Genomic DNA, 57,228 nt, shown 5'->3' on the forward strand with positions numbered 1-57,228 from the left:
ACCGGCTGGCCGAGGTGTTGCGGGGCAAGGCGACGAAACCGAAGTCCGAGTTCGCCTCGTTCCTCAAGGGCCCCGAAGGCCCGGTCGTGCTGCAGGTTCTCGTCGACACCGGCGCCACGACCGCCCGCGCCATCGTCAGCTCCAACGAGGATGTTCTCAAGCGGTGCCCGGAGTTCGAGGCCAACGGCATGAAGATCTCGATGTCGCGGGCGAAGCTGTCCGCTCTCGGTGACGCCTCGGTCGGCATCGCGATGGACCTGACCCTGCCGAATCCGAGCGGCGGTTCGATGACCGTGCACGGCAAGCTGGCCGTCGTCGCGTACAAGAATGTTTCCATGACCGTGGGTCTGATGGGCTTCCAGGATGCGCCGGACGCCGAGTTCAAGAAGATCAGCAAGACGGCCGCGCACAAGTTGACGCAGACTCTCTGAGGTTCGTGGTGGCCGGTCCGGGGCTCAGGCGGTGAACCGCAGCTCCGGGTCGGCGACCGTGGCGGCGCGCAGCAGGCGCACGTCGTCGCGGTAGTTCATCGAGGTCAGCCAGGGCATCCGGTCGCCTTGGCGGGGCAGTTCGTCCACCGCCCGGCGGATGTATCCGGCGCCGAAGTCGAGGAACGGCCGGGTCGTCATGCCGGGTGCGGCGGGTTCCGGGCGGCAGACGCGGTGCCCGTGGGCGTCCATGTGGGCGAGCAGGCGGCAGAAGTGTTCGCAGAGCAGGCCGATCTTCAGGGTCCACGACGAGTTGGTGTAGCCGATGGCGTACGCGAAATTCGGCACCCCGGACAGCATCATGCCCTTGTACGCGATGGTGTCCGCCAGCGTGACCGGTGTCCCGTCGACGGTCAGCGCGGCCCCGCCGAACGCCTGGACGCGCAGGCCGGTGGCGGTGACGATGATGTCGGCGTCGAGGGTGCGGCCGGATTCCAGGAGCAGCCCGGTCTCGGTGAACGTGGTGATCCGGTCGGTGACGACCGAGGCCGTCCCGGAGCGGATGGCGGCGAACAGGTCGCCGTCGGGGGGAGATGCACAGCCGCTGGTCCCAGGGCGGGTAGGGCGGGTTGAAGTGTTCGTCGACCGGATATCCGGGTGGCAGCTGCCGGGCGGTGATCCGGCGCAGGATGCGGCGGGCCAGGCCGGGGTGGCGGCGGCAGAACTTCCAGACGGCCCGCTGCTGGGTGATGTTCTTGTACCGGGTGAGGGTGTGGCCGCGGTCCGGCCCGAAGATCCGGGTGAGTGCGGCGGCGATCGGATCGTGCGTTCCCATCGGGAGTACGTACGAGGGCGTGCGCTGGAGCATCGTGACGTGACTCGCGGTCGCCGCCATGGCCGGGACGACCGTGACCGCGGTGGCGCCGCTGCCGATCACGACGACCCGTCGGCCGGTGTGGTCCAGTCCGTCCGGCCACTGTTGGGTGTGCACGATCGGCCCGGGGAACCGGTCGCGTCCGGGGAATTCGGGGGTGTGCCCCTGGTCGTAGCGGTAGTACCCGCCGGCCGCGAAGATCCAGTTGGCGGTGACGGTCCGGCGCTGCCCGTCGTGGTCCACGTCGAGGGTCCAGCGGGCGTCGGTGCTTGACCAGGCGGCGCCGACGACGCGGTGCCGGTACCGGATGTGTTCGTCCAGGCCGTTCTCGGCGATCGTCTCGTGGAGGTATTCCAGGATCCGGGGTGCGGTGGCGATCGACTCGCGGTGGCGCCACGGTTTGAACGCGTACCCGAAGGTGTGCAGGTCGGAGTCGGAGCGCACGCCGGGGTAGCGGAAGAGGTCCCACGTTCCGCCGGAGGCGGACCGGGCCTCCAGGATGGCGAAGGTCTTCGCCGGGAGTTCGGTGCGCAGGTATCGTCCGGCGCCGATGCCGGAGATGCCGGCGCCGATGACGGCGACGTCCAGGTGTTCGGCCATGGCGTTCAGGATCGTGGTCGGAGCGCCTCCATGCCAGCGCGAAATGCCTCTTTATCGTGAAAAATCCCGTAACCCGGCTCGTTCCAGCCAACGGATCAGCTGTCGGTGCACCGCGTCGGCCCCGTACAACTCCCCGTCATCGAGGAGCTCCTCGTCGACGGTCCAGCCGGCAGGGTGTACCAGCACCGCCTGGTTCTGCCAGCCGCCCAGTCCACCGTGGCAGCCGACCAGCTCCTCGAACGCGTGCACCTCGTCGGTGCCGGTGTCGAGCGTGCTGTGCACGTACAGATCAGGATGGTTCGTCCCGGTCGCCACCCGCAGCAGATCGCGGGCCGCGCGGGGCCCGAAGGGACCCAGCGGATCCTCACCCTGGACGGTGTCCTCGGCCAGCAGGTGCACGCCGCGCGGCCCGATCGCCAGCGGTCCGCGGGCGCTGCCGGCCACCACGAACCCGATGCCCGGCTCACCGAGCAGCCCCGGGATCAGCGCCGGGAAGCGTTCCTGCAGGTCCTCCAGCGTGACGTGGTCACCGAGGCGCGGGAACCAGATCAGGCCCAGGTTGCCGGAGCCGACCACGACCAGGTCGGTGCGATCACCGCCCGGCCCGGCGTCCGGCGGTCCGACCAGCATGCCGGCGCTCTCCCCGGTGGATCGCCGGGCGGCCCATCGGCCCACCGGTCCGCCGGTGCCGAGAAGGTCGGCGAGCAGAGCGTTGACCGGCCCCCACCCCTCCACGTCGCTGGTCGCGGCGAGGGTGACCGGCGCGGGGAGAGCCAGGTGGGCACGGACGGCCTCTTCCAGGGTACGCCCGGAAAGCTGACGAAATGTCGGACCTTGACTCTGCCCGTGATCGGAGAGGACCACGAACCGGTAGTCCCGGGGTGCCGCCGCGGCGAGCTGTTCGAGCGTCCCGAGGACCCGGTCGACGCCCGCGAGCGCGTCCATCGACTCCGGCCGTGCCACCCCCGCATGGTGGGCGATCTCGTCGTAGTCGACGAAGTCCACGAAGATCACCGGTGCGCCACGCATCATGTGCTCGGCGACCAGCGCCACGTTGAGGTCCCGCAGCAGCACGTTGGTCAGGCCGCGCAGCAGCGGGTACGCCCCGTGCCGGTGGATCCGCGGCTCGACGCCCCGCATCCGCTGCTGGCGCCCCTGGTGCAGCTCCTTGACGATCTCGCCGGCGGTCAGCACCAGCGACCGGACCAGTATGAACGGGCGGGCGAAGAACCGCAGGTAGTCGCCGCCCGGCCCGAGACCGCCGCGCCGCCCGGCCCGGCTCATCACCATCAGGGCGGTGTCCGCGTCCCCGCTGAACATGTTGGCGATGCTCACCCCGCCGCCGGCGAGCAGACCCCGGCCGTCGGAGACCCGCTCCTCGATCAGGGCGGCGTCGGCCGGCCGGTTGGACACCACGAGGCGGCCGAGGGCCTGCTCGTACCAGCGGAACGCCGGGATCCCGTCGTTGGAGCCGTGCAGCAGGGCGGCCTGACTGGCCGGGGTGGTGGACGGGACGCGGGCCCACCAGCCGACGGCGTCGTGACTGCCGGACCGGACCCAGCGGGCGAGCGTGGGCAGCACCCCGCTGTGGATGCCGTGCCGCAGCAGCGGGAACGGCAGGCCGTCCACCTGCACGATCACCAGTCCCGCGGGTGCGCCGGCGGCCGGCGCGGCACGGACCCGGCGGGCCCGCCGGAGCAGGTCCGCGACCAGGTAGGAGCTGTCGTTCACCCCGAGCAGCCAGTGCACCACCACGGAGACCACACCGACCACGGCGAACGTGGTGAGCACGGTGACCCAGCTGTGCACGCGTACCCACGGCAGGCCGATCAGCACCAGACCGACGATCAGGACCTGGGTGACCACGCCCAGGATCAGCGCGGCGACCGCACCCCACCAGCGGGCCAGCACCCGCAGCACCGGACGGGACAGCCCGTCGGCCACCGCCACCACGGCGGCCACCGCCAGACCCACCCACCACTGGCCCAGGGACAGTCCGGTGAGCAGCCAGGACGCCGCGGTCAGGGCGCCCGCGGTGGGCAACAGGCCGAGCACCGCGTCCCGGACGTCGCGATGGGTCACCACGGCGCCACCTCGCATCACTCGATCATCCGGGTCCTTCGGCCCTGTCGTACGCGTATCGCCGCTGGTTGAGTGGTCCCCGGAGCCACCGACCGGTGGTTCCGCAGTGGGAAGCAAGATTCAGCAGGTGATCCCGCGTCGTGGCCGCCGCAGCGTTGCGGCCACGGCACTCTCCCGGCCCGGGGGCCGCGCTCCGGGCCGGGAACACCCGCAGCGGTGCGAAGCCCGCCCGTGTGGTGATTTCGGGCGCGTTGGACGCCCGAAGTCAACACGCCCGTGTGGGTGTGGTGATTACGGGCGCGTTGGACGCCCGAAGTCAACACGCCTGTGGTGGGTGTGGTGATTACGGGCGGGAGGGGCGGCTGAAGTCGCCATGCGGATCACGATGGCGAAACGTGTCTAATCGAGCTCCAGATGGAAGCCCTGGGCCGCCAGTGCGGTCAGGAAGGTGGCCGGGTCGACCAGCTGGTCGATGTGTGCCACGCCCGCGGGCATCGTGTCCAGCATCCGGATCGCCTGCGCGGCGAACAGCCCGGTGGCCCGGCTCTGCCGGTTGCCGGTGAACCCGGCCGTGACCGATCCGGCCCGCACCGACACCGCGAAACCGTCACCGCCGAGGTGCACCGCGTCCAGCAGGCCGGCCGCGAACCGGCGGGCGGCGGGGCGGCGCAGCAGCAGGGCGACCGCGGGCCGGTTGAGCGCGCCGAGCAGGGCCGTCATCGGCCGGGAGTCCAGGGCCAGACCGTGCCGGGTGCCGGCCGGCCCGGCGAACGGGAAGGCGTGCACGGTTCGCCTGCCGTACGGGGCGGGGAACACCGCGGGCCATGATCCGGCGATCTGGCCCAGGCCCTCCAGGGTCCAGTCGATCGCCGCGGCGCCGTGCCGTTCGCCGGAGCCGAGCAGCACGCCGATGTCGACCGGGGTGCCGGGAGCACGCGCGGCGGCGTACCCGGCAAGAAGTGTCGTCACGCCGGGCGCGAGACCGACGCTCAGGATCGCGGTGGCGCCGTGCCGGGCGGCGAGGGGGCCGAGGGGTTCGATCGCGGCCAGCACCGAGGGCGTCGCGGAGATGTCCAGGTAGTGGATGCCGCGTCCCAGAGCGGCTCGGGCCAGGTCGGCGTTGCCGGTCTCGGCGCACATCAGGACCACGTCCACGCCGTCGAGGGCGGCTTCGACCTGCGCCGGGTCGGCCAGGTCGAGGTGGACCGCGGTGGTGCCCGGGACCGGCCGGGCCTTCTCAGGGTGGCGGCCGGCGACCTGGACGGTGAAGTCGCCGGCCAGAGCGGTGGCGGCCTCCCGGCCGACCGCGCCGTAGCCGCCGATGATGAGGACGCGAATTTTTGTAGTCACACTCCAAGAATGTTTCTGTAGTGCCGCTATAGTCAACACGGTGAGTGATAGCGCACAGAAGCCCGACGGGCGAGCCGCCAGGTCACGGGCGACTCGAAACAAGATCGCCGAGGCGGCCATCCCCCTCTTCGTCACCAGTGGTTATCAGGCGACGAGCGTCGGCTCGATCGCAGCGGCCGCCGGGGTCGGCGAGCAGACGATCTACTACGCGTTCGGCACCAAGCGGGCGGTGCTGGTCGCCGCCCTGGACCGGGCCATCGCCGGTGACGACGAACCGATTCCCACCCTGGACCGGCCCTGGGTTCGTGCGGCGCTCGCCGACCCGGACCCGCACGGCCAGATCCAGCGCCAGGTGGCCGGCGTCGGCGAGGTGCTGCGCCGGGCCGCGCCGCTGCTGGACATCGTGCGCGGCGCGGCGTCCGATCCGGAGCTGGCCGAGGTCTGCGCCACCAGCATCGCCCACCACCGCGAGGTACAGGGCGTGTTCGCCGCGGCGCTGGCCACCAAGGCGACCCTGCGCGACATCGACGCGGCGGACACCGCGGTGGCGCTGCTGTCCCCGGAGACCTACCTGCTGATGGTCGACCACCTGGGCTGGAGCCACGAGAAGTGGCGGATCTGGGCGACCGACTGCCTGGCCCGGACACTGGTGGCGCCATGACGGAGATCGTCGGTCTGCTGGACCTGCTCGGCCTCGACGATCCGGAGTCGATCGACCCGGAGGTCGTCTGGCGTCCGCGGCGCTGGCCCGACCGGCTGCGGGTGCCGATCGGCCGGACGGCGTACGGTGCCGTCGTCGAGCTCGACCTCAAGGAGGCGGCTGAGGGCGGCATGGGCCCGCACGGCGTGATCGGCGGGGCGAGCGCGTCCGGCAAGACCGAGTTGATCCGGACGCTGCTGACCACGCTGGCGATCACCCATGCCCCGGCCGACGTCGGCTTCGCCGGTATCGAGGCGCGCGGTGGTGACACCTTCCACGGTCTGGCCCGGTTGCCGCACGCCTTCGTGACCATGGGCGACGTCGCCGCCGAGTGGCCGGGGTCGCCCCGCCTCGACCGGTTCGTGACGACCCTCACCGCCGAGATCGCCCGCCGTCAGGAGCTGCTGCGGTCCGAGGGGCACCGGTCGCACACGGCCTACACGAAGGCGGTCCGGGCCGGCGCGCCGCTGATGCCGCTCCCGCATCTCCTGATCGTGATCGACGAGTTGAGCCTGATCAAGGACTCCTCCCCGGGCCTGGTCCCGCTGCTCCGGCGGGTCGCCCGCCTCGGGCGGGCGCTCGGCCTGCACCTGCTGATCGCCGATCAGACGGTTGCGGACTGGATCGACGACTTCGACCGGCACCTCTCCTACCGGGTGGTCCTCCGGACGTTCACGCAGTCGGACAGCACCCGGCTCCTGGGCATCCCGTCGGCCTGGAACGAGCTGCCGCGGGAGCCCGGCAACGGGTTCCTCAAGCGGGACAGCGACCCGGTGACCCGGTTCCGGGCGGCCTACCTGCCCCTGCTGGACCGGGTCGTCGATCAGCTGGCGGGCTGGCCGGGTGTGGAGAAGGAACTGTGGGAACCATTGCGGGACTCCACCACTGGTATCTAACATTTCAGTTGTGGAGAGCATCGGGCGCAACCTGCTGCGGGACGCCGCCTACGGGCGGATCCGCAGCGCCATCATCGACGGCACACTGCCGCCCGGATCCGCGCTGCGCCCCGACGACCTTGCCGAACGCCTCGGTCTGTCCCGCGCGCCGATCCGGGAGGCGCTGGCCCGGCTGGCCGCCGACGGGCTCGTCGAGACCAAGCCGCAGAGCTGGACCCGGGTCACCGAGGTGGTCGCCAAGCAGGTCGAGGACGCCGCCGCGGTGCTCGGCGCCATGCACGACCTTGCCGTCCGCCACGTCGCTGGGAGCCTCGACGACCACCTGGTGACCGCGATGCGCGAGGCCAACACCCGGTTCGCCGCCGCCGTCGCGACCGGTGACGTCGAGGCCGCTCTCGACGCCGACGACGAGGTGCACGCGATCCCCCTGCTGGCCTACGGCAATGCCGCGGCCATCAGCACCGTCGATCGGCACACCCCGGTGGTACGCCGTGCCGAGCGCCTGTTGTTCACCTCGGCCCAGGCGTCCCGCTCCGTGCGGCTGCACGACGACCTCATCTCGGCCCTGGCCGCGCGCGACGAGGCGCGGGCCGTCCGGATCAACACGGAGATCTGGGGCCACCTGCACCACAGCGTCGACCTATAGGAGCCCCCGCATGCCGCTCGCCGATTTCCCCCGCCATCCGCTGCTGTTCGGCCCGTCCCCGGTGCACCGCCTCGACCGGCTCACCGCCCACCTGGGCGGCGCCGCGATCTGGGCGAAGCGCGAGGACGTCAACTCCGGCATCGCGTACGGCGGTAACAAGACCCGCAAGCTGGAATACCTGGTGGCCGACGCCATCGCCGCCGGCGCGGACACCCTGGTGTCGATCGGTGGCGTGCAGTCCAACCACACCCGCCAGGTCGCCGCGGTCGCGGCAGCCACCGGCCTCAAGTGTGTGCTGGTGCAGGAGAGCTGGGTGGACTGGCCGGATGCGGTCTACGACAAGGTCGGCAACATCCTGATCAGCCGGCTGGCCGGGGCGGACGTGCGGCTGGTCAAGGCCGGTTTCGGCATCGGTTTCAAGGAGAGCTGGGACGCGGCGATCGCCGAGGTCGAGGAGCGCGGGGGCACGCCCTACGCGATCCCGGCTGGTGCCAGCGACCACCGGCTCGGCGGCCTCGGCTTCGCGAACTGGGCGCACGAGGTGATCGCCCAGGAGCAGGAGCTGGGCGTCTTCTTCGACACGATCATCGTCTGCTCGGTCACCGGCAGCACCCAGGCCGGCATGATCGCCGGGTTCGCCGACGCCGGTGGCCGCCCGCGCCGGGTGATCGGGATCGACGGCTCCGCGAAGCCGGCCGAGACGCACGCCCAGGTGGCCCGGATCGCGCGTGCCACGGCGTCCCTGATCGGCGCCCGCGACCTGACCGACGACGAGATCATCCTCGACGACCGGTACCACGCCGGGATCTACGGCATCCCGGACGAGACCACTCTGGACGCGATGCGACTCGCCGCGCGGACCGAGGGCATGGTCACCGACCCGGTGTACGAGGGCAAGTCCATGGCCGGACTGATCGACCTGGTGCGGCGGGGTGAGATCGACAGCGGATCGACGGTTCTGTACGCCCATCTGGGTGGTCAGCCGGCGCTCAACGCGTACTCCGCGCTGTTCTGACATGAAACGATGCCGGATGTGACGATCCGGAGAGCGACCATCGCCGATGCCGCCGCGCTCGCGCACGTGCACGTGCGCGGCTGGCAGGCCGCCTATCACGGGCTGATGCCGCAGGACCATCTGGACGGACTCGACGTCGCCGAACGGGAGGTCCGCTGGCGGGGCTGGCTGGCCGGTGACCACCCGTCGATCGCCGTGCTGGTCTGGGAGGACGCCGACGGCGTGGTGGGCGGTTTCGTCAACGTCGCCGCCGGCCCGGACGCCACCGGCGAGGTGAACGCGCTCTACCTGCTCCCGGAGCACTGGGACCGCGGCGCGGGCCGGCGCCTGCTGGCGGACGGCCTGCGCGTGCTCGCCGCAGCGGGCTGCGACACGGCGACGCTGTGGGTGCTGGACACCAACCGGCGGGCGCGGCGTTTCTACGAGATCGGCGGCTGGCGCCCGGACGGCGCCACCCGCATCGACGACAGTCTGGGACTGTCGCTGCCGGAGACCCGCTATCGCCGGGAGCTCGACGGTCAGGGTTTGCGGCCGACCGCGGCGTAGATGCCGATCTGTTCGGGGGTCGGGCGCTCGTCGTCCGGCACCTCGGGGAACCAGTCGGCGACCGGGACGATGCCGGGTCCGATCAGGCCGAGGCCGGTGAAGAAGTCGCCGAACTCCTTCTTGGTGCGCGGGTGGGCGTCCGACCGGCCCTGCTCGATCATCTGCCGGGCGACGGCGGCGAGCCGTGGGCTGCTGTGGTCGAGGGTGAAGTTGGTGGCGGCGAGGTAACTGCCGGAGGGCAGGGCGTCGACGAGCTCACGGACGACCGCGGTGGCCTGCGCGTGGTCGGGCAGGAAGTGCAGCACGGCGACGAGCATCAGGCCGATCGGGCGGCCGAAGTCGAGGGTCTCCTTGAGCTGCGGGTTGCCCAGGATCGCGCCGGGTGACCGCAGGTCCTCCTGGAGATAGACGGTGCGGCCCTCGGGGTTGCTGGTGAGCAGGGCCCGGGCGTGCACGCCGACCATCGGGTCGTTGTCGACGTAGACCACCCGGGTGTGCGGGTGGATGCGCTGGGCGACCTCGTGGACGTTGTCGGCGGTGGGCAGGCCGGTGCCGATGTCGAGGAACTGGTCGATGCCGGCCTCGCTCGCCAGGAAGCGGACGGACCGTTGCAGGAACGCCCGGTTCTCCCGGACGGAGAGCCGGACCGTCGGGTGCACGCTCTCGATCAGGTCGCCGGAGGCCCGGTCGGCGGGGAAGTGGTCCTTGCCGCCGAGCCAGTAGTTGTAGCGGCGGGCCGGATGCGACGTGGAGGTGTCCAGCCCCGGCGGCGCGAATTCCTCAGCCACTGTTCGTCTCCCCGTGGTCAGGCCTGCGGATGGCACCGAGAGTAACGCATCCCCGCCGATCCGTGATCCATTGTGGACGACGGATCGAGAAACATTTCCGCAACGTGATCGTCACGCGGCTGTTAGGGTGCGAGTGTCAGGCATCGATCCCCGGCGATGTCCGGCCGCTGTCGAAGCGCTTCGACGAATCCCCGTAAGGAGCTACGCATGCGGAAACTACGTGTCCTGTTCTCCCTGGTCGTCGCGGCGGTGCTGATCGCCGTCGGCCAGGCGCCGGCCCGGGCCGCCACCTGGGGGTCCTCCGACCAGTGGGCCACCTGGACCAACGGTGGCTACACCCTCTACAACAACATCTGGGGCTCGGGCGCCGGGCCGCAGAGCATCTGGGCCAACTCGTACAGCAACTGGGGTGTCTGGGCCAACCACCCGAACACCGGCGGCGTGAAGTCGTACCCGAACGCCAGCAGGAGCGTGAACATCAAGCTCAGCTCGCTCAGGTCGGCGAGCAGCAGCTTCAACGTGACGGTGCCGTCCAGCGGGGCGTACGCCACCGCCTACGACATCTGGGCGAACGGCACCACGTACGAGATCATGCTGTGGATGAACAAGACCGGCGCGGTCGGCCCGCTCGGCAGTCTGCAGACCACCGCCACGGTCGGCGGGCACACCTGGAACGTCTACTCCGGGTCCAACGGCGCCAACCAGGTGTTCTCCTTCGTCCGGACCGGCAACACCAGTGCCGGCACGGTCGACATCAAGGCGGTCCTGGACTGGATCCGCACCCGCGGCTGGTACGGCGACGTCACGCTGAGCACGATCCAGTTCGGCTACGAGATCACCTCGTCGAGCGGCGGCCTGAACTTCGTCACCAACAGTTACTCGGCCTCGGCGTCCTGACGGTTCATGCCGGGTGCACAGCCCGGCACAGGGCATCCATAGCCTTCGGTGTTTGCATAGTGCCGTACCGCGGTTCAAACGCGGTCGAAGTTGGCAATCGGCACATTGCGAACCGGCGATACCGCACGGTATCGCCGATCGGAGGACACGTGGCATCACGACAGAACGAACCGACGTACCAGGGGCGGCGCCTTCCCAAACCGCACGAGGAGGTGTTCGATCAGGGTCTCGGGTTCGACCTGGGGACCCTGATGGGACGCCGTCAGGTCCTGCGGGCGTTCGGGATCGGTGCCGCCACCCTGGGGCTCGCCGCCTGCAGCGACGGCTCCTCGACGACGGACTCCACGACGTCCTCGGCCTCGACCGGATCGTCCACCTCGACCGGCGAGATCCCGGACGAGACCGCCGGGCCGTACCCGGGCGACGGCTCCAACGGGCCGAACGTCCTGCAGGAGAGCGGCATCGTCCGCAGCGACATCCGGTCCAGCTTCGGTGACGCGAGCGGCACCGCCGAGGGCGTGCCGATGACGCTGGAACTCACCATCACCGACATGGCCAACGATGACGCCCCGTTCGCCGGGGTGGCCGTCTACGTCTGGCACTGCGACCGGGCCGGCCTCTACTCGATGTACTCCGACGGGGTCACCGAGGAGAACTACCTGCGCGGCGTGCAGGTCGCCGACGACTCCGGCAAGGTGACGTTCACCAGCATCTTCCCGGCCTGCTACACGGGCCGGTGGCCGCACATCCACTTCGAGGTGTACCCGGACCAGGCGAGCATCACCGACGCGACGAACGCCATCGCCACCTCGCAGGTCGCCATCCCGCAGGAGTACTGCGACACCGTCTACAAGGAGACCGGCTACGAGGCCTCGGTCGCCAACCTGGCACAGCTCACCCTGGCGACCGACAACGTCTTCGGTGACGACGCCGGCGCCAGCCAGCTCGCCACCGTGACCGGTGACGTGAGCGGCGGATACACCGTGAAGCTGACCGCAGCGGTGGACACCACCACGACCCCGACCGCCGGCGCCGCTCCCGCCGGTGGCGGCGGCGAGGGTGGCACCCCGCCGTCCGGTGCTCCCGGTGGTGGCGGCCCCGGCGGCACGCCCCCGTCGGGCGCGCCGGGTGGTGGCGGCCCGGGCGGCACCCCGCCCTCGGGAGCTCCCGCCCAGTGACGAGCATTGTTGTGTGAGTAGCGATGGCCCGGGGCTTCGGCTCCGGGCCATCGCGTGTTCAGTCGCCGTTGGTGAACAGCGCCAGCCAGGACTGGGCGGCCTGGATGTGTTCCCGGCTCACCGCGGCGTTCGGCGCCCAGCCCTCGAAGCCGTGCGGGGCGCCCGCGACGGTGTGCACCACGGCCGGCACCCCGGCGTCGCGCAGGCGTCGCGCGTACGCCAGGCACTCGTCGTGGAACAGGTCGACGTCGCCGACGCCGATCCACGCCGGGGGCAGCCCGCTGAGATCCTCCCGGCGGGCCGGGGACGCGTGCTCCGGAACGTCCGGCCCGCCCGGCTCGTACCCCAGATAGGCCGCCCAGGCGTAGTGGTTGAGCCGGTTGTTCCACACCAGATGACCGAGGTCGTCCAGGTCCCGGCGGGCCGCGGTGCGGTCGTCGAGCATCGGGCAGAACAGCCACTGCGCCACCGGCCGCACCCCGCCCTCGTCGTGCAGGAGCTGCACCAGTCCGGCGGCCAGATTGCCGCCCGCGCTGGCACCGCCGACGATCACCCGGTCCGGATCGACGCCCAGGCGGGGCGCATGCTTCTGCAGCCAGGTCCAGGCCGTCCGTCCGTCGTCGAGACCGCGGGGGTACGGGTGACGCGGCGCCAACCGGTAATCCACGCTGATCACGACCGTGCCCAGTTCGGCGGCGGTGGCCCCGCAGAGCCGGTCGTCCTGGGAGGCGCGCCCGATCACGTGGCCGCCGCCGTGGAACCAGAGCACCGCGGCGTCCGAACGCTGCCGGGCCGGCCGGTGCACCCGGATTCCCGGCGTCCCGCGTACGGCCTGCTCGATCGACACCCCGGGGGTCCGGACGGTCGGCATCAGGCGGACGGCCGTCTGCGCCGCCCAGCGGACCGCCGCCCGCTGGATCGGGGGAACCCGCACCCGGCGGGCCGCCCGGCGCAGCTCGGGATGGATCCGGTCCGGATCGATGGTGCCCTCCGTGGTCGCTCGTCGCGCCGGTGAACCCCGGCCGGTGACCTGGCCACTACTGATCTTGAAGGGATTCACGGGCACAGTGTGTCTGAAAACGGTCACTCTTTCGTGGCGGCGCGCTGCCGATCGTCAACTCCAGTACAGCCGTCCGGTTGTTGTCCTGCCCGCTTTTGCCCCGGATCATCGGAAACGATGCTGGTGGATCGCGGTTGTTAACCTGCGGCTCCCGGCGGAGATGCGGCCGGTACGCACGCGGGGAGAACTGGTGGCGGATCGTCGGACCTTCATCCGGGCAGGTGGCGCGCTCGCCGCGACGATGGCGGTGACCGGCGCGACGCCGCCGTCGGTGGCCCGGGCCGGTGCCGGGATCGGGCTGCCCCTGCTGACATGGCACGCCGCCCTCGCCGACCGGCGATACGCCCCCGCCGTGATCGCCGTCATCGGCTCGTCCAGCAGCGAGGGCGTCGGCGTCACCGGGTACGACCGGGGATACGTCCCGGTCCTCGCCCAGAACCTGCGCACCCGGTTCCCGGTGCCCGGCGCGGCCGGCGGCGACAACTACACGGCGGCGTGGGGCCGGCCCGGCCGCGGATACACCTGGCCGGTGACCGGGTCCGGTGGCACCCCGGGCGCGAAGGCCGGCTGGGGGATGAAGACGCTCACCCTGACCGCCGCCGGGCAGACCGTGTCGCACCGGTTCACCGGCACCGGCGTCCAGGTGTGGCACTCGGCGCAGCCCGGCGGCGGTACCTTCGCGGTCGCCGTCGACGGCGTGACGGTGGCCGCCGCGGTCACCACCGGCGCTCCCCTCGCCGACCGGGACGCCACCTGGTCGTCCGGGCCGCTCCCGGCCGGGGCCCACACCGTCACGGTCACCTGCCTGACCCCCGGCGTCGAACTGCACGGCTTCGCCACCTTCGACGGCGACGAGAGCCGCGGCATCCAGATCTACAACGGCGGCCACGGCGGCTTCACCAGCGGCGACTTCGCCCGGGGCGCCGACGCGTGGGCGCCCCGCCTGGCCTCGATCCGCCCCCACCTGGTCCTGCTCCAGCTGGGCGTCAACGACTGGCGCTCCGGTGTCCCCGCCGCGACCATCAAGGCCGACCTGCGCTCGATCATCGCCACCGTCCGCGAGAACACCCCGACCGACCCGTCGTTCGTCGTCTACGGCTCACCGCGGGTCGCCCCGACCGCGAAGGCCCAGGAGTACGCGTGGCTGAACAAGGCCTGGCGGGAGGTCGCCACCGAGGACGAGCGGGGCGCGGTCGCCTTCTTCGACCTGTCCACCCGGCAGCCCGCCCCGTCACAGGACAACACGCTGCGCTTCTACAACGACGACCTGGTCCACATGACCGACCGCGGCGCCGCCTTCACCGCCGATGCCCTCACCGCTTTCCTCTCACCCACCTGACCGCCTTCCGTGCACCCGCCTGACCGGGGAACGGGCGTGTATGTCGGCGGCGATGCCGGCGCTGGATGCGGGCGTGGACGTGATGACCCGGGACGCCCGCTGGTACGAGCGGGTGGCCGGCGGCGGTCTCGCGCTGGAGTTCGAGGACTGACCGGGGGCGCTGCTGTACGGCGTACCCGTGAAGGAAGGTCTGGGGGTTGGTTCCGGGAACTGTTCGGAGTCTTGACAGATGACGAATGTCGATGGGTGAATGTGTGCGACCCGAGTGTTTCCCCAGCATTCCGGCTCGATTTCCTTCCTTCGCGTCCCGTTCTTCGAAGGAGTCCGATGCGCCGCACCCTCGCCCGTGTCCTGGCCGCTCTCAGCATCGCCGCCGCCGGTGTGGTGGCCGCGGCCGCACCCGCCACGGCGGTCGAGCCGAAGACGCCGCCGCTCACCACGCCCTGGACCGGTCAGGTCTCCACCACGAACCCGCTTCCGGAGTATCCGCGGCCGCAGATGACCCGGCCCGACTGGCAGTCGCTGAACGGCGAATGGCAGTTCCTCAATCCGGCCGTCGGCGCGGGCGGCGCGGTGGACCGCAACGCGGCGCCGCCGATCGGGCAGACGCTTCCGGAACGCATCCTGGTGCCCTACCCGGTGGAGTCCGCGCTCTCCGGGATCATGCGCAACGACAACCGGGACCTGATGTTCTACCGGCGGACGTTCACCGTCCCGTCCGGATGGGCCGGGCGGCGGGTGCAGCTGCACTTCGGCGCGGTCGACTACGAGGCCACGGTCTGGGTCAACGGTGTCCAGGTGACCACCCACCGGGGCGGCTACGACCGGTTCGAGGTGGACGTCACGCCGCAGCTCAACGGCGGCACCAACGAGATCGTCGTGCGGGTGTACGACCCGACCGACGGCCGTGGCGAGAAGCAGCCGGTCGGCAAGCAGACGAACAATCCGAGCGGGATCTTCTACACGCCGACGTCGGGCATCTGGCAGACGGTGTGGCTGGAGCCGACCCCGGCGTCGTCGATCTACTCGGTCGACATCTATCCGGATCTGGCCGCGGGAAACGTGCGGGTGCGGGTGTTCACCCGCGGCGACGTCAGTGGGCACAGCGTGCTGGCCTCGGCGGTGTCCGGGACGACGGTGGTGGGCAGCACGGTCGGCGGGTTCACCGAATTCCGGGTCCCGGTGCCGAACGCGCGACTCTGGTCACCCGATGACCCGTTCCTCTATGACTTGAGGGTGTCTCTGCGGAATTCCGGTGGAGTGGCGGTCGATGAGGTGACCGGCTACTTCGGGATGCGCGAGGTCGGCACCAAGGTCGTCAACGGCGTGCTGCGGCCCACCCTCAACGGCGAGTTCGTCTTCCAGGCCGGCACCCTCGACCAGGGCTTCTGGCCGGACGGGCTGTACACCGCGCCGACCGATGCGGCCCGCGCCTTCGACATCCAGAAGCACAAGGACCTGGGCTTCAACATGGTCCGCAAGCACATCAAGGTGGAACCGGCCCGCTGGTACTACTGGGCGGACCGCCTCGGTCTGCTGGTCTGGCAGGACATCCCGTCCACGCCGCCGTTCGACGCGAACCGGACGGCCGCGCAGATCGCCCAGTTCGAGACCGAGGCCCGCGAGATCATCGACGAGCACCGGTTCTCCCCGGCGGTGATCACGTACGTGCCGTTCAACGAGGGCTGGGGCGAGTGGAACCTGGCCGACACGCAGCGGGTCACCACTTCTTTGAAATCCTATGATCCGACACGGCTGGTCAACGCGCACAGCGGCTTCAACTGCTGCGCGTCGAAGGGCGACCCGGGCACCGGCGACATGATCGACTGGCATGTCTACACCGGGCCGGACGCGCCGTCGCCGTCCGGCACGCGGGTGTCGATCCTGGGCGAGTTCGGTGGGCTCGGGCTGCGGACGCCGGGACACGAGTACAGCCCGGACGGGCAGTACTTCGCCTACGAGCAGATGGCGAGCGCGGCGCAGCTCAACGACCGGTTCACCGGCATGATCCGGGACTCGCAGCGGCTGATGACGAGCAAGGGCCTGTCCGGTTTCGTGTACACCGAGATCACCGATGTGGAGGGCGAGTACAACGGCCTGTTCACGTACGACCGGCAGGTCCAGAAGGTCGACACGGCACAGGTGCGGACGGCCCTGACGAACCTGATCCGGGCGTCCCGCAACGAGAACGCCGCCGTGCCGCTGACCCTCGGGCACGTACGGTCGTTCCAGGTCACCACGGCCGGGTACACGGACCGGTTCCTGCGGCATCAGGACTCGCTGGCGCGTACCGACGTGATCAGCGGGGACCTCGCCCGGCAGGACGCGTCGTTCCGGACGGTCGCCGGGCTCGCCGACCCGCGCTGCTACTCCTTCGAGTCGGTCAACCTTCCGGGCCGGTTCCTGCGGCACGCCTCGGGACGGGTCCGGCTCGACGCGGACACCGGCGGCACGTTCGCCGCCGACGCCACCTGGTGTACGCGTGCCGGACTGGCCGCCGGCGGCATCTCGCTGGCGTCGTTCAACCATCCGGGGCAATACCTGCGGCACCAGTCGGAGGCCGTGTACCTGGCGGCCCCGGACGGCTCCGCGTCCTTCGCGGCGGACGCGACCTGGAACCTGTCCGGGACGGCGCAGTGGCGCAGCTCGGTGATCCTGCCGTTCGACGTGCGGCGGTCGCTGCAGGTCACCACCGGGAACTACACCGACCGGTACCTGCGGCACGCGGACAGTCTGGGGTGGACCGAGGCGGTGAACGCGTCCAGCAGTGCCCTGTTGAAGAGCGATGCGACGTTCACGCTGCGGCACGGTCTGGCCGACTCGTCCTGCTACTCGTTCGAATCGGTGAACTATCCGGGGCAGTATCTGCGGCACGCTTCCAGCCGGATCCGGTTGGCGGCGCCGGACTCCTCGGCGCTGTTCGCGGCGGACGCCACGTTCTGCACCCGGCCGGGGCTGAGCGGGGCCGGGGTGACGTTCGAGTCGTACAACTTCCCGGGCCGGTTCCTGCGGCACTTCGACGCGCAGGCGTGGATCGCGGCGGGCACGGGCAGTGGCTTCGACCGGCCGCTGACGCTCACCGCGGACAGCAGTTGGAACGTCGCCGCTCCCTGGGCGCCCTGACGGTTGCCGCCGCCGGGCTTTCGGGCCCTGATCGCCCGGCGGACCGGAAGCCTCTGGGGTGCAGGGCCGAAAGTTCCGGGCTTGAACCGAACTGTTCGACTGGTTCCCCGCACGTGTCCGATAGGTAAAATGGTCACGTTTGGGAGCGCTCCCAAGCACACTTCCACCCCGGGAGGACCTGTTGCGTTACGGGCACTTCGACGACGAGCAGCGCGAATATGTGATCGACCGGCCGGATACCCCGCTGCCGTGGATCAACTATCTGGGCACGGAGTCCTACTTCGGGATCATCTCGAACACCGCCGGTGGCTACTCGTTCTACCGCGACGCGCGGCTGCGCCGGCTGACCCGGTACCGCTACAACAACGCCCCTCTCGACGTCGGCGGGCGATATCTGTACGTCCGTGACGACGCGACCGGCGACTACTGGTCGCCGAGCTGGCAGCCGACACCGGAGCGCGACCTCGACGAGTACGAGTGCCGGCACGGCCTGTCCTACACGAGGATCACCGGGGCGCGTGGTGGCGTGCGGGCCGAGATGCTCTACTTCGCGCCGCTGGACGAGACGCTCGAGGTGTGGCGGGCCCGGATCACCAACACCCGGGACACCGCGGCCGAGTTGTCGCTGTTCTCCTCGGTCGAGTTCTGCCTGTGGGACGCGCAGGACGACGCGACCAACTACCAGCGGAACTTCAACACCGGCCAGGTCGAGGTGGTCGACGGGACGATCTACCACAAGACCGAGTACCGCGAGCGGCGCGACCACTTCGCCTACTTCGCGACAAATCGTGAAATATCGGGATTCGATACGCAGCGCGAAGCGTTTCTCGGCCCGTACCGCGGCTATGACCGCCCGGCCGCGGTGGAGACGGGTCAAGCGACCGACAGCATCGCCCACGGCTGGCAGCCGATCGGCTCCCATCACGTGAAAATCACGGTGAATCCGGGCGAGACCGAGGAGGTGCTCTTCGTTCTGGGCTACGCCGAGAACCCGAGAGACGCCAAGTTCGACCCGCCCGGCTCCCAGACGATCAACAAGGTGACCGTCGAACCCACCATCGACCGCTGGCTCGACCCGGCCACCGTCGAGCAGGGCTTCGCCGATCTCCGGGCCCACTGGGACGCGCTGCTCGGCACGGTCACCGTCACGACCCCGGACGACGACACCAACCGGATGGTCAACATCTGGAACGCGTACCAGAACATGGTCACGTTCAATCTGAGCCGCTCGACCAGCCTGTACGAGGCCGGCATCGGCCGCGGCATGGGATTCCGCGACTCCAACCAGGACCTTCTCGGATTCGTCCACATGATTCCGGCGCGGGCCAGGGAACGGATCCTGGACATCGCCGCGACCCAGAAGACGACCGGCGGCGCGTACCACCAATATCAACCACTCACGAAGCGCGGCAACAACGACATCGGCGAGGGTTTCAACGACGATCCGCTCTGGCTGATCCTGGGCGTGGCCGCCTACCTGAAGGAGACCGGCGACCAGTCGATCCTCGACGAGCCGGTCCCGTTCGACAACGCCGCCGGCTCCGAGGTGTCCCTCTATGAGCACCTGCGCCGTTCCCTGCGCTACACTCTGGACCGGCTCGGCCCGCACGGCCTGCCGCTGATCGGCCGCGCCGACTGGAACGACTGCCTCAACCTGAACTGTTTCTCCGACACTCCCGGCGAGCCGTTCCAGACCACCGAGAACGCCTCCGGCGGGGTGGCCGAGTCGGTCTTCATCGCCGGCCAGTTCGTGCTGGCCGCCAAGGAACTGGCCGGCATCGCCGCGCTGCGGGAGCAGGAGGGTGAGGCGGTCGTCTACCGGGCGGCCGCGGAGAAGATGTCCGGCACCATCGCCGAGCACGGCTGGGACGGCGCCTGGTTCCGGCGGGCCTACGACTTCCACGGCACGGTGATCGGCTCGGGGGAGAACGACGAGGGGCAGATCTTCGTCGAACCGCAGGGCATGTGCGTCCTCGGCGGGGTCGGTCTGGAGGACGGCCTGGCGGTGAAGGCGCTGGACAGCGTCGCCGCGCGGCTGGCCACCCCGCACGGCATCGTGCTGCAGCAGCCGGCCTACTCGAGCTACCGCATCGAACTCGGGGAGATCTCCTCGTACCCGCCGGGTTACAAGGAGAACGGCGGGATCTTCTGCCACACCAACCCGTGGATCATGATCGCCGAGACGATGGTGGGCAACGGTGACCGGGCGTTCGACTATTACCGGCGGATCAACCCGTCGGCGCGGGAGGACCTCGGCGAGGTGCACCGGTGCGAGCCCTACGTCTACGCCCAGATGATCGCCGGACGGGACGCGCCGACCCACGGCGAGGCCAAGAACTCCTGGTTGACCGGCACCGCGGCCTGGAACTTCGCGGCGATCACCCAGTGGATCCTGGGCCTGCGCCCCGACTTCGACGGCCTGCGCGTCGACCCGGTGCTGCCGGCCGACTGGACCGGCTTCACCGCGACCCGGCGGTTCCGCGGCGCCACCTACGAGATCACCGTCCGCAAACCGGCCGGGGTGCGGGGGCGGGTCACGCACCTTCTCGTCGAGGGTGAGCGGGTCGAGGGCTCGTTGGTCCCGCTCGCCACCGAGGGCGGCGTCGTCCGCGTCGAGGCGATAGTGGAATAGCCGCGGGCACGGCGGTCCCTCCCGGTCACGTGGCGGCGCGAGCCGGGAGGGGCGTCGATCCTCTTCGCGGTACGGGACTGCTTCGTCCCGTACCCGATGAGGGTCTCAGTTGACGAACACGGCAGCGCCGGAGGCGTCGGTGACCGGGGCGTACTTCGCGGTGAAGAAGACGTTGGCGCTGCACAGCGACGACCCGCTGGTCCGGTTGAACTGCTGGTTGCTGAACGCGATCGAGTTGTCGGCGTTGCTGCTGGTCCCGCTGATCGCGTTGTTGTTCGCCTGGAACACGCAGGTGATCGTGCCGAGCAGGGTCCGCAGCACCAGGGTCGCCTGGATCGGCGCCGCGGTGGTGCCGGAGACGGCGACCGTGCCGTCGCTGTCGATGGTGGTGGCGTAGGGCTGGTTGTTGATCGCCACGCTGTTGACGCCCAGCACACCGACGATGCCGCTGACCGTGCAGCCGGAGAGGCCGAGTGTGGCGGCGGCGGACGCGCTGCCCGGCGCGGCAGGGTTGTCGCCGACCGTGGCGCCCAGGCTGGAACCGGTGCAGCTCATGCCGGCGGTGCCGGTGGTGGCGTTGTAGAACGTGGCGTTGGTGCCGGTCGCCAGCGTGGACGAGATGGTGCTGCCGGTTGCGACCGCGGTGCCGCCGGCGCTGCCGGTGGTGAGGACGTTGCCGTCCGCGGCGAGGGCGGGGCCCGCGGTGAGCAGCGGCACCATGACGGCGGTGGTCAGGACGGCGGGGATCCAGTGCTTGCGCATGGGGAGACCTTCCGGAGAGCGGTGGGGACGCGGCGGGGAGGACACCACGCCGGCGCGAACCCGGTCGTCTCCGCAGGGGACCGGGGGTCGGGCGGAGGGTGACAAGCGCACCCCGGGCCCAGCACCATCGAGAGAGAAACCTGCCGATGTTCTAATCCCGACGGCGACCGGATGTCAAGACATTGGGGGATGACGATGAATGATCCGGCTTTCGCCACTCCGCTTCCCGGCTCCCGGGCCGGCCGCGATCCCGAACGGGCGATCAAGCGCGGCCCGCGCCGGGTCCCGGCCGAGGTGGTGGCGGCCACCCAGCGCGAACGCCTGTGGGACGCGCTGGTGCACACGGTGGCCGCGAAGGGCTACCCGAACGCCCGGGTCAGCGACATCTGCGCGGCGGCCGGAGTGACTCGTCCGGCGTTCTACGCGATCTTCGCCGGCAAGGAGGACGCGTTCCTGGACACCTACCGGCACGGCACCGCGGTGCTGCTGCGGATGATGGACGACGCGTACGCGGCCCGGCCGGACTGGCGGGCCGGCGCCCGTGCCGCGCTCGGTGTGCTACTGGACGTGCTGGCCAGTGTGCCCGCGTTCGCGACGATGGCGGTCGTGGAGATCGACGCCGCCGGCCCGGCCGCCCGCGCCGAGCGTGCCGCACTGCTGGAACGGTTCGCCCGGTTCTTCGCCGAGGCGCCCGCCCCGGACGGCGTGGTGGCCGCCGTGGTCGGGGGTGTCTACGCGACGATCTACGACTACGTGGCGAGTGGACGGCTCGCCGAACTCCCGGACGCCCGCCCGGTATTGAGTTTCTTCATGATGGCGCCATTTCTGGGACGCGACGCCGCCCTCGCCGAGCTGGCCGCCCCGGCCGTGTTCCCGCAGGCCAGCGCACCCTGCGCGGAGCCGGGCCGATAGTCGGACACCTCCGGGGTTTTTCACCACCCATCGAGGGCGGTCGCGGTCTTGACGATCGGGGTTACTGGGGCGTAACTTCGCCGAAATCATCGAGATGCTTCAATCGCGGGCGGTGGTCCGCGGCCCGCATCCGCAGTGCGGAGCCGAGGGACCACCGCGCCGACCGTCGCTGCAAGGAGTGCGCGCATGACCACCGTCTCCGTCACCGCAGGCCGGACACGCTGGCGCCGATTCGGCGTCATGATGTTCGGCGTCACCCTGGCGGCCCTCGGGCTGGTCCTGGTCACCGCCAAGGGTGTGCTCGCGGTGTCCTTCTCCATCTCCGGCATGCCCTTCACGGTCACCTCGCCCCGGCTCTACGGCGACGGGTTCGAGCAGTTCGCGACGCTCGATCACATGCCGGAGGGCAGCCCGAACGCGGACCCCGAGACCGGCCTCGAGAAACTGCTGATCGTCTCCGCGATCGACGACGCCAAGCTGTACGGCCTGTGCCAGGCGATCAACCTCGGCGGCACCAACCTGGTGATCCGCGCCGGCAGCGAGAGCAACCCGGTGACCGCCGACCGCCTGATCGTCGACTCCGACCTGATCACCGGTGACGCCGAGTTCAACAACATCTCGGTCGGTCAGGACGCCAGCACCCTGACCGAGGTGCCCGGCGTGACCGGTCCACTCGGCATGTTCAGCCAGCAGGCCGAGAGCGTGACCATCCGCAACCTCAAGCAGAACAACTACTCCACCACGGCGGCCACGTTCCGCCTGCCCAACCTGAACATGGGCTTCAAGTCGTCGGGCTGCTGAGCCGATGACGGGTTTCAAACACTGGCGCCGGGCCCGGCCGTTCTGGGGCGGGCTCCTCGTGCTGCTGGGCGGCGCCGAGATCATCCTGACCGTCTGGGCGCCGCTGCCGGTGGTGATGCACGTCGGGATGCAGAACTTCCTCGGCTACCTGATGCCGATCCTGATCCTGCTCAGCGGGCTGCTGCTGATGTTCCACCCGGTGCAGCGGGTGTTCTACTCGCTGCTCGCGATCATCCTGGCCTTCAGCTCGTGGATCACGTCGAACATGGGCGGATTCTTCATCGGCATGATCCTGGTGCTGGTCGGCGGCTCGCTGGCGTTCGCGTGGGCGCCGGTGGAGGAGGAGGTGGCCGTGCCGTCGGCGCCCTCGCCGGACCCGGATGATCACCACGAGGAGAAACCGTTCCCCATGGGGTTCACCGAGGAGGCTCGTTGAGGTGGTGCGGTGCCGGAGGACGTCCGGCACCGCCCTTTCTATCGGGGCAGGCGCAGCCCGGACATCCCGCCGTCGACGGCCAGTGACATCCCGGTGGTGGCCCCGGACGACGGGCTCGCCAGATAGACGATCGCCGCGGCCACCTCGTCGGCGGTGACCAGCCGGCCGGTCGGCTGACGGGCGGCCAGCCGGGCCTTCTCGCCCGCCGGGTCGTCGGTCCGTGCCAGTAGCCGCGCCACCCACGGGGTGTCGACGGTTCCCGGTGCCACACAGCACACCCGGATCCCGTCGCCGACCAGGTCCGCCGCCATCGCCAGGGTGAGGGCGTGCACCGCGCCCTTCGACGCGGAATACAGTGCCCGCTGCACCAGGCCGGCCGTCGCCGCGATCGACGACAGGTTCACGATCACCGGGTGCGCGCTGCGCCGCAGGTACGGCAGGGCGGCCCGGCTGGCCCGGGCCACCCCGGTGACGTTCACGTCGAGGACACGCGTCCACTCCGCGTCGTCGTTGCCCTCCACCGGGCCGACCGCGCTGATCCCGGCACTGTTGATCAGGATGTCGATGCCGCCGAACCGGTCGGCCAGCTCGGCCATCGCGGCGTTCAGCGAGGACGCGTCGCTGACGTCGGCCCGGATGGCGAAACCGGGGGAGTGGCCCGGGTCCAGGTCGAGGATGCCGACCTCGGCGCCGGCGGTGGCGAGCCGGGCTGCGGTGGCGGCGCCGATGCCCGAGCCGCCGCCGGTGATCGCCGCTGTCAGGCCTTTCAGCTCCATGCCTCTCCTTCGGGGAACGCGTACCGCTTCAGGGACTCCGGGCGCATCTCGGTGGAGAAACCGGGCCGGGTGGGCGCGCGGTAGACACCGCCCTCGACGACGACCGGGTCGACGAAATGGTCGTGCAGGTGGTCGACGTACTCGATGACCCGGTCCTGGAGGCTTCCGGAGACGGCGACGTAGTCGAAGAAGGACAGGTGCTGGACCGCCTCGCAGAGTCCGACGCCGCCGGCGTGCGGGCAGACCGGCTTGCCGAACTTGGCGGCCAGCAGCAGGATCGCGATGTTCTCGTTGACGCCGGCCACCCGGCAGGCGTCGAGTTGGACGAAGTCGACGGCGTCGGCCTGCAGCAGTTGTTTGAAGACGACCCGGTTGGCGACGTGTTCGCCGGTCGCGACCCGGATGCCGGCCGGCTGGAGGGCGCGGCGGATGGCGGCGTGGCCGAGGATGTCGTCGGGGCTGGTCGGTTCCTCGATCCACCACGGGTCGTACGGGGCGAGCGCGGTCATCCAGTCGACGGCCTGCCCGACGTCCCAGCGCTGGTTGGCGTCGACGGCGATCCGGATGCCGGGGCCGACGGCTTCGCGGGCCCGGGCGAAACGGCGGATGTCGTCGTCGAGGTCGGCGCCGACCTTCAGTTTGATCTGCCGGAATCCGTCGTCGACGGCCTGCCGTGCGAGCCGGGTGACCTTCTCGTCGTCGTAGCCGAGCCAGCCGGCGGACGTGGTGTAGGCCGGGTACCCGACCTCTCGGATTCGTCGGATCCGTTCTCTGCGGCCGGAGGCGGCGGCGGTGAGGAGGTCGCGAGCCTCGTCCGGAGTCAGCGCGTCGGACAGGTAACGCCAATCAACCAAGTCGACAAGTTGATCGGGCGACATTTCCGATAAATGCTCCCAAAGCGGCAGTCCGGCGCGTCGTGCGGACAGGTCCCAGGCGGCGTTGACCAGGGCGGCCGCCGCCAGGTGCATGACGCCCTTCTCCGGCCCGAGCCAGCGGATCTGGGAATCGTGCACGAGCCGCCGATAGAAGTCGCCCAGGTCTGACAGATCCGCGTTCACGACCATCGGAGCCAGCGCGTCCAGGGCGGCCCGGACCACCTCGTTCCCCCGCCCGATGGTGAACGTGAACCCGTGCCCCTCAACCCCGTCATCGTCCTCGACCACCACGTAGGCCGCCGAGTAGTCCGGATCCGGGTTCATCGCGTCCGACCCGTCCAGCTCCCGCGAGGTGGGGAACCGGACGTCATGGGTGCGGATCCTCATCCCGCCACCACGCTGCGCTGCCGGCCGAGCCCGTCGATCTCCAACTCCACGACGTCCCCCGCCTTCAGATAGGGGAACCGTCCGGACAACGCGACGCCTTCCGGCGTACCCGTGTTGATCAGATCTCCGGGGTCGAGAACGGTGAACTGGGACAGATGCCAGATCAGGAAACCCACGTCGAAGATCATGTCGGCGGTCGTGGAGTCCTGCCGGGGCGAGCCGTCGACCCACGACCGCAGGCGCAGCGGGAACGTGACCTCGTCCGGGCTGACCAGCCACGGCCCGAGCGGGTTGAACGTCTCGCACGACTTGCCCTTGGACCACTGTCCGCCGGACCGCTCCAGCTGGAAGTCCCGTTCGGACACATCGTTGGAGATCACGTACCCGGCGACGTGGTCCAGGGCCTCCTCCGGCGAGGACAGGTACCGGGTCCGCTTCCCGATCACCACACCCAGTTCCACTTCCCAGTCGGTACGCACCGCGTCGCGCGGCAGCACGATGTCGTCCTCCGGCCCGACGATCGTGTTCGGCGCCTTGTAGAAGAGGATCGGCTCCTTGGGCGGCGTGGCCCCCGACTCGGCCGCGTGTGCCGCGTAGTTCTGCCCGATGCAGAGCACCGCGCCCGGCCGGGCGATCGGCGGGCCGATCCGGCTGCCGTCCACCCCGGCCGGAGGCAGACTGTCCGGGTCGCCGTGGAAGCCGCCCCCGGCGAGGAAGGCGGCGTCGATGTCGGGGGTGACGGCCGACAGGTCGCGCAGTACCCCGTCGGCGTACAGCACCGGGCGTTCCTCGCCGGGCGGTCCGACGCGCAGATATCTCACAGGGGCTCCAATCCGTAGACCCGGGTGGCGGTGTCCCCGAAGACCGCCGCGGGGCGGCCGCCGAGAATCTCGGTCAGGGCGTCGATGACCTGCTCGTACGTGGCGACCAGTTCGCACACCGGCCAGTCGGAGCCGAACATCAGCCGGTCCGGCCCGAACAACTCCAGCGCGGTCTGGACCCAGGGGCGCAGCGCGTCGGCGGTCCAGTCCGGTCCGGCCTCGGTGACCAGGCCGGACAGCTTGGCGGTCACGTTCGGGCACTCAGCGATCGGGGCGATCATCGACCGCCAGACGGCGAGACCGTCCGGGTCGGCGATCGGTGGTTTGCCCAGGTGATCGAGGACGAAGCGCGCGTCGGTGAGTGCGGCGGCGGCGCGTGCCACCGAGGGCAGTTGGGGTGTCCGCACGACCAGTTCGTTGACCAGTCCGGCGGCGGCGACGGTGGCGAGTCCGGGATGCAGGTGATCCAGGAGGTCGTCGGGCCCGGCCTGGACCTGATCGCGGATGCCGACGAGCCATTCACTGTCCGGCAATGCTGATATATCGGATAAATCCGATAGTGACGCCCACCCGACCACTCCCGCAATCGCCGGAGTCGCGGCCGCCAACGACAGGAACCAAGCCGTCTCCGCCGACTCGCACCGCCCACCCTCGACCAGGATCGAAGCGTCCACCCCGGAGGCCGCCAGATGGGGGAGCAGATCGTCCACCCCGTAGTCGCGGCGAATGGGCTCCAACGACGGATCGGCCAGCCACGCGTAGTCCGCCGTCCAGAAATGCTGATGCGCGTCGACGATCACGGCACCGGAACCTCCGGGTCGAGCAGCCACGCCCCGACGAGATCCCGCCAGAGCTTGTCCGGGATCTCCACCGCCGCCATCGCCGCCGCGTCCGCCGCCTCGGCCGGGGACCGCATCCCGATCAGCACCGACGCCACCGCCGGATGCGCGAGCGGGAACTGCAGTGCCGCCGCCCGCAACGGCACCCCGTGCCGCGAGCAGATCCGGGCCATCGCCTGCGCCCGGGCGAGCACCCGCGACGACGCCGGCCGGTAGTCGAACGTCGCCCCCGGCACCGGCGCCGCCAGCACCCCGGAGTTGTAGACCCCGCCGACGATCACCGAGATGCCCCGCCGCTCGCACTCCGGCAGCAGGTCGGCCAGCCCGGACTGGTCCAGCAGCGAATAGCGCCCGGCCAGCAGGAAACAGTCGAACTGCCCGGTCCGTGCGAACTCGGTCAGCATCGCCGACTGGTTCATCCCGGCGGAGACCGCGCCGATCGTGCCCTCGCGGCGCATCGCGGCCAGCGCCGGAAGCGCGCCGGCGACCACCTCGGCGTAGTGCTCGTCCGGGTCGTGCAGGTGCAGCACGTCGACCCGGTCCAGGCCCAGGCGCTCCAGGCTCTCGGCGTGCGAGGCACGGACGCCCTCGGCGGAGAAGTCCCAGGCGGTGACCGTGCGGGTCGGCTCGGCCCACATCCCGGACGGGTCGTGGGACCCGGCGACCAGCCGCCGCCCGACCTTGGTGGCCAGCGTGTAGTCGCCGCGGTCCCGCCCGCGCAGTGCGGCCCCGGCCCGCCGCTCGGACAGCCCCGCGCCGTAGAGCGGTGCGGTGTCGAACAGCCGCACCCCCTGCCGCCAGGCCTCGTCGATCGCGGTGACCGCCTCGACGTCGCCGACGGCCGCGTAGAGCCCGCCGATCGGGGCCAGGCCCATGCCGAGCCGGGTCACCGTGACATCGGTGCTGCCCAGCGGCACTCTTGCGAACGGGTCCACGAGCGGCATCCTTTCGTAGATCCTATAGGATCTACGAAACTGTTTAGCGTCTGTCGATGTCTCCGTCAACCCGGGGGTGGTGGCATGTCGGGGCCGATCCGCCGCTCCGTCCTCAGCGACGACGTCCACGAGTCGCTCAAATCCCTGATCCTCGAGCACCGTCTCGCCCCCGAGGAACGCCTCAACATCGACGCCCTCGCCCGCTCACTCGACGTCTCCCCGACCCCGGTCCGCGAGGCCCTGGCCCGCCTGGAGTCCGAGGGTCTGGTCCGCAAACGCCCCCTGGCCGGTTACACGGTCAGCCCGCTGCTCACCCGCGACGAATTCACCGACATGTTCGACATGCGCCTGGTGCTGGAGTGCGCCGCCGCCCGCTGGGCCGCCACCCGCTCCTCCGCCGAGACCCGCGCGGCGCTCGTCACCGAGGCCGCCCTCCCGGTCCCGGTCGACACCACGTCACACACCCTGTTCACGACCATGGACGCCCGCTTCCACGACGCGATAGCCGAGGCCGCCGCGAACCCGCTGCTCCGCGAATCGGTCACCCGCCTGCACGCCCACCTGCACATCCACCGGTTGTATTTTCCCTACACCGAGACCGGCACCACCACGTCCGAGCACCGCGCCCTGGCCGCCGCCATCGCCGCCGCCGACCCCGACGCCGCCGAGGCAACCATGCGCCACCACCTCACCGAGGCCCGCCGCCGGCATTTGAGAGCCTTCGACGGGTACGCGTAAAGCCCCGTCCCGGCTTGCCGACATCCCCCACCCGCCCGTGCTGGCTCGATGCTCGTTCAGCGCGGCTCGTCGGCTGCCAACCGTCGCAGCCATAGCCGACGGCCCGATCGCCTCAGCCGTCGCCCGTGGTCGTTCCCCGTTGCTGGCGGAGCCGTGGACGACGGCTGAGTGACGTCGGGCCGTCACTCACGGTCCGTCCGCGTGCCGAAAACGACCCTGGACGGCGGCTGGGTGACCCTGAGCCGTCGCTGACGGCTGATTTCGGCCTCCCGGGCAGCCGTGATTGACGGCTTGGCCGGCACAGCCGTCGTTCACGGTCCACCTGCGCGCCGAAAACGACCACAGGCGACGGCCGGTGGCTCGGTAATGCCACTCAACTTGAGTCGATCATGATTCTGGCCAGGGGATCTGTCTCTTCCGGGCGCTTCGGACGTCGGCGCAGTTCAGCCACTCGGAGTCCCTGTGACCGCTGCCAAGATCAAACGGAGTGAACCGGACCGCCGTGCACGGTATTTCGCTTGATCAGGCAGCTGTGGCCCACGGCCGGCGACTGCAGGCCGCTGTCAGCGGTTGCTCGGTGTCGCCGAGGAGCCCTGAAGACGCTGGATCGGTTTGCGGACTCGGGCACCGGGCGCCCAACCGGTTCAACGACGACGGGATGCGGGCGGACGGGAGGTCCCTCGAGAAGGCGATCGCCACCCGCGCTGATCCCGGGCCGACGCTCGTCGCGAGACGCCTCGGCGTGGCGGACATCTGGTTGTGGAACGGCGGTTCCGACGTGGTGCAGCCCGGTCAGTGGGTGTGGGCATGGTGCCCGGTCGGGGTGCTGTCCGCATGGTGGTGGGCGTGATGTCCGGCCGGGGCGGGGCTGGTGTGGGCGGGGTCGGTGTGGGCCAGGGCGGCGTGGTGGGTGGGGCCCGGGTGGGTGCTGGGGTCGACGTGGACGGTGGCGGAGAGCAGCCGCGGGATGTCGTGGGTCAGGCGGTGTTCGGCCTCGGCGGCCAGCGCGTGGGCGGCCAGCAGCGACAGGTCGGCGTCGACGACGATGCCGGCCTCGGCGTGCAGGCGGTGGCCGATCCAGCGTAGGCGCAGGTCGGCCACGTCGCGGATGCCGGGCACCGCACGCAGGGCCGCCTCGGCCCGGTCGACCAGGGCGGGGTCGACCCGGTCCATCAGGCGGTGGTGGACCTCGCGGGCGGCGTCCTTCAGGACGAGGGTGATCGCCGCCGTGATCAGGAGGCCGATCACCGGGTCGGCCCAGGTCCAGCCGAGCCAGGCGCCGGCGGCGGCCAGCACGACGGCCAGCGAGGTGAAGCCGTCGGTGCGGGCGTGCAGGCCGTCGGCGACCAGGGCGGCGGAGCCGATGCGGCGGCCGACCCGGATGCGATAGCGGGCGACCAGTTCGTTGCCGGCGAAACCGATGAGGCCGGCGGCGAAGACCCACGGCAGGTGGGTCATGGTCTGCGGGTTGAGCAGGCGGTCGACGGCGAACCAGGCGGAGGCCAGGGCGGACGCGGCGATCACCAGGACGATGACGACGCCGGCCAGGTCCTCGGCGCGGCCGAATCCGTAGGTGTAGGCGCGGGTGGCGGCGCGGCGGCCCAGCCAGAAGGCGACGCCGAGCGGGACGGCGGTCAGGGCGTCGGCGACGTTGTGCACGGTGTCGCCGAGCAGGGCCACCGACCCGGAGAGCGCCACGATCAGGGCCTGGGCGGCAGCGGTCACGCCGAGGACGGCCAGTGAGATCCACAGGGCGCGCATGCCCTCGTCGGAGGCTTCCAGGGCGGTGTCGACCTTGTCGGCGCTGTCGTGGGAGTGTGGCGTGACGAGGTGTCGTAGGCGATGTCCGAGTCCGTCGCCGTGATCATGCCCGTGCGAAGAGTCGTTCACTCGGCCACCATAGGCGACGGACTAGACGTGCGACAACGTGGCAAACGCCAATGAGCTGCAGAAACGTACAATCAGAAAGAGCGTAGGAGGGGCAGTAGGTCTCGACCCTGGCGTTGGATCTCAGGCAGGTACGGGGTGTCGGAGAGGACCAGGTGGCTGATGCCGAGCGCCTGGTACTTGCGCAGGGACGATGCGACGTCCTCGGCCGAGCCGACCAGCCACGTGGTGCCGGCGCCGCCCCCGCCGACCTTGCCGGGCGCGGTGTAGAGGTTGTCGTCGAGGACGTCGCCGCGGGCCGCCAGGTCGAGGAGCCGTTGCTGGCCGACGGCGGTGAAGCGGTTCGGGTCGCGGGCGAATCGGCCCTGGCCCTCGGCCATCAGGGCGACCCGTTCCTCGGCGGCGGCCCACGCCTGTTCGGTGGTGTCCCGGACGACGGTGGTGATCCGCAGGCCGAACTCCAGTGGCGCGTGTTCCCGGCCCAGCCGCGTGCTGAGGGTGCGCAGCCGGTCGATGCGTTCGGCGATGTCGTCGTAGGGTTCGCCCCAGAAGAGCTGCACGTCGGCCTCGGTGGCGGCCACCTCCTCGGCGGCGGGGGAGGCGCCGCCGAAGTAGAGGCGCGGTGGAGCCGCGAGGCGGGGCACGACGGTCGAGCCGGTCACCTGGAAGTGCTCGCCCTGGTAGGTGACGTTCTCTTCGCGCCACAGCTTGCGCACGATCTGGAGGAACTCCCGGGTGCGGCCGTAGCGGGCGGCCTGGTCACCTTCGCTGTCGCCGTACGCGGCCAGGTCGTCCTTTCCGGACACGATGTTGACGAGGACGCGCCCGCCGCTGAGGTGGTGCAGGGTGGCGGCGGCGGAGGCGAAGTTGGCAGGCCGCCAGTACCCGGGGCGGACCGCGATCAGCGGCTGGAAGGTCGTGGTGCGCGCGGTCAGGGCGGTGGCCACGGTGAACGTGTCGGGGCGTCCCCATCCGGTGCCGAGCAGGGCGCCGCCCCAGCCGTGTTCCTCCAGGGCGAGGGCCTGTTCGGTGAGGGTGTCGAGGCTGTTGTGCCCGTCGACGACGTCGTCACCGCGGTGGCCGGGCTGCGCCTGGTTGGGGATGTACCACAGTGGCTTCATTCGGCGTCTCCTATGTCGCAGGTCACATTCTAATCCTACTGTGCCTATAGGGTTTATATTCTAACCCTCTACCAGGCGATCGGGAGAAGCTGATGTCCGACCTTCGTGAATCCATCGAGAGAGCCGAGTCAGGCCGCCGCAAGTGGCCCTGGATATCCGGCGCCGCGGTGCTCGGCGTCCTGCTCGCCGCGGGCATCGGGCTGGCCGTCACCCGCGGCGGCGAGGACTCGGCGTCGGCCGCGTCCGGCGAGCCGGTCCGCGGCGGAACACTGCAGTTCGCGCTGATCGACTACCAGCGCAGCCCCGACCCGCAGTGGGGCACCAACTACGCCGAATCGCTGATCGGCAACAACATCACCGACAAGCTGACCTGGCAGGACCCGGACACCGGCGAGATCACGCCGTGGCTGGCCGAGTCGTGGTCCTACAACACCGACCTGACCGCATTCACCTTCAAGCTCCGCCAGGACGTCACGTTCAGCGACGGGACACCGTTCGACGCGGCGGCGGTCAAGGCCAACTTCGACCAGTACGTGCACGGCGACCAGACGCTCGGCATCAACCCGAACGGCGCGACGCTGCTGCCGGGGTACATCGAGACGCAGACACCGGACGCGTACACCGCGGTGGTCCGCTTCGAGAAGCCCCTGGCCAGTTTCCTGCAGGCGTCGGCGTTCACCGCGAACGCGCAGCCCGGCTTCCTGTCGCTGAACACGCTCAAGCTCAGCGCCGAGCAGCGCACCGACCCGACGAAGGTGATCGGGACCGGGCCGTTCGTCTACGAGTCGTGGGAGGAGCAGGTCAAGACGGTTCTGGTCCGGCGGCAGGGCTATCACTGGTCGCCGCCGTCACTGCGGCACAGCGGTGAGGCGTACCTCGACAGGGTCGTCTTCAACACGATCCCGGAGGCCAGCGTCCGGACCGGGTCACTCACGTCCGGCGCCGTCGACGCCACCCTGGACGTCGGCACCACCGACGAGCAGCCGCTCAAGGACCAGGGCTTCGCGATCGTCTCGCGGAGCGTCTCCGGCACCTCGATCTTCTTCAACCTCAACTCGCAGCTGTTCCCGACCAACGACCTCGCCGTCCGCAAGGCGATCCAGCTCGGCTGGGACCGGTCGGCGGTGGCGAAGACGGTGCTGACCGACTCGTACTCGATCGCCACCTCGGTCCTGAACACGTCGGTGCAGGGGTACGCGGACTACAGCGGCTCGGTGCTCAGGTACGACCCCGATCAGGCGAAGGCGCTGCTGGACCAGGCCGGCTGGGTTCCGGGAACGGACGGGATCCGGGTCAAGGACGGCAAGCGGCTCGAGGTGAAGCTGCTCGGCATCAGCAACCTGGTGGTCAACAAGCCGGCGTACGAGTCGGTGCAGCAGGACCTGCAGAAGATCGGCATCGACCTGCAGTTGACCGTGGTGCCGATCCCGGACTATGCGGCGCAGGTGGCCAAGGCGAAGACGGACTGGAACATCACCGCCGCGAACCGGTCCCGCAACGACCCGGCGGTCCTGAACCTCAGCTACAGCCCGGCGCTCGGCAACGGCTCGTTCCTGGAACAGGGCGTCTCGACCGGCGTCGACGTGGCCGAGGTGACCGACGCGCTCGGCAAGCTGGAGACCACGCTCGACCCGGTGCAGCGGGCCGCGTACGCCAAGACCGCCCAGGACCTGCTGCTGGACAAGTACGCCCTGGTCAGCCCGATCTACAACCCGTCGCAGGTGATCGCGCACGCCGACTACGTGCACGGGATCGTCTTCGACGCCCAGTCCCGCAACCACTTCGTGGACGCCTGGAAGAGCGACGCCGGGAAGAGCGCCGGACGATGACCGGGGTCGCGCGGTACACAGCGCTCAAGGTGGGCCGGGCCTTGTTCGTGGTCTGGGCCGCGTTCACCGTCACGTTCGTCCTGCTGTTCGTCCTCCCGGCCGACCCGGTGGACCTGCTCTTCGACCCCGCCGAACTGAACGCGATCCCGCCGGAGGTCAAGGAGCAGGTCGCCGCGAACTACGGCTTCAACGAGCCGGTGATCCTGCAGTACCTGAACCGGCTCGGGCACGCCCTGACCGGCGACTTCGGCAGCTCGGTCCAGTCCGGCAAACCGGTCACCGGCGCGATTCTCGAGGTGCTGCCCAGCACCCTGGTGCTGGCGTCGGCGGCCCTGGTCCTGGCCACTCTGATCGCGTTCGGGATCGCACTGGCCGCCACCGCCACCCGGCGGACCTGGCTGCGTGACCTGCTGGAGTCGCTGCCCTCCGGTGCGGTCTCGGTGCCGGTGTTCCTCTCCGGGATCCTGGTCCTGCAGGTGTTCTCGTTCCAGCTGGGCTGGTTCCCGGCGTTCGGCGACCAGGGCTGGCGCAGCCTGGTGCTGCCGCTGATCACCCTGGCGATCCCGGTGGCCGGGCCGATCGCGCAACTGCTGGTGCGCAGCTTCACCACCGAGTTCGCCGCCGGATACGTCACCACCGGCTGGGCGAAGGGCGGCACCCGCGGCGGCATCATCGTCCGCGACGTGCTGCGCAACGCCAGCCTGCCCGCGCTGACCATCGCCGGTGTCACCTTCGGCAACCTGATCGCCGGTTCGGTCATCACCGAGACGGTCTTCGCCCGCAGAGGGCTGGGCCGGATGACCCAGACCGCGATCAACACCCTGGACGTGCCGCTGGTCGCCGGGATCGTGGTGCTGGTCGCGGCCACCTTCGCCGTGATCAACCTGATCGTCGACCTGATCTACCCGCTGCTCGACCCGCGGCTGCGGGCGTCGCTGACCGCGGGCGTCGCGCCGTGAGGGCCGGCCGGGTGCTGTCCTGGGCCGTGGTGCTGCTGGCCGTCGGCTGGGCGGTCGCGCCGCACCTGTTCACGTCGTACAGCCCGTTCGCCGGGGACGCCACGGCCAGCTTCGCCCCGCCCAGCGCCGACCACTGGTTCGGCACCGACCGGCTGGGCCGCGACCTGTACGCCCGCAGCGTCTACGGCGCCCGCACCACCCTGACCGCCACCCTGCTCGCGGTGCTGATCGCGTTCGGCGCGGGTGCCGGAGTCGGGCTGATCGCCGGGTTCGCCGGCGGCGTCGTGGACACCGCGATCATGCGGGTGGTCGACGTGTTCCTGGCCATCCCCAGCCTGCTGCTGGCCATGGTGCTGGTCTCGGTCCTGGGCTACTCGACGAACAACATCGCCCTCGCGGTCGGGGTCTCGTCGATCGCCTCGTTCGCCCGGGTGATGCGGTCCCAGGTGCTGACCGTGGTCCACCAGGACTACGTGCGGGCCGCGTACGGCCTGGGCGTCAGCCGTCTCGGCGTGCTGGCCCGGCACGTGGTCCCCAACTCGCTGAGTTCCGTGGTCGCCCTCGCCGCCCTGGAGGTGGGCGCCGGGGTGCTGGCGGTCGCGTCGCTCGGCTTCCTCGGCTACGGGGCTCCCCCTCCGCAGCCGGAGTGGGGGCTGCTGGTCGCCGAGGGCCGCGACTACGTGGCCGTGCACCCGTGGGCGTCGATCCTGCCCGGCCTGGCCCTGGCGACCGTGGTGATCGCCACCCACCGGATCAGCACGTCGTTGCGAAGGGAGAACCGGTGACCGAGTCCCTGCTGGAGATCACCGACCTGGCCGTCGACTACCGCACCGGCCGTCGCACCTGGACACCGGCCGTCGACGGGGTGAGCCTGCACGTCGATCCGGGCGAGTTCGTCTCGCTGGTCGGCGAGTCCGGTTCCGGCAAGACCACCCTGATCCAGGGCGCGCTCGGACTGCTCCCGGTCGCGGCCCGGATCCGCTCCGGCACGGTCGCCTATTCCGGCGTGGACGTGACCGGATTCAACGACCGGCGGATGGCGCTGGTCCGCGGCACCTACGTGGGGTTCGTGCCCCAGGACCCGAACACCTCCCTCAACCCGGTACGCCGAGTCGGGGCACAGGTGCAGGAGGCCGTACCCGAGAAGAAGCGGGAGGCGGCCCTGGAGAGCCTGCGCCTCGCGGGTCTCGAGGATGTCGAACGGGTGTTCCGCAGCTATCCGCACGAGCTGAGCGGCGGCATGAAACAGCGCGCGCTGATCGCGATCGCGCTGGCCGGCCAACCGAAGATCATCGTCGCGGACGAGCCGACCAGCGCCCTGGACGTGACCGTGCAGAAGCGGATCCTGGACCACCTGGTCAGCCTGCGGGAGACGCTCGGCATCGGGATCCTGCTGGTCACCCACGACCTGGGGGTGGCGCAGGACCGGTCGGACCGGATCCTGGTGATGAACAAGGGCCGGATCGTCGACGAGGACCACGAGTACACCCGGCGGCTGTTCGCGGCGAACCCGGCCCGGCAACCCGCCCGGGAACCCCGGCCTGCGGGCGGCCGGGTGGTGCTGCGGGCGACCGGTCTGACCAAGGAGTACGGCACGCTGCGGGCGCTGGACGGCGTCGACCTGGCAGTCCGCGAGGGCACCACGCACGCCGTGGTCGGCGAGTCCGGCGCGGGCAAGTCGACGCTGGCGGGCATCCTGGCCGGTTTCGCGAAGCCCGGCGCCGGGACGGTGCACGTCGGTGACCGGGAGCTGACCGGACTGAACCGCAAGCAGCTGCGCGAGGTGCGCCGGGATCTGCAGTACGTCTTCCAGAACCCGTTCACCTCCCTGGACCCACGGTTCACGGTCCGCAGGCTGATCGCCGAACCGCTGCGGGCATACCAGCTGCCGGCCGGTGACCGGGTGACCGAGCTGCTGGCGGCGGTGTCACTGGACGAGAGCTTCCTGGACCGGCTCCCGGCCCAGCTCTCCGGCGGCCAGCGGCAGCGGGTCGCCATCGCCCGCGCCCTGGCGCTGCGGCCGAAGATCCTGGTGCTCGACGAGGCGGTCAGCGCCCTGGACGTGTCGGTGCAGGACCAGATCCTGAAACTGCTCACCCGCCTGCAGGACGAGCGGGGCCTCAGCTACGTCTTCGTCACCCACGACCTGGGCGTGGTCCGGCTGGTCGCCGACGACGTGACGGTGATGAAGGACGGCGCGGTGGTCGAGAACGGCCCCGCAGCCTGCGTGCTGCGCGACCCGGAACACGACTACACCCGCCACCTGCTGGACGCGATCCCCGGCGTGAAGCTTTAAGGAGCGACCGTGCTGCACATCAACGTCAACATCCTCAACGCCGGAGTCTTCGGCGGGTCCTGGCGGTTCCCCGGCACCGACCCGGCCGGCAGCTTCACCGTCGAGCATTACACCGCGATCGCCCGCAAGGCGGAGCAGGCCAGACTGGACGCGGTGTTCCTCGCCGACGGTCCGGTCCTGGACCCGGGCATCCGGCACCGGCCGGGACAGAACCTGGAACCGACCACGGTCCTCGCGCGGATCGCGGCGCAGACCGAACGGATCGGGCTGATCGGGACGCTGTCGTCGTCGTACAACGATCCGGCCGAACTGGCCCGGCGCACCGGTGACCTGGACTTCGTCAGCGGCGGCCGGTTCGGGTGGAACGTGGTCACCACGGCCGGCCCGGCCGCAGCCCGCAACTTCGGCCGGACCAGCGAGCCGGAGCACGCGTTCCGCTACCAGCGGGCCGCGGTCGTCACCGGGCAGGTGGTGGACGCCTGGAAATCCCGGCGCGAGCTGGCCTCCCCGCAGGGCCGGCCGGTGGTCGTGCAGGCCGGCGGCTCCACCGACGGACGGCGGCTGGCCAGCCAGGTCGGCGAGGTGATCTTCTCCGCCGACCAGGACCTGGAACACGCCCGCCGGTTCCGGGCCGAGATCCGGGACGGGGCCGCGGCGTTCGGCCGCCGGCCCGAGGAGATCGTGGTCCTGCCGGGCCTGTCCACCGTGGTGGGTTCCACCGAGGCCGAGGCGCGGGCCCGGCGCGAGCTCCTCGACGAGCTCCTTCCGGATGCGTACGCCCGCCGGCGCCTCGCCGGCCAGTTGGGCATCTCCCTCGACGGCCTCTCCGACGACGAGCCGATCCCGGACGAACTGCTCGTCGACCCGGACGAGGCGGGCGGCTCGCAGACCTTCTACCGGGTGGTCAAGTCGATCATCGACCGGGACCGGCCCACGCTCGGGCAGCTGCTCAAACGGCTCTCCGGCGGCGGCGGTCACCGGATCGTGGCCGGCACCCCGGAGCAGATCGCCGACGACATCGAGACCTGGCACCGGGCCGGCGCCGCCGACGGCTTCAACGTGATGCCGGACGTGCTGCCGTCGGGCTTCGACGACTTCGCCGACCACGTGATCCCCGAACTGCAGCGCCGCGGCCTGTTCCGCACCGAGTACGAGGGCGCCACCCTGCGCTCGCATCTCGGGCTGCCCGCCAACCAGGAGGTGCCGTCATGAGTGTGCCCGTGCAGATCGCTCTGTCCGTCGGGGGAGCGGGACTGGTGTCGCCGGCCGACGCGGTCCGGATCGCCGCAGCCGCCGAAGCGGCAGGGGTCGTGGCCCTGCGACTGACCGACACCGGCGCCGCGCTCGACCCGACGGTCGTCGCGGCATACCTCGCCGGGATCCACGGCGGCATCGGTTACCTGCCGGAGTTGCCGACCACCGGGAACGCGCCGTTCAACGCGGCACGCCGGATCCTGTCGCTGGACCGGGCCACCGGCGGCCGGGCCGGGGTGGTGCTGCGCCCGGGACGCGGGGACGCGGTGAGCGAGCTGACCGCCCCCGAACCCGGCCTGACCGACCCGGTACGCCGCTGGGGCGAGTACGCCCACATCCTCACCCGTCTCTGGGAGTCGTTCCCCCGCGAGGCCCTGATCGGCGACCGCGACGCCGGGGTGCTCGTCGACGACGCGCTGATCCGGCCGATCGGCCACGAGGGCGCCCACTACCGGGTCGCCGGCCCGCTGGACGGCCCGTCGTCGGTGCAGGGCCGCCCGGTCCTCGTCGCCGATCTGGGCGTGCTCGACCTGGCGACGGTCGCCGCGGTCGCCGACGTGGTGGTGGTCGACCTTGCGCACGCCGCGGAAGCGGACGCGGCGCTGCGCACGGCCGGCCGTGCCCGCGACGACATCACGCTGATCGGCCGGGTCACCGAGATTCCGGACCCGGCGTGGCGCGGGCCGCTCGACGGCTTCGAGCTGGCGGTGACCGGCGGCGCCGACGAGATACTGGCGGCGATCGCGGCCCTGGAACCACGGCCACCCGCGGACACCCTGCGCGGCGCGTACCAGACGGTGGCGGCATGACCCCGGCCGGCATCCGCGCCGCGATCGCCCCGATCCTGGCCCGCCTCCAGGACAGCGCGGCCTCCCGCGAGCAGAAACGCGACTACGCCTTCGACGACGTCCGGGAACTCGCCGGCCGGCGGATCACGCTGACCGGCATCGCGACGGCCGACGGCGGCGCGGGCGGCACGGTCCGCGACATCGCCGAGCTGATCATCGCGATCGCCCGGGCCGACTCCAGCGTCGCCCAGGCGCTGCGATCCAGCTTCCTCACCGCCAACCAGGTGGCCACCCGGCCGGACCTGCCGCACCGGGACGTCACCCTGGCCCGGCTGCGGGCCGGCGACCTGTTCGCCGGAAGCGGCAACGAACGCAGCGGCGGCGCCAGCGGCACGGTGCACACCACGCTGCGCCGCGACGGCGAGGCCGGTGGCTGGGTGATCGACGGCGAGAAGTACTACTCGACCGGTGGGCTCTACGCCTCCTGGTTCAGCGGATCGGCGAAGACCGAGGACGGCAAGCTCTACGGCTTCACGGTCCCGGTCGACCGGGAGGGCGTCCAGCGCCTCGACGACTTCGACGCGGTCGGCCAGCGGCTCACCGCCAGCGGAACCACCCGGCTGTGGAACGTCCGGGTGTCCGACGACGAGATCGTGTACCGCGACGACTCGATCGTGGAGAACCCGTGGCTCGGGTCGTTCGCGCAGCTCTACCTGGCGGCGGTGCAGGCCGGGATCGCCGCGGCGGCGCTCGACGACGCGGTCCGGTTCACCCGGGAACGGGCCCGCCCGATCAAGCACAGTTCGGCGGAGAAGAGCGTCGACGACCCCTACGTGCGGCAGACGGTGGGGGAGATCTCGGCGCGCAGCCATGCGGCCCGGTCGGTGGTCCTTCTCGCTGCCGAGGAGCTTCATCGCGTACGCGACAAGCACGGTGACGAAGCGCGGGCCGCGGGGGCCGCAGCGTCGGTGACCGTCGCGCAGACCGGCGTGATCGCCATCGAGAGTGCCCTGCGCGCCGCCGAGCTGCTGTTCGACGTGGCCGGCGGATCGATCACCGACCGGGAACTCGGTTTCGACCGGCACTGGCGCAACGCCCGCACCGCCGCCAACCACAACCCGCGGCAGTGGAAGGCGTCGGTCGCCGGCGCCCACCTGCTGACCGGGCAGGAACCGCCCACCACCGGCCTCTTCTGAAAGGGCTTCTTGTGACCGCACGGGTATTGGGACGCACCGGGGTACTGATCTCCCCGCTCACCCTCGGCGCGATGAATTTCGGTCGCCACCAGGACGAGGACACCAGCATCGGGATCATCCACGCGGCTCTGGACGCGGGGATCACCGCTATCGACACCGCCGACGTGTACGAGCAGGGCGAGTCGGAACGGATCGTCGGCCGCGCCCTGCAGGGCCGCCGCGACGACGTCTTCCTGGCGACGAAGTTCCACGGGAGGATCGGTGACGACCCACGGCACGCCGGGAACTCGCGGCGCTGGATCACCCGGGCGGTGGAGGGTTCGCTGCGCCGCCTCGGCACCGACCATATCGACCTCTACCAGGCACACCGGCCGGACCCGGACACGGATCTGCTGGAGACGCTGCGGACCTTGGACGGGCTGGTCCGGTCCGGGAAGATCCTCTACTACGGCACCTCGGTGTTCCCGGCGCATCAACAGGTCGAGGCCCACTTCCTCGCCTCGCAACACGGACTGATCGCGCCGCACACCCAGCAGCTGCCCTACTCATTGCTGGTCCGCTCCGCCGAACGTGAGGTCTTCCCGGTCGTCCGGAAGTACGGCGTCGGCGTCCTCGGCTACGGGCCCCTCGCCGCCGGCTGGCTGTCCGGGAAGTACCGCCTCGGCGCCGCACAGCCGGAATCGGCCCGCGCCGACCTGATCCCCGGCCGGTTCGACATCGGCGCCGACCACAACCAGCGCAAACTCGCCGCCGCGGACGCGCTCGCCGCGCTGGCCGAGGAGAACGGTCTCAGCCTGATCGAGCTGGCGGTGGCGTTCGCGCTGAACCACCCGGCGGTCAGCAGCGTGATCATCGGGCCGCGGACGGCCGAGCATCTGGACGCCTACGTCAAGGCGTCGCAGGTCGTCCTCGACGCCGCCGTCCTGGACCGGATCGACGCGATCGTCGACCCGGGCACGCACTTCCTCGAACGCGACACCGGCGTGGACACGCCGTCCCTGCAAGCCTCTTCTCTCAGGAGGACCGCTTAGATGACCACGATTCCGTTCCGCCGCTCCGGACGTTCCGGGCTCGACCTGCCGGTGTTCTCGTTCGGGCTGTGGCAGAAGTTCGGCACCGACCACGCGTACGACACCCAGCGGGCCATCCTGCTGCGCGCCTTCGACCTGGGCATCGTGCACTTCGACAACGCCGACCGGTACGGGCCGCCGCACCGGGCCGCCCAGCAGGTCTTCGGCAAGGTGCTGCGCCGCGACCTCGCCCGTCACCGCGACGAGATCGTCCTGTCGACCAAGGCCGGCAACCCGATCGGGACCAGCCCGTACCAGCAGGGCGGGTCCCGCAAGTCGCTGCTCGGCTCGCTCGACCAGAGCCTGCGCGACCTGTCGGTGGACTACGTGGACGTGTTCTACCACCATCGGGCCGACCCGAGCACCCCGCTGGAGGAGACGGTCAGCGCCCTGGCCGGCGCGGTCACCAGCGGCAAGGCGCTCTACGTCGGCGTCTCCAACTACCCGGCGACCCGGGCCCGGGAGGTGGCGAAACTGCTGCGCGAGGCGGGGGTGCCGCTGCTGGTCCACCAGCCCCGGTACTCGATCTTCGACCGGACGCCGGAGACCAGCGGACTCCTCGACGCCGCCGACGAGGAGGGCTTCGGCCTGGTGGTGTACTCGCCGCTGGCCCAGGGACTGCTCACCGACAAGTACCTCGACGGCATCCCGGCCGGAGCGCGCGCGACCGCCAGTGACTTCCTGAAACCGGAGGTCATCGACGACACGTACCGTCGACGGGCCCGCGCCCTGAACGAGCTGGCCACGCGCCGCGGCCAGTCCCTCGCCCAGCTCGCGCTGCAGTGGGTCCTGCACCGCCCGCAGGTGACGTCGGCGCTGATCGGGGCCAGCTCGGTCGCCCAGCTCGACCACAACGTCCAGGCCCTCGACTTCGACCCGCTGTCCGAAACGGATCTGGCGGTCATCGACGAGCACGGTGTGCACGGCACCGGGCTGAGGATCTGACGTGCCCCGGCTGGGATTCTTGCTGCACCTCGACCGGGACCTGTCGCCGGCCGAGTCCTACCGGCACGCGATCGAGCTGTTCCAGCTGGCCGAGGAGCTGGGCTACGACTCCGGCTGGGTGATCCAGCGGCACTTCCGGCAGGGGAAGGAGCACGTCTCCGCCCCGCTGGTGCTGCTCGCCGCGATCGCCCAGCACACGTCCCGGATCCGGCTCGGCACCGGCGTGCTCGTGCTGCCGCTGGAGGATCCGCTGGTGGTGGCGGAACAGGCGACGACGCTCGACGCACTCAGCGGCGGCCGGCTCGAACTCGGCGTCGGGTCGGGGCCGTTCCCGGGAGCGTGGGAGGCGTTCGGGAAGGACCTCGCCGACCGGCACCGGCTGTGGGATGCCTCGGTGGCCCGGCTGCACGAGATCCTCGAGGGGAAAGCCCTGAACAGCCTCGGTGAGGTGCTGCACCCGCCGGGCGCCGGCGTGCGGGACCGCCTCTGGCAGGCGACCACGAGCGACCCCCGGCTGGCACACGCGGCGGCGATCGCGGCCGCCCGCGCCGGCGACGGCCTGCAGCTGTCCCGGGCCACCTCGTGGCGGTCCAGCTCGCCGTTCGCGGACCAGGCGTCGTGGATCTCCGCCTATCTGGCTGCGTTGCCCGCCGGCACCCCGCCGCGTATCCAGGTGTCCCGGGCCGTCTACCCGCACCCCTCGCGGTCAGCGGCTCTGGAGGCGGTCACGCCGGGAGTACGCCGATGGCAGAGCTGGCAGGCGTCCGCCGCCGGACTGCCGGTGCCGGAATACCTGGCGAAGGATCACGCGCTGCTCGGGCCGGCCGCCGGGATCGCCGCCGCGCTGAACGCCGACCCGGCCCTGCGACATGTCACGGATCTGCTGGTCAGCTTCGTGCCCGGAGTTCCGGACCTGGCCGAACACCGGAGGTTGCTCACATCCACGGCACGGGACCTGGCACCCCTGCTGACCTTCGGCGGATCATGGGCTTCACCTTCGAGCCCTCCTGAGGAGGCGGCCGCCTGATGTCCGTAACCGCCCGCTACGGCGACCCCGCCGCGACCCTCGGCGTGACCAACGACGTCCTCGCCGTCCAACTCGCCCACCGGTCGGTCCGGGCGTTCGGCCCCCGCCCGGTCGGTGACGACGAACTGGCCGCGCTGATCGCCGCCGCCCAGTCCGCGCCCACCTCGTCGAACCTGCAGCCGTGGAGCGTGGTGGCGGTCCGTGACCCGGACCGCAAGAAGCGCCTCGCCGCCCTCGCCGGTGAGCAGGACTTCGTCGCCCGGGCGCCCCTGTTCCTGGTGTGGGTCGCCGACCTGGGCCGGGCCCGCCGGCTGGCCCTGCGGGCGGGCGTCGCGCTCGACGCCGCCGACTACCTGGAGTCGACGATCATCGGGTTCGTCGACACGGCCCTGGCCGCCCAGAACGCGGTGGTGGCGGCCGAGTCGCTGGGACTGGGCACGGTCTTCGTGGGCGCGATCCGCAACCATCCGGAGAAGGTGGCCGCGGAACTGGGCCTGCCGTCGCATGCGGTGGCGGCGTTCGGCCTGGCGGTCGGTGAACCCGACCCGTCCGAGCGGGCCGGGGTGAAACCTCGCCTGCCCCAGGCGGCGGTCCTGCACCACGAGGTGTACGACGCTGCGGCCGCGGACGCGCACATCGAGGTGTACGACGAGCGGCTGGCGGCCTACAACAGCAGGTTCGGTCTGGCCGGCGGCTGGAGCGAGCGCGTCCTGTCCCGCCTCCGAGGGCCGTCGTCGATGGCCGGCCGACACGTGCTGCGGGCGGCCCTGGAACGCCTCGGCCTGCCCAGCCGCTGATCCCGGCCGGCCTTCAGCGAACTCCCGGCCATGGTGGGGTGCTCGCCGGGAACTGGCGATTGCGGGAGGTGTGGGGTGGTGGGAAGGGTCTTTACGCGTACAAGAAAAGGAAGAGTGCGGGGGAGATCCTGGATCTCCCCCGGCGGGGTGCTCAGAGGACGGCGCGGAACTCCGGCCAGGTGCCCCAGAAACGCTCGACCTCTTCGATGATCGGCTGGAGGGTGGCGACGATGTCGTGCGGGACCGGCGTGCCGTCGTCCCAGCGTGGGGTGGCGGGAAGGTAGTAGAGGCCGCCGCGGACGCCTGGGTCGACACCCAGCGTCAGCACGTGTCCGTCCATCTCGAACTGGCGGGCGAAGCGACCGTGACCGCGCAGGATCGCGCCGGTGTGGTGCCGGGCCTGCCGGCGGTCCAGAGCGAGGACTGTCATCGTGGTTCCTCCTGACTAGCCGATGACAGACAGTACGCTCCGGACGGTTCAACCGTTCACTGTGAACGTGCCAGATCCTGCATCGATCTCCCTGAGTGACCGATTCTCGGGTCACTGTGTGTTACTGTTTGGCCTCTCGCTGCTTCCGGCGGCGTTCGCCGATCTCCCAGGCGACGACGTATTGGCGGATCAGGTGCGCCAGTTCGTCGCGGGTGTCGAAGACGACGACCACATGCTGACCGGGCCCGTCGGGCGAGTCGCGGACCGCATGGACCGTGCCGCCGAGGTCGGCCTCGCTGGTGCCGAGCCAGAGGACCGCGCGCATCCGGTCGCCGGCCTTGATGCCCAGGGGCTCGGTGACCCAGCAGCGCATGCCGCCCTCGCTGATGTCGAGCAGCCGCGCGTCGACCGGGTCGTTGCCGGTGGCGGTGTGCACCCGGACGGTGGTGACCGCGCCGCCGCGTGAGTACTGCCGCCGGTTGCGGACCTCCGGGGTGGCGGTCGGTGCCAGCGTCCACTGGTAGGGGGCCTCGCCGGATATCTCGACCAGCCGGCAGGACAGCACCACGCGGGTCGTCGGCGTCACCTCGGGTATCCAGAAGATGTCGAACTCGCCGCCGGGTTCGATCCCGGCAGCCTGGCCCTCCACCGGGGCGGAGACGGTGAACGATTCGGTGCCGGCCGCCTCGAGGCGGGAGCGGAAGTTCACCCCCTCGCCGATCTCCAGGAAGATGTCGGCGCCGATGTCCGGGAGTTCGGCGAGGGCTGTTTTCAGCTTGGCCCTGGAGATGCCTACCGTGCCGGCGCGCCCCTTCGCCATGATTTATCCCCTTATGCCGGATCCATGAGTTCTCGCTCCCTCGTCTGTTCGGCGCGCGGCGGGCCGACATGAGGTCCGAGTCTGGCTGGGTCGTCGTTCTCAGATCGTCATCGGAGGGAGCCCCGTCGTGACGAAACGCGCAACGCCGCCGTTCCGGGCGGATCATGTCGGAAGTCTGCTGCGCCCCGCCCGCCTGCTGGAGGCCCGGCGCAGCCGCGCACTGGGGGAGATCACCGCGGTGGAGCTGCGGGCCGTCGAGGACGAGGCGGTGGCCGAGATCGTACGCATGCAGCGTGACGTCGGCCTGCAGTCCGCCACCGACGGCGAATTCCGGCGAACCTCCTGGCACATGGACTTCATCTACCGCCTCGGCGGGATCCGCCCCACCGACGAGAAGATCAAAGTGCACTTCCGGAACGCCTCCGGAGAGCTGGACTTCGAATCGGCGGCGCTCGCCGTCGACGGCCCGGTACGCCTCACCGAGACCATCTTCGGCGACGACTACCGCTACCTGTCGTCGATCGTCGACCCGGACGTGACGGCGAAACTGACCATCCCGTCGCCGAGCATGGTCCACTACCGCGGTGGCCGGGCGGCGATCGATCCGGCGGTCTACCCGGAGCAGGAAGCGTTCTGGGAGGATCTGTCGGCCGCCTACGCCGAGCAGGTGCGGCGGGTCGCGGCCCTGGGCTGCCGCTACCTGCAGCTGGACGACACGAGTCTGGCGTACCTGAACGATCCCGCCCAGCGCAGCCTGCTGTCGGCGCGCGGCGACGACGCCGACCACCAGCACCTGCGCTACATCCGGCAGATCAACGCGGCGATAGCGGACCGCCCGGCCGACCTGAAGGTGACGACCCACATGTGCCGGGGCAACTTCCGCTCCTCGTGGGCAGCCGAGGGCGGCTACGACTTCGTGGCGGAGGCCCTGTTCGGCTCGCTGGAGGTGGACGGCTTCTTCCTGGAGTACGACGACGCCAGATCGGGAGACTTCGCGCCCCTGCGGTTCGTGCCCAAGGGCAAAATGGTGGTGCTGGGCCTGGTGACGACCAAACGCGGCACGCTGGAGTCGAAGGACGACCTGAAGAGGCGCATCGACGAGGCGGCGCGCTACGTCCCGTTGGAGCAGATCTGCCTGTCACCGCAGTGCGGCTTCTCCTCGACGGTGGAGGGCAACGAACTGACCTACCAGGAGCAGATGGCCAAGTTGCGCCTGATCGTCGAAACAGCCGCAGAGGTGTGGGGCTGATCCCTCTCCCGGGTCGCGGCCTTCCTGCTGGTCGCGACCCGAGGCAGGCTGGGGCTGCCGGCTCAGCGCAGCCGGGGCAGGACCTTGGCGCCGAAGGTCTCGATGAACGGGCCGAGGTCCTGACCGACATGGTGCAGATAGATCCGCTCGAAGCCGAGGTCGGCGTACCCGCGAAGCAGCTCGATGTGCCGTTCGAGGTCGGCGGAGATGTTCACGACCTCACCGATCTGATCGATGCCGACCCGCTCGGACACCACGTCGAACTCCTCGGCGGTGGCGGTGTCCCAGCAGACCGGCGGCGGGAAGATGTTGCTGCGCCACTGGTCCAGCGCGATCTCCTCGGCCTCTGCCTGGGTCGGCGCCCAGCTCAGGTGGACCTGCAGGCAGACCGGCCCGCGGCCGCCGGCGTCCCGGTATGCCGCGATCATCTCGCGCAGCCGGTCCTCCGGGGCGTTGACCGTGACCAGGCCGTCCGCCCACTCGGCGCACCAGCGGGCGGTGGCCGGGCTGACCGCGGCGCCGATGAGCGGCGGCGGGGTGTCCGGCCGGGTCCACACCCGGGCCCGGTCCACGGTGACCAGGCCGTCGCGCGACACCTCGTGGCCGTCGAGCAGTTCCCGGATCACGTCGACGCATTCGCGCAGGCGGGCGCTGCGGACGTCCTTACGCGGCCACGGGTCGCCGGTGATGTGCTCGTTGCTGAACTCGCCCGTGCCCAGGGCGGCCCAGAACCGTCCCGGATACATCGAGCTGAGCGTGCCGATCGCCTGCGCGATGATCGCCGGGTGGTACCGCTGGCCCGGAGCGTTCACCACCCCGAACGACAGGTTGGTGGCCTGCAGCGCGGCGCCGAGCCAGGACCAGGCGAAACCCGACTCGCCCTGGCGTTCGCTCCACGGCGAGAAGTGGTCGGAGCACATGGCGGCGTCGAAACCGGCGCGTTCGGCGGCGATCACCGCCTTGAGGAGGTCGCCGGGCGGGATCTGTTCGTGCGAGGCGTGGATGCCGTACTCGGTCATGTCCTATCTGGTACCCACTCCGGCGCTTCCTGTCACCGCACCGTCCGCGGAGACTCAGGCGGGATCCTCCGGGACGTGGGCGGCCGCGATCGGTCCGTGGTCGGACCAGCCGAGGGTGCGGTAGAGACTGCGGCCCTCATCGGTGGCGACCAGTACTCCGGTGGTGATGCCGTGGTCGAGCGCATGGGTGGCGAGCGCGCCCATGACGACGCGGCCGAGTCCCCGGCGGCGGTGCCGGGGTTCGGTCACCACCTTGTCGATCACCGCGATGTCGCCGGTGGGGCCGTATCGGGCGGTTGCCGCGAGGTCACCGGCATGGTCGTGCACGGTGGCGATCATGACCGGGCCGTGCAGGGCGGTCCGCAGGGTGTAGGGCGCCGGCGGCTCGGCGGCCTTCGCGGTGAGGCTGGTGCTCATCAGATAGCAGGTCTCGGTCATCTGCCACACGTCCGGCAGGGCGGCCCGTAACGCCTCGTCAGTGTCGGCGATCTTGATCCAGGTGCCCGGCTCGGCGGCGGTTCTGCCGAGGTGGGCCGCCGTCGCGGTCTCGCCGGACCGGAGCACGTACCGGATCCGGTGGCCGGGGAGTCCCACCCGCGCACGAAGACCGCCCGTGACCTCCTCGGGCTCGGGGACCTCCCGGGACACGGCCCAGCCTCGTACCCACGACATGACGAACTCATCCATGGCCATGGAGTGATCTTCCACCATCGTCAAGGGTGAGGCGCGTCGCTGGAGGTGGGTGGTGAGTTGACTTCTACAACGCAATAAAAGAAAGTGGGGGCGGCCTTGTTAGGTTTGCCTTACCTTAGGAGTGGTCGGTGGCCGCTATCTACCTGATCGGTCTCCGCGAAGGCCTCGAGATCACCCTGGTCGTGTCGATCCTGGTCGCGTTCCTGGTCCGAAGCGGGCGGAAACCGTTGCTGCGCCTGGTCTGGGCCGGCGTCGCGATCGCCGCGGCGCTGTCGATCGGAGCCGCCGTCCTGCTGCAGGTCGGCGTCGCCCGGCTGTCGTTCACGCAGCAGGAGCTGTTCGAGGCCATCGCGTCGTTCGTCGCCGTCGGCTTCGTCACGTGGATGATCTTCTGGATGCGGCGGATGGCCCGGCACATCGGGGCTGAACTGCGCGGACGGCTCGAGGGTGCGATCCAGGTCGGACCGGTCGCCGTCGCCGGGGTCGCGTTCCTCGCGGTCATCCGCGAAGGCCTCGAGACCGCGATCCTGTTCTACGCCGCCGCCCAGGGCGCCGCCGACAGCACCCGGCCGATCATCGGGGTCACGCTCGGGCTGCTCACGGCGGTCGCCCTCGGCTGGCTGCTCTACCTCAGCGCCGTCCGCATCGACCTCGGACGCTTCTTCACCTGGACCGGGGCACTGCTCGTGCTGGTCGCCGCCGGGATCACCAAGTACGGCGTCCACGATCTGCAGGAGTCCGGCGTCCTGCCCGGACTCGACGACCTGGCCTTCGACGTGAGCGCCGCGTTCCCGCCCGACACGTGGTACGCCGAACTGCTCCGCGGAATGGTCAACTTCACCCCCGCTCCGACGGTGCTGGAGACCGTGGCCTGGCTCGCGTACGGCATCCCCGTTCTCGTCCTCTTCCTGAACCCGGCGGGCAGTCCCGCGTCGCGGCTCGAGAAGAACACCCCCGAACCCGCGTCCTAGGAGAACCATGCGCACCGCACGGATACTGACCGCCGCCACCGCGGCCGCCCTGCTGCTCGCCGCCTGCGGCGACAACGACGGCGGCACCACCGGCGACGAGGATGCCGCCATCGCCGTGTCCGCCTCGGACACCGCCTGCGACGTCGCCGAGGGCGAGTCGGCGGCGGGCACGGTCACCTTCACCATCGCCAACAAGGGCAGCAAGGTCACCGAGTTCTACGTGTACGCCGACGGCGACCGGGTGATGGGCGAGGTGGAGAACATCGCCCCCGGTCTGTCCCGGGAACTGATCGTCGAGCTGGCCGCGGGCACGTACGAGACCGCCTGCAAGCCGGGCATGATCGGCAAGGGGATCCGCAACGGGTTCACCGTCACCGGCTCCAGCACGCCGCTCACCGAGGACGCCAAGCTCGCCCAGGCCACCACCGACTACCAGCGGTACGTGAAGAGCCAGACCGGCGCGCTGATCGACAAGACCACCGAGTTCGTGACCGCGGTCAAGGCCGGCAAGGTGGACCAGGCGAAGGCGCTGTTCCCGGTCGCCCGGACGTACTGGGAGCGCATCGAGCCGGTCGCTGAGATCTTCGGCGACCTGGACCCGGCGATCGACGGCAGGGAGGGCGACCAGGAGGAGGGCCAGGAGTTCACCGGTTTCCACCGGATCGAGAAGGACCTCTGGACCACCGGCGACATCAGCCAGGACGGGCCGGTCGCCGACAAGCTGCTCGTCGACGTCCAGAAGATCGTCGACCTGGCGAACAGCACCACGCTCTCCCCGCTGCAGCTGGCCAACGGGGCGAAGGAACTGCTCGACGAGGTCGCCACCGGCAAGATCACCGGTGAGGAGGACCGCTACTCGCACACCGACCTGTGGGACTTCGCGGCCAACGTGGAGGGTTCGCAGGCCGCCGTGTCGGCGCTGCGCCCGGCGCTCGAGGAGAAGGACGCCGCGCTGGTCACCACGCTCGACGAGCGGTTCGCGTCGGTCGAGGCAGCCCTGGAGAAGCACCGCGACGGCGACGGCTGGAAACCGCACACCGCTCTGACCGAAGCCGATCTGAAGACACTCAGCGACGAGATCAACGCCCTGGCCGAGCCGATCAGCAGGATCGCCGCGCTGGTGGCGTCCGGCAAATAGGGGACACATCAGCATGCAACGCCGGAAGGTGATCGGGCTGGCGGGCGTCGGCGCGGCGGGTGTCGCCGCCGGTGCCCTCGCCCTGAGCAGCGACGACCCGGGCCGCGGTGCCGGTGGTGCCGGCGCCGGTGGTGACGGGTCGAGGGGGAACGCCGCCGCGGACGCGATCTCGTTCTGGGGTGACCGCCAGGCCGGCATCGTCACGCCCGCTCAGGACCGCCTGCACTTCATGGCCTTCGACGTGATCACCGACGACCGGGCCGCGCTGGTCGGCATGCTGGAGGCGTGGACGGCCGCCGCCGCCCGGATGACCGCCGGCCTCGACGCGGGCACCCGCGGCGCGGTCGGCGGCATCCCGGAGGCGCCGCCGGACGACACCGGCGAGGCGCTGGGGCTGCCCGCGTCGGGGCTCACCCTGACGATCGGATTCGGTCCCGGGCTGTTCCGCGATGCGACCGGCAAGGACCGGTTCGGCATCGCGGACCGGCGGCCCGAGGCGCTCGCCGACCTGCCCGCGTTCCCCGGCGACGCCCTCGACGCGAAGATCTCCGGCGGTGACATCTGCGTGCAGGCATGCGCGCACGACCCGCAGGTCGCGGTCCACGCGATCCGCAACCTGGCCCGGCTCGGCATGGGCGTGGTGAGCGTACGGTGGTCGCAGCTCGGCTTCGGCCGCACCTCCTCCACGTCGACCAGCCAGGACACGCCCCGCAACCTGTTCGGCTTCAAGGACGGCACCGCCAACCTGAAAGCCGAGGAGACCGCGCTGCTCGACGAACACCTGTGGGTCCGCGACGGTGACGGGCCGGACTGGATGACCGGCGGGTCGTACCTGGTGACCCGGAAGATCCGCATGATCATCGAGACGTGGGACCGGACACCGCTCGGCGAGCAGGAGACCATTTTCGGACGAGCCAAGGGTTCCGGGGCGCCGCTGACCGGGACCGCCGAGTTCGACGAGCCCGACCTGACCGGCGACCGCATCGACGTCGGCGCGCACGTGCGGCTCGCCCACCCGACGGTCAACGGCGGGGCGCGGCTGCTGCGGCGCGGCTACAACTACGTCGACGGGTCGGACGGGCTCGGGCGACTCGATGCGGGACTGTTCTTCATCGCCTACCAGCGGGACCCGCGAAAACAGTTCGTTCCGGTACAGACCCGGCTGTCCCGGCACGATCTGCTCAACGAGTACATCCGGCACGTCTCCAGCGGCGTCTTCGCCTGCCCACCCGGCCTGCTCGCCGCCGACGACCACTGGGGGCGGTCACTGCTCGCCTGACTCCCACGGCGGGTCGTGGAGTGGGCGCCGACTCTGGTCGTTGCGGTGTTCACGGAGGTGCGCCCGGATGAGGCGGTCATCACCCGGCCGGTTCTCGCTGCGGTTGTGCCGGCTGCGCTTTCACGACGCGAGCCATGATGGGACGGCACCTCACCAACGGAAAGGTCGCACCCGTGGAAGCATCAGCGCTCTCCGTCGGCGCGCTGGCTGATGCCACCGGCGTCAGCACGCGCTCCCTTCGCTATTACGAGGAGCAGGGGCTGCTGGTGCCCGATCGCAACTCCGCTGGGCACCGCCGATACTCCTCGCGCTCCGTGGACTGTGTGCGGTTCATCCAGAGCCTCTACGCCGCCGGAATCCCGAGCACTCTGATCCGCGAGATCGCTCGCGACTGGGATCGTCCCGGCGGCATGGCGAGGATCGAGGTGGTCCTGGCGGCTCGCCACGCTGAACTACTCGCCGGCATCTCGGCCCAACAGGCGGCCGTGAGTCACCTCAAGGAGACGATGAGCATCGTGCGCGCTCGTCGCGACGCCGGCGAATCGGCGCCGATCAAGGGCTTGCACTTCACACCAGCGTGAACTCCTAGGTTCATGAGTGCCCCACTTCGAGGGCGAGAACAAGGAGGAATCAGATGAAGAGCTACATGCTCGCCCAACTTCAGCTCAAGTACGGTTTTGCGAACCTGGCCCGCTACGACGCGGCGATGACGACAGTCCGGGGATTGTTCGAGTCGCAGGGCATCATGCTGGTCGCCGGAGCCGTGACGCAGGTGGGGCCGCTCTACGAGAGCTGGAACCTGTGGTCCGTCGACGACCAGGGTCACCTCGAGCGTGCTCTCGCGCAGATGGCGCTCGACGACCCCGAGACGCAGGCCGCGCTCGGTGAGCTCAACGACACCGTCGTTCACGAGCAGACCCGGTTTCTCGGGTCGCTCGGCTTCGCGGCAGACCACGAGACCGCGTAGTTCTCCTCGCGTTCGGTCGGGACTGGGAACAGCGGTTCGGCATCGGGACCCTGATCAGCCGGGACCCTGATCAGCCGGGACCCTGATCAGCCGGGACCCTGATCAGCCCGCCCACCGCGGCGCGCCGACAAGCGGTCACGGGGCGTCGGGTTCTCGAAGCAGGTCGCGAAGGACGCGCTCGTCCGAATCGGTCAGCGTGCTCACGAAGCGGCGCAGCACCGACGCGCGGTCGGCCTCCACCGCCAGCAGGCGGCTCATCCGATCGGCCACCAGTCCCGCCGGATCGCTCAGAGCGCCGTACCGGAACGCTCGACCGTCCCGGCTCCGGGTGACCGAGCCCTTCTCGTGCAGGCGGGTGAGCGTGGTGACCACCGTGCTGTAGGACAATGACCCGGTCAGGTCCACGATGTCACGGACCTCACCGGGGGTCAGCGGGCCGGACGCGGCGCCGAGCACGGTCACGATCTCGGTCTCCAGTTGACCGGGGCGTCGCCGTCGGCCCGGCGGCTGTGCGGTGCTCACCACCCGACTGTATCGATCGGCGACGGTGCCCGCTGCGGCCCGGCCCGGTCGGATCGGCGAGGCCGCCGCGCCGGGCGGGGGTGCCGCCGGCCGGGAGTGCGGCCGGTGCGAGGAGGGCGGGCGGGGCGATGTTCGATCACTTCGTCTGGTCGGTTCTCGTGGTACCCCCGATGATCGTCGTGGTGGTGCGTCTCGTGGTCGACCGGCTCGCCCCGGGGCGTGCGGCGATGGCGGTGGTGTGGTCGGCGGTGACGGTCGCGGTGGCGAGCACGATCAATCTGGTGTTGCTGTCCGCGCACGCGCTTGCGGAGATTCCGGCGGTGGGGCGTGGATTCGGGTGGTCGGCCCGGGTGGTTGCGGACGACACCGCCTACGTCGCCTGGGTACCGTGGCTCAGCGTGGGACTGACGGTGGCGGCCGCGGTGTCGGTGACGGTGCGGGTACGCCGGCATCGGCAGGTCCTCGCCCTGGCGCCGCCGGGACCGGGTGGCCTGGTCATGGTCGACGAGGCGGATGCGCGGGCGTTCGCCGTTCCCGGGGAGCCGGGGCACGTGGTGGTGACCACCGGGATGCGGGACGCCCTCAGCGGACCGCAGTTCCGGGCGCTGCTCGCCCACGAGAACGCGCATCTGGAAGGCCGGCATCACCGGCTGGTCCGGGCGGCCGAGGTGGCGGTGGCCGCGCATCCGGCACTGTGGTGGGTGGGGCGGCACGTGGACTACCTGATCGAGCGGGCGGCGGACGAACGCGCGGCGGAACAGGTGGGGGACCGGCGGCTCGTCGCCCATGCGATCGGGGCGGCCGCACTCGCGGGTGCAGGCGGAAGAGCCGATGGAGGGGCGGGGCTGCATCTTGCGGACCGGCCCGGCGTGGTGCCGCGGCGGGTGGCCAGGTTGCTGCGGCCGGAGCCGGCCCGGGTGCGGCGAGGACTGTACGCCCTGCCGGTAGCGGTGGCGGCGGCTTCCGTGGTGTGGACCGGTGAGGCGGCCTGGGACCTGGTCGAGTTGTTGATCCGCGCCTGCCGCGCCGTCTGAGGTCGCTCACTCCGGCGGCCGTCGGAGGCTGTTCTTCATTGATCGTCGGCCACCTGCTCTGGCTCTATATTGCATTGCAAGGTACCTTGTTGGCGTGAGTGACGACGCGACACTGACCACGGCACTGCGCCGGGGGACGATCGAGTTCTGTGTGCTCGCGCTGCTCGACAGGCGTGAGCTCTACGGGGTCGAGCTGGTGCGACAGCTCGGCGAGACGCTCGGGATGCCCACCAGCGAGGGCACCATGTATCCACTGCTCTCCCGGCTGCGACGCCACGGCCGGATCGCCACCACCTGGCGGGAGGCTCCAGCCGGTCCGCCCCGGCGCTACTACACGTTGACCCCGGACGGGGAGGCGGCGCTGTCCCGGTTCCGGGCGGAGTGGGTCGTCTTCCGGGCCGGCGTCGACCGGGCGCTGGGCATCGAAGTGGTTCCGGCCACCGAGGGCGGAGTCGTCGGGGCGGCGACGGGCCCGGCGCGGGGTGCCGCATCAGCCCCGATGGGTGCGATGGAAGCCACCGGTGTGGCGAAGGGTGCCGCACCCGTGGTGGTGGCCTCGGAGCGGCGAGCGCTGGGAGTCGCACCCGTCCGGACCGCCGGCGGAGACGGGCATGCCGGACGAGGGGGCGCCGCCGGGACGGGTTCCGGCAAGCCGGACGGCGACGCGACGAATGACGACAAGACACCGGACTCGGTGCGGGTGACGAGCGGGACTACCGAGGGAGCGGGAGACGATGACCGAGACTGATCACCTCATCGAGGGTTATCTGGCGCGGGTCGAGTTGGCTGCGGCGGGGCTGCCGGTGGTTCGGCGGCAGGAGTTGTTGCGCGATCTGCGGGAACACATCGAGATCGCGCGGGCCGAGTCCGAGGACGGTTCGGGGGCGGCCACCGTGGCCATCCTGGACCGGCTCGGCGAGCCGCGGGACATCGCGGCGGCGGCCGAGGCCCAGGACACCGGCCGTCTGGCGGCCATCGCGGCGATCGCGGCGGGATCCGGCTACGAGGGATCCGAGGCCGCCGGGCGGGGCTCCGACGCGGCTTTCGGCCCGGCGCCCATGACTCACGGCCCGGCGCCGGTGATGCCCGCGAAACGCGGTGGCCTTCCCGGCTGGGGCTGGGGGCTCGTCGGCGGCGGGGTGCTGGTCGTGCTGTTCCTGCTGTGCGGCGCCTTCGCATTCACCGGTGCGGAGGTCAACCGGCCGGTCCCCGCGACCACGGCCTACCTGCCGGGCGGGGAGGCCGAGCCGGTGGAGGAGGCGCCGACCACTACAGAGCCGACCACGACAGCACCGGCCACGGACCCGGCCACCGTGCAACCGACGACCACGGGACCGACGCCCGCAGAGTAGACCCGGCGCCGAAGGCCCCGCCGTCCCCGGGAGCAGTGGCTGCTCCCGGGGGCTGCTTTTACGCGTACCCCACAGGGCTCTGGATCGTGGCCCAGACGAGCTTGCCGCCGGGCACCGGCATCGCGCCCCACGCCGCCGCGGCAGCCTGGATGATCTGGAGTCCGCGGCCGCCGGACGGTCCGGGCCGGACGCCGGTGCGGGGCAGTTCGCGGCTGGCGTCGGCCACCGACAGACGCAGGCCGGAGCCGCGGCGGGTGATCGCGACGCGGGCCGGTCCGGTGGTGTGTTCGACCGCGTTGGAGACCAGTTCGGAGATCACCAGGCGGGCCGGGGCGAGCAGGTCCGGAAGCCCCCAGCCGGTGCACGCCTGTTCGGCGAGCCGGCGGGCCAGGCCGGGAGCGGACCGGTCGTTGGTGAGGCGGTCGCTGATCCGGGGGACCGCCGGCAGGCGCTCCTCCAGTGCGCGCCGCGCCTCGTCGACGCTGCCGCGGGTGACCAGCGCGGGACGCAGATGCGCCGCGAGGGACATGCCGGGCGGGACGGCGAGGGCGAGCGGCACCGGCGGGTCCAGGGCTCCGGCGCGTCGTCGGGCGGCGACCCAGGTCGGGACGCCGCGGCCGGTCGGGTCGTCGAGGGATGTGAGGTCGAGCAGCAGTCCGGCGGGCTGCCCGATCAGGCATCGTCGCAGGGTCACCGAGGTCTGCCGGCGCAGGGCCGCACTCCAGCGACCGTGCACCGAGACGACGGTGATGTCCGCGTGGAGATCGCCCTGCACGGCGACGGTGCCCGTCGCGGCCATGGCGTCGTGGGCGAAGAGGAACGGTGGGTGTACCTCCATACCCGACAGTGTCCCCCATGGCCTTGCGGACGTGAAAGTTGCACTTTTAGTACCGCGCCGAGGAGGAGATCTCGTCCGCTTTCGGTACGGTTTCGGGGTCTTCCGCGGAGCCTTCGACGTCCACGTTCGGAAGCAGACGGTTCAGCCGGCGAGGCAGCCACCATGCGGACCGGCCCAGCATCGAGAGGACGGCGGGCACGATCGTCATGCGTACCAGGAAGGCATCGACGGCGACGCCGAAGGCAAGCCCGAAACCGAGCATCTTGATGATCGGATCGTCGGCCATGATGAAACCGGCGAAGACGCTGATCATGATGAGGGCCGCGGCGGTGACCACCCGCGCGCCGTGGCTCATGCCGGTGACGATCGCCGCGTCGGGCTCCGCGCCGTGCACGAACTCCTCCCGGGTCCGGGTCACCAGGAACACCTCGTAGTCCATGGCCAGGCCGAACAGGATGCCGATCAGGAAGATCGGCATGATGCTGATCAGCGGCCCGGTGCTGTCCACGCCGAGCAGGCCGGCCAGGTGGCCCTGCTGGAAGACGAAGACCATCGCGCCGAGGGCGGCAGCCACGCTGAGCAGGAATCCGGCGGTCGCCTTCAACGGCACCAGCAGACTGCGGAACACCAGCATGAGAAGGACGAAGGCAAGACCGACCACGATCATCAGGTACGGGACCAGAGCATCGGTGAGTGTCTGTGAAACGTCGATGTTCACCGCGGTGGCGCCGGTGACCGCGATGCTCGCACCGGAGACCGTCGCCGCGTGGTCCCGGATGTCCTGCACCAGGTCCTCGGTGGCCTCGCTGGTCGGCGCGCTCGCCGGGATCACGGTGAGCATCGCGGTGTCCCCGGCCGCGTTCACCGTCGGCGGGGTGACCAGGGCGACGTCGTCGAGTTTCGCGATCACCCGCTGGGCCTGCGCGGCGGAGTCCTGTGCCGCGCCGGCGCCGGCCGACACCACGACGATCAGCGGACCGTTGAAGCCCGGCCCGAAACCCTCGGCGAGCTGGTCGTAGGCCTTGCGCTGGGTGGAGTCCACCGCCGCGGTGCCGTCGTCGGGCAGGGAGAGCCGCAGGTCGGTGGCGGGCAGCGCGATCACCGTGAGGAGGGCGAGCGAGCCGACCAGGGCGAGCCACCGGTGCCGCAACACGATCCGGGCCCAGCGTTCACCGAACGGAACAGTCCTCCTCTTCAGGGTACGAGGCAGAATCCGGTCACCCGCGAATCCCAGGATCGCCGGGACCAGAGTTAGCGTGACCAGCACAGCGATCGCCACGGTGCCGGCCGCGGCGACCCCCATCGCGGTCA

General features: G+C 70.8%; 54 protein-coding genes and 1 pseudogene (2 of these 55 only partly in view). 35 read left to right on the plus strand and 20 right to left on the minus strand.

What is annotated here, in order from left to right:
- Window positions 1-431 carry the 3' portion of a hypothetical protein gene (locus WH85_RS00650; RefSeq protein ID WP_157410657.1) on the plus strand. 352 nt of this gene lie to the left of the window's left edge, so the window shows 431 of its 783 coding nt (coding positions 353-783); its start codon lies off the left edge, out of view; it ends in the stop codon at window positions 429-431.
- A 24-nt stretch (window positions 432-455) separates the two neighbouring features.
- Here WH85_RS00650 and WH85_RS00655 read toward each other — a convergent pair.
- From WH85_RS00655 to WH85_RS00665, 3 genes and pseudogenes are all read right to left on the minus strand, one after another.
- Window positions 456-1,902: pseudogene (locus WH85_RS00655) on the minus strand (flavin-containing monooxygenase).
- 51 nt (window positions 1,903-1,953) lie between these two features.
- Window positions 1,954-3,984 (minus strand): alkaline phosphatase family protein, encoded by a 2,031-nt coding sequence (locus tag WH85_RS00660; protein WP_169792390.1) that lies wholly within the window; start codon window positions 3,982-3,984, stop codon window positions 1,954-1,956.
- A gap of 399 nt (window positions 3,985-4,383) precedes the next feature.
- Complete coding sequence (locus tag WH85_RS00665; protein WP_245673760.1) at window positions 4,384-5,334, minus strand: saccharopine dehydrogenase NADP-binding domain-containing protein; 951 nt, start codon at window positions 5,332-5,334, stop codon at window positions 4,384-4,386.
- A gap of 40 nt (window positions 5,335-5,374) precedes the next feature.
- Between WH85_RS00665 and WH85_RS00670 the strand changes: the two genes are divergently transcribed.
- The 5 genes from WH85_RS00670 to WH85_RS00690 are packed head-to-tail and all read left to right on the plus strand — an operon-like array spanning window position 5,375 to window position 9,137.
- Complete coding sequence (locus tag WH85_RS00670; RefSeq protein WP_045739607.1) at window positions 5,375-5,995, plus strand: TetR/AcrR family transcriptional regulator; 621 nt, start codon at window positions 5,375-5,377, stop codon at window positions 5,993-5,995.
- Window positions 5,992-6,930: an FtsK/SpoIIIE domain-containing protein gene (locus WH85_RS00675; protein ID WP_045739608.1), complete on the plus strand. Its 939-nt coding sequence runs from the start codon at window positions 5,992-5,994 to the stop codon at window positions 6,928-6,930. The genes WH85_RS00670 and WH85_RS00675 overlap by 4 nt, the downstream gene beginning before the upstream one ends.
- A gap of 10 nt (window positions 6,931-6,940) precedes the next feature.
- Window positions 6,941-7,576, plus strand: a complete 636-nt coding sequence (locus tag WH85_RS00680; RefSeq protein WP_045739609.1) for a GntR family transcriptional regulator — start codon at window positions 6,941-6,943, stop codon at window positions 7,574-7,576.
- A 10-nt stretch (window positions 7,577-7,586) separates the two neighbouring features.
- Window positions 7,587-8,591, plus strand: coding sequence for a 1-aminocyclopropane-1-carboxylate deaminase (locus WH85_RS00685; RefSeq protein ID WP_045739610.1), 1,005 nt, complete (start codon window positions 7,587-7,589; stop codon window positions 8,589-8,591).
- 18 nt (window positions 8,592-8,609) lie between these two features.
- Window positions 8,610-9,137, plus strand: a complete 528-nt coding sequence (locus tag WH85_RS00690; RefSeq protein ID WP_052720042.1) for a GNAT family N-acetyltransferase — start codon at window positions 8,610-8,612, stop codon at window positions 9,135-9,137.
- Here the strand turns inward: WH85_RS00690 and WH85_RS00695 are convergent.
- Entirely contained in the window at window positions 9,110-9,925 is an 816-nt protein-coding gene (locus WH85_RS00695; protein WP_045739612.1) for an SAM-dependent methyltransferase, read from the minus strand. The two genes, WH85_RS00690 and WH85_RS00695, sit on opposite strands and share 28 nt — an antisense overlap.
- A gap of 207 nt (window positions 9,926-10,132) precedes the next feature.
- Here WH85_RS00695 and WH85_RS00700 point away from each other — a divergent pair, with 207 nt between their 5' ends.
- Window positions 10,133-10,822, plus strand: a complete 690-nt coding sequence (locus WH85_RS00700; RefSeq protein ID WP_045739613.1) for a GH12 family glycosyl hydrolase domain-containing protein — start codon at window positions 10,133-10,135, stop codon at window positions 10,820-10,822.
- Between the two features lie 149 nt (window positions 10,823-10,971).
- Window positions 10,972-12,000 carry an intradiol ring-cleavage dioxygenase gene (locus WH85_RS53615; RefSeq protein WP_045739614.1) on the plus strand — a complete coding sequence of 343 codons (1,029 nt, stop codon included), beginning with the start codon at window positions 10,972-10,974 and terminating at the stop codon, window positions 11,998-12,000.
- 58 nt (window positions 12,001-12,058) lie between these two features.
- Here the strand turns inward: WH85_RS53615 and WH85_RS00710 are convergent, their stop codons facing one another.
- The gene (locus tag WH85_RS00710; RefSeq protein ID WP_211275242.1) at window positions 12,059-13,060 is read right to left on the minus strand and encodes an alpha/beta hydrolase; all 1,002 of its coding nucleotides are present in this window, start codon (window positions 13,058-13,060) and stop codon (window positions 12,059-12,061) included.
- A 190-nt stretch (window positions 13,061-13,250) separates the two neighbouring features.
- On the opposite strand from WH85_RS00710, the gene WH85_RS00715 reads away from it, so the two are divergent.
- The 3 genes from WH85_RS00715 to WH85_RS00725 all read left to right on the plus strand — a co-directional run bounded on the left by WH85_RS00715 (window position 13,251) and on the right by WH85_RS00725 (window position 20,154).
- Window positions 13,251-14,399, plus strand: a complete 1,149-nt coding sequence (locus WH85_RS00715) for a GDSL-type esterase/lipase family protein (RefSeq protein ID WP_157410659.1) — start codon at window positions 13,251-13,253, stop codon at window positions 14,397-14,399.
- Between the two features lie 327 nt (window positions 14,400-14,726).
- Complete coding sequence (locus WH85_RS00720) at window positions 14,727-17,522, plus strand: AbfB domain-containing protein (RefSeq protein WP_045739616.1); 2,796 nt, start codon at window positions 14,727-14,729, stop codon at window positions 17,520-17,522.
- A gap of 181 nt (window positions 17,523-17,703) precedes the next feature.
- A complete protein-coding gene (locus WH85_RS00725; protein WP_045739617.1) occupies window positions 17,704-20,154 on the plus strand; it encodes a glycoside hydrolase family 94 protein in 2,451 nt (816 codons plus the stop codon).
- 105 nt (window positions 20,155-20,259) lie between these two features.
- On the opposite strand, the gene WH85_RS00730 is transcribed toward WH85_RS00725, so the two are convergent.
- Window positions 20,260-20,916: a hypothetical protein gene (locus WH85_RS00730; RefSeq protein WP_045739618.1), complete on the minus strand. Its 657-nt coding sequence runs from the start codon at window positions 20,914-20,916 to the stop codon at window positions 20,260-20,262.
- A 195-nt stretch (window positions 20,917-21,111) separates the two neighbouring features.
- On the opposite strand from WH85_RS00730, the gene WH85_RS00735 reads away from it, so the two are divergent.
- From WH85_RS00735 to WH85_RS00745, 3 genes are all read left to right on the plus strand, one after another.
- Window positions 21,112-21,828, plus strand: coding sequence for a TetR/AcrR family transcriptional regulator (locus WH85_RS00735; protein WP_083448703.1), 717 nt, complete (start codon window positions 21,112-21,114; stop codon window positions 21,826-21,828).
- Window positions 21,829-22,014: 186 nt separating this feature from the next.
- The gene (locus tag WH85_RS00740; RefSeq protein WP_052720043.1) at window positions 22,015-22,629 is read left to right on the plus strand and encodes a DUF6230 family protein; all 615 of its coding nucleotides are present in this window, start codon (window positions 22,015-22,017) and stop codon (window positions 22,627-22,629) included.
- Window positions 22,630-22,633: 4 nt separating this feature from the next.
- Entirely contained in the window at window positions 22,634-23,065 is a 432-nt protein-coding gene (locus WH85_RS00745) for a DUF6114 domain-containing protein (RefSeq protein ID WP_063775447.1), read from the plus strand.
- Window positions 23,066-23,103: 38 nt separating this feature from the next.
- Here WH85_RS00745 and WH85_RS00750 read toward each other — a convergent pair whose 3' ends face one another.
- The 5 genes from WH85_RS00750 to WH85_RS00770 are packed head-to-tail and all read right to left on the minus strand — an operon-like array spanning window position 23,104 to window position 27,698.
- The gene (locus tag WH85_RS00750; RefSeq protein ID WP_045739621.1) at window positions 23,104-23,841 is read right to left on the minus strand and encodes an SDR family NAD(P)-dependent oxidoreductase; all 738 of its coding nucleotides are present in this window, start codon (window positions 23,839-23,841) and stop codon (window positions 23,104-23,106) included.
- Entirely contained in the window at window positions 23,832-25,103 is a 1,272-nt protein-coding gene (locus WH85_RS00755) for an enolase C-terminal domain-like protein (protein WP_045739622.1), read from the minus strand. Before WH85_RS00755 ends, WH85_RS00750 begins: the two co-directional genes overlap by 10 nt.
- A complete protein-coding gene (locus WH85_RS00760; RefSeq protein ID WP_045739623.1) occupies window positions 25,100-25,924 on the minus strand; it encodes a fumarylacetoacetate hydrolase family protein in 825 nt (274 codons plus the stop codon). The genes WH85_RS00755 and WH85_RS00760 overlap by 4 nt, the downstream gene beginning before the upstream one ends.
- Entirely contained in the window at window positions 25,921-26,724 is an 804-nt protein-coding gene (locus tag WH85_RS00765) for an amidohydrolase family protein (RefSeq protein ID WP_045739624.1), read from the minus strand. Before WH85_RS00765 ends, WH85_RS00760 begins: the two co-directional genes overlap by 4 nt.
- Complete coding sequence (locus WH85_RS00770) at window positions 26,721-27,698, minus strand: aldo/keto reductase (protein ID WP_245673761.1); 978 nt, start codon at window positions 27,696-27,698, stop codon at window positions 26,721-26,723. Before WH85_RS00770 ends, WH85_RS00765 begins: the two co-directional genes overlap by 4 nt.
- A gap of 84 nt (window positions 27,699-27,782) precedes the next feature.
- On the opposite strand from WH85_RS00770, the gene WH85_RS00775 reads away from it, so the two are divergent.
- Window positions 27,783-28,436 carry a GntR family transcriptional regulator gene (locus WH85_RS00775; RefSeq protein ID WP_045739626.1) on the plus strand — a complete coding sequence of 218 codons (654 nt, stop codon included), beginning with the start codon at window positions 27,783-27,785 and terminating at the stop codon, window positions 28,434-28,436.
- A 792-nt stretch (window positions 28,437-29,228) separates the two neighbouring features.
- Here WH85_RS00775 and WH85_RS00780 read toward each other — a convergent pair.
- Both WH85_RS00780 and WH85_RS00785 read right to left on the minus strand, forming a co-directional pair.
- The gene (locus tag WH85_RS00780) at window positions 29,229-30,326 is read right to left on the minus strand and encodes a cation diffusion facilitator family transporter (RefSeq protein ID WP_083448682.1); all 1,098 of its coding nucleotides are present in this window, start codon (window positions 30,324-30,326) and stop codon (window positions 29,229-29,231) included.
- 71 nt (window positions 30,327-30,397) lie between these two features.
- Window positions 30,398-31,444 carry an LLM class flavin-dependent oxidoreductase gene (locus tag WH85_RS00785; protein WP_045739627.1) on the minus strand — a complete coding sequence of 349 codons (1,047 nt, stop codon included), beginning with the start codon at window positions 31,442-31,444 and terminating at the stop codon, window positions 30,398-30,400.
- A gap of 92 nt (window positions 31,445-31,536) precedes the next feature.
- On the opposite strand from WH85_RS00785, the gene WH85_RS00790 reads away from it, so the two are divergent.
- From WH85_RS00790 to WH85_RS00840, 11 genes are read left to right on the plus strand one after another with little or no spacing between them, the layout of a single operon-like run.
- Complete coding sequence (locus WH85_RS00790) at window positions 31,537-33,273, plus strand: ABC transporter substrate-binding protein (protein ID WP_052720044.1); 1,737 nt, start codon at window positions 31,537-31,539, stop codon at window positions 33,271-33,273.
- Window positions 33,270-34,232 (plus strand): ABC transporter permease, encoded by a 963-nt coding sequence (locus WH85_RS00795; protein ID WP_045739628.1) that lies wholly within the window; start codon window positions 33,270-33,272, stop codon window positions 34,230-34,232. The genes WH85_RS00790 and WH85_RS00795 overlap by 4 nt, the downstream gene beginning before the upstream one ends.
- Window positions 34,229-35,017 carry an ABC transporter permease gene (locus WH85_RS00800; protein ID WP_045739629.1) on the plus strand — a complete coding sequence of 263 codons (789 nt, stop codon included), beginning with the start codon at window positions 34,229-34,231 and terminating at the stop codon, window positions 35,015-35,017. The genes WH85_RS00795 and WH85_RS00800 overlap by 4 nt, the downstream gene beginning before the upstream one ends.
- Complete coding sequence (gene nikE / locus WH85_RS00805; RefSeq protein WP_045739630.1) at window positions 35,014-36,528, plus strand: nickel ABC transporter ATP-binding protein NikE; 1,515 nt, start codon at window positions 35,014-35,016, stop codon at window positions 36,526-36,528. Before WH85_RS00800 ends, nikE begins: the two co-directional genes overlap by 4 nt.
- Before the next feature lie 9 nt (window positions 36,529-36,537).
- The gene (locus WH85_RS00810) at window positions 36,538-37,740 is read left to right on the plus strand and encodes an LLM class flavin-dependent oxidoreductase (protein ID WP_045739631.1); all 1,203 of its coding nucleotides are present in this window, start codon (window positions 36,538-36,540) and stop codon (window positions 37,738-37,740) included.
- Window positions 37,737-38,591 (plus strand): LLM class flavin-dependent oxidoreductase, encoded by an 855-nt coding sequence (locus WH85_RS00815; RefSeq protein ID WP_045739632.1) that lies wholly within the window; start codon window positions 37,737-37,739, stop codon window positions 38,589-38,591. The genes WH85_RS00810 and WH85_RS00815 overlap by 4 nt, the downstream gene beginning before the upstream one ends.
- A complete protein-coding gene (locus WH85_RS00820; protein WP_045739633.1) occupies window positions 38,588-39,766 on the plus strand; it encodes an acyl-CoA dehydrogenase family protein in 1,179 nt (392 codons plus the stop codon). The genes WH85_RS00815 and WH85_RS00820 overlap by 4 nt, the downstream gene beginning before the upstream one ends.
- Window positions 39,767-39,777: 11 nt before the next feature.
- Window positions 39,778-40,797 (plus strand): aldo/keto reductase, encoded by a 1,020-nt coding sequence (locus tag WH85_RS00825; protein WP_045739634.1) that lies wholly within the window; start codon window positions 39,778-39,780, stop codon window positions 40,795-40,797.
- A complete protein-coding gene (locus WH85_RS00830; protein WP_045739635.1) occupies window positions 40,798-41,781 on the plus strand; it encodes an aldo/keto reductase in 984 nt (327 codons plus the stop codon).
- A gap of 1 nt (window position 41,782) precedes the next feature.
- Window positions 41,783-42,808, plus strand: coding sequence for an LLM class flavin-dependent oxidoreductase (locus WH85_RS00835; RefSeq protein WP_045739636.1), 1,026 nt, complete (start codon window positions 41,783-41,785; stop codon window positions 42,806-42,808).
- A complete protein-coding gene (locus tag WH85_RS00840) occupies window positions 42,808-43,605 on the plus strand; it encodes an NADPH-dependent oxidoreductase (protein WP_045739637.1) in 798 nt (265 codons plus the stop codon). The genes WH85_RS00835 and WH85_RS00840 overlap by 1 nt, the downstream gene beginning before the upstream one ends.
- A 151-nt stretch (window positions 43,606-43,756) precedes the next feature.
- Here the strand turns inward: WH85_RS00840 and WH85_RS00845 are convergent, their stop codons facing one another.
- Window positions 43,757-44,035 carry a hypothetical protein gene (locus tag WH85_RS00845; protein ID WP_045739638.1) on the minus strand — a complete coding sequence of 93 codons (279 nt, stop codon included), beginning with the start codon at window positions 44,033-44,035 and terminating at the stop codon, window positions 43,757-43,759.
- Between the two features lie 121 nt (window positions 44,036-44,156).
- The gene (locus WH85_RS00850; protein ID WP_083448683.1) at window positions 44,157-44,855 is read right to left on the minus strand and encodes a PilZ domain-containing protein; all 699 of its coding nucleotides are present in this window, start codon (window positions 44,853-44,855) and stop codon (window positions 44,157-44,159) included.
- Between the two features lie 127 nt (window positions 44,856-44,982).
- Here WH85_RS00850 and WH85_RS00855 point away from each other — a divergent pair, with 127 nt between their 5' ends.
- Window positions 44,983-46,104, plus strand: a complete 1,122-nt coding sequence (locus WH85_RS00855; protein WP_045739639.1) for a 5-methyltetrahydropteroyltriglutamate--homocysteine S-methyltransferase — start codon at window positions 44,983-44,985, stop codon at window positions 46,102-46,104.
- Window positions 46,105-46,166: 62 nt separating this feature from the next.
- Here the strand turns inward: WH85_RS00855 and WH85_RS00860 are convergent, their stop codons facing one another.
- Together WH85_RS00860 and WH85_RS00865 are read right to left on the minus strand one after the other, a co-directional pair.
- On the minus strand, window positions 46,167-47,123 hold the full coding sequence (locus tag WH85_RS00860) for a TIGR03885 family FMN-dependent LLM class oxidoreductase (RefSeq protein WP_045739640.1): 957 nt from the start codon (window positions 47,121-47,123) through the stop codon (window positions 46,167-46,169).
- 54 nt (window positions 47,124-47,177) lie between these two features.
- Entirely contained in the window at window positions 47,178-47,816 is a 639-nt protein-coding gene (locus WH85_RS00865) for a GNAT family N-acetyltransferase (RefSeq protein WP_052720045.1), read from the minus strand.
- Window positions 47,817-47,944: 128 nt separating this feature from the next.
- Here WH85_RS00865 and efeU point away from each other — a divergent pair, with 128 nt between their 5' ends.
- From efeU to WH85_RS00890, 5 genes are all read left to right on the plus strand, one after another.
- The gene (gene efeU / locus WH85_RS00870; protein WP_045739641.1) at window positions 47,945-48,787 is read left to right on the plus strand and encodes an iron uptake transporter permease EfeU; all 843 of its coding nucleotides are present in this window, start codon (window positions 47,945-47,947) and stop codon (window positions 48,785-48,787) included.
- Between the two features lie 7 nt (window positions 48,788-48,794).
- Window positions 48,795-49,925 (plus strand): iron uptake system protein EfeO, encoded by a 1,131-nt coding sequence (efeO, locus tag WH85_RS00875; RefSeq protein WP_045739642.1) that lies wholly within the window; start codon window positions 48,795-48,797, stop codon window positions 49,923-49,925.
- A 13-nt stretch (window positions 49,926-49,938) separates the two neighbouring features.
- Complete coding sequence (gene efeB, locus WH85_RS00880) at window positions 49,939-51,204, plus strand: iron uptake transporter deferrochelatase/peroxidase subunit (protein ID WP_083448685.1); 1,266 nt, start codon at window positions 49,939-49,941, stop codon at window positions 51,202-51,204.
- A 173-nt stretch (window positions 51,205-51,377) separates the two neighbouring features.
- The gene (locus tag WH85_RS00885; protein WP_052720046.1) at window positions 51,378-51,785 is read left to right on the plus strand and encodes a MerR family transcriptional regulator; all 408 of its coding nucleotides are present in this window, start codon (window positions 51,378-51,380) and stop codon (window positions 51,783-51,785) included.
- 53 nt (window positions 51,786-51,838) lie between these two features.
- On the plus strand, window positions 51,839-52,171 hold the full coding sequence (locus WH85_RS00890) for a hypothetical protein (RefSeq protein WP_045739644.1): 333 nt from the start codon (window positions 51,839-51,841) through the stop codon (window positions 52,169-52,171).
- 135 nt (window positions 52,172-52,306) lie between these two features.
- On the opposite strand, the gene WH85_RS00895 is transcribed toward WH85_RS00890, so the two are convergent.
- Window positions 52,307-52,693 (minus strand): BlaI/MecI/CopY family transcriptional regulator, encoded by a 387-nt coding sequence (locus WH85_RS00895; RefSeq protein ID WP_045739740.1) that lies wholly within the window; start codon window positions 52,691-52,693, stop codon window positions 52,307-52,309.
- Window positions 52,694-52,821: 128 nt separating this feature from the next.
- On the opposite strand from WH85_RS00895, the gene WH85_RS00900 reads away from it, so the two are divergent.
- The 3 genes from WH85_RS00900 to WH85_RS46560 all read left to right on the plus strand — a co-directional run bounded on the left by WH85_RS00900 (window position 52,822) and on the right by WH85_RS46560 (window position 55,079).
- The gene (locus WH85_RS00900; RefSeq protein ID WP_045739645.1) at window positions 52,822-53,727 is read left to right on the plus strand and encodes a M48 family metalloprotease; all 906 of its coding nucleotides are present in this window, start codon (window positions 52,822-52,824) and stop codon (window positions 53,725-53,727) included.
- Window positions 53,728-53,821: 94 nt separating this feature from the next.
- A complete protein-coding gene (locus WH85_RS52665; protein WP_245673762.1) occupies window positions 53,822-54,475 on the plus strand; it encodes a PadR family transcriptional regulator in 654 nt (217 codons plus the stop codon).
- Window positions 54,462-55,079, plus strand: a complete 618-nt coding sequence (locus WH85_RS46560) for an HAAS signaling domain-containing protein (protein WP_052720047.1) — start codon at window positions 54,462-54,464, stop codon at window positions 55,077-55,079. The genes WH85_RS52665 and WH85_RS46560 overlap by 14 nt, the downstream gene beginning before the upstream one ends.
- Before the next feature lie 58 nt (window positions 55,080-55,137).
- Here WH85_RS46560 and WH85_RS00915 read toward each other — a convergent pair whose 3' ends face one another.
- The gene (locus WH85_RS00915; protein ID WP_045739646.1) at window positions 55,138-55,917 is read right to left on the minus strand and encodes an ATP-binding protein; all 780 of its coding nucleotides are present in this window, start codon (window positions 55,915-55,917) and stop codon (window positions 55,138-55,140) included.
- Between the two features lie 46 nt (window positions 55,918-55,963).
- Window positions 55,964-57,228, minus strand: the 3' portion of a protein-coding gene (locus WH85_RS00920) for an MMPL family transporter (protein WP_045739647.1). It continues 886 nt past the right edge of the window; the window shows 1,265 of its 2,151 coding nt (coding positions 887-2,151); its start codon lies off the right edge, out of view; it ends in the stop codon at window positions 55,964-55,966.

Source organism: Actinoplanes rectilineatus (assembly GCF_000962825.1).
Lineage (GTDB): Bacteria > Actinomycetota > Actinomycetes > Mycobacteriales > Micromonosporaceae > Actinoplanes > Actinoplanes rectilineatus.

Bases quoted from the DNA above. Each gene is read 5' to 3' on its own strand.
- WH85_RS00675 (WP_045739608.1), top strand. From the start codon at position 5,992: ATGACGGAGATCGTCGGTCTGCTGGACCTGCTCGGCCTCGACGATCCG.
- WH85_RS00685 (WP_045739610.1), top strand. From the start codon at position 7,587: ATGCCGCTCGCCGATTTCCCCCGCCATCCGCTGCTGTTCGGCCCGTCC.
- WH85_RS00700 (WP_045739613.1), top strand. From the start codon at position 10,133: ATGCGGAAACTACGTGTCCTGTTCTCCCTGGTCGTCGCGGCGGTGCTG.
- WH85_RS00720 (WP_045739616.1), top strand. From the start codon at position 14,727: ATGCGCCGCACCCTCGCCCGTGTCCTGGCCGCTCTCAGCATCGCCGCC.
- WH85_RS00730 (WP_045739618.1), bottom strand. From the start codon at position 20,916: ATGCGCAAGCACTGGATCCCCGCCGTCCTGACCACCGCCGTCATGGTG.
- WH85_RS00735 (WP_083448703.1), top strand. From the start codon at position 21,112: ATGAATGATCCGGCTTTCGCCACTCCGCTTCCCGGCTCCCGGGCCGGC.
- WH85_RS00740 (WP_052720043.1), top strand. From the start codon at position 22,015: ATGACCACCGTCTCCGTCACCGCAGGCCGGACACGCTGGCGCCGATTC.
- WH85_RS00745 (WP_063775447.1), top strand. From the start codon at position 22,634: ATGACGGGTTTCAAACACTGGCGCCGGGCCCGGCCGTTCTGGGGCGGG.
- WH85_RS00750 (WP_045739621.1), bottom strand. From the start codon at position 23,841: ATGGAGCTGAAAGGCCTGACAGCGGCGATCACCGGCGGCGGCTCGGGC.
- WH85_RS00755 (WP_045739622.1), bottom strand. From the start codon at position 25,103: ATGAGGATCCGCACCCATGACGTCCGGTTCCCCACCTCGCGGGAGCTG.
- WH85_RS00775 (WP_045739626.1), top strand. From the start codon at position 27,783: ATGTCGGGGCCGATCCGCCGCTCCGTCCTCAGCGACGACGTCCACGAG.
- WH85_RS00785 (WP_045739627.1), bottom strand. From the start codon at position 31,444: ATGAAGCCACTGTGGTACATCCCCAACCAGGCGCAGCCCGGCCACCGC.
- WH85_RS00790 (WP_052720044.1), top strand. From the start codon at position 31,537: ATGTCCGACCTTCGTGAATCCATCGAGAGAGCCGAGTCAGGCCGCCGC.
- WH85_RS00795 (WP_045739628.1), top strand. From the start codon at position 33,270: ATGACCGGGGTCGCGCGGTACACAGCGCTCAAGGTGGGCCGGGCCTTG.
- WH85_RS00815 (WP_045739632.1), top strand. From the start codon at position 37,737: ATGAGTGTGCCCGTGCAGATCGCTCTGTCCGTCGGGGGAGCGGGACTG.
- WH85_RS00820 (WP_045739633.1), top strand. From the start codon at position 38,588: ATGACCCCGGCCGGCATCCGCGCCGCGATCGCCCCGATCCTGGCCCGC.
- WH85_RS00830 (WP_045739635.1), top strand. From the start codon at position 40,798: ATGACCACGATTCCGTTCCGCCGCTCCGGACGTTCCGGGCTCGACCTG.
- WH85_RS00840 (WP_045739637.1), top strand. From the start codon at position 42,808: ATGTCCGTAACCGCCCGCTACGGCGACCCCGCCGCGACCCTCGGCGTG.
- WH85_RS00845 (WP_045739638.1), bottom strand. From the start codon at position 44,035: ATGACAGTCCTCGCTCTGGACCGCCGGCAGGCCCGGCACCACACCGGC.
- WH85_RS00850 (WP_083448683.1), bottom strand. From the start codon at position 44,855: ATGGCGAAGGGGCGCGCCGGCACGGTAGGCATCTCCAGGGCCAAGCTG.
- WH85_RS00860 (WP_045739640.1), bottom strand. From the start codon at position 47,123: ATGACCGAGTACGGCATCCACGCCTCGCACGAACAGATCCCGCCCGGC.
- WH85_RS00865 (WP_052720045.1), bottom strand. From the start codon at position 47,816: ATGGCCATGGATGAGTTCGTCATGTCGTGGGTACGAGGCTGGGCCGTG.
- efeO (WP_045739642.1), top strand. From the start codon at position 48,795: ATGCGCACCGCACGGATACTGACCGCCGCCACCGCGGCCGCCCTGCTG.
- efeB (WP_083448685.1), top strand. From the start codon at position 49,939: ATGCAACGCCGGAAGGTGATCGGGCTGGCGGGCGTCGGCGCGGCGGGT.
- WH85_RS00890 (WP_045739644.1), top strand. From the start codon at position 51,839: ATGAAGAGCTACATGCTCGCCCAACTTCAGCTCAAGTACGGTTTTGCG.
- WH85_RS00900 (WP_045739645.1), top strand. From the start codon at position 52,822: ATGTTCGATCACTTCGTCTGGTCGGTTCTCGTGGTACCCCCGATGATC.
- WH85_RS46560 (WP_052720047.1), top strand. From the start codon at position 54,462: ATGACCGAGACTGATCACCTCATCGAGGGTTATCTGGCGCGGGTCGAG.
- WH85_RS00915 (WP_045739646.1), bottom strand. From the start codon at position 55,917: ATGGAGGTACACCCACCGTTCCTCTTCGCCCACGACGCCATGGCCGCG.